Raw genomic sequence first — 57,671 nt, forward strand, 5'->3', positions numbered from 1 at the left:
TTTGATTTTAGCCCTACCGTCTATCGTTGGTACTTCCACGTTAGCCCCAAATATGGCGTCCGGAATGGAGATGTATAAATCATACGCCACATTCAGTCCGTCGCGATGCAACTGGCTATGTGTTTCTTCTTCTATCAGTACAATCAGATCTCCTGGTGATCCACCACGTTCACCTGCATTTCCTTTTCCGGAAACATTGAGTTGCATTCCTTCCTGCACACCTGCCGGGATATCTATGGTTACAGTTTCTTCGCCATAAACCCTTCCTTCTCCTTTACAGCTTCCGCATTTCGCAGTGATGGCAGAACCTTCACCGTTACAGGTCGGACAGGTAGTTACGGTTTGCATTTGACCCAGGAAGGTGCTGGTCACTTTGCGAACCTGGCCAGATCCTCCACAGGTTCCGCAGGATTGAATACTGCTTTTATCCTTGGCGCCACTGCCTGAACAGGTAGAGCAGGATACGTATTTTTTTACCTTGATGCTCTTGGTTACACCTTTGGCAATTTCTTCGTAATTCAGCTTCAGCTTAACACGGAGATTACTTCCCCTGACACCCCTTGCTCTTTGTCCGCCACGTGCGCGACCGCCAGCCTGACCGCCAAAGAAAGAACCGAAGATATCATCCCCAAAGATGTCGCCAAACTGGCTGAAGATATCATCCATGTTCATGTTGCCACCACCCCCGTAACCACGGGCGCCATTCCCTACACCGGCATGTCCATACCGATCATACTGCGCCCTTTTATCTGCATCGCTGAGCACTTCATAGGCTTCCGCGGCTTCCTTAAATTTTTCTTCCGCAGCTTTATCTCCGGGGTTACGGTCGGGGTGATACTGCATAGCCACTTTCCGGTAGGCTTTCTTGATCTCATCTGCGGAGGCTGTTTTAGCCACCCCCAATATTTCGTAATAATCTCTTTTTGCTGACATGTGCTTTTTTATTTACCGACTACCACTTTGGCAAACCGGATAATCTTATCGTTCAGGTAATATCCTTTTTCCACTTCATCAATCACTTTTCCAACCCATTCCGGACTGGGTGCAGGTATCTCCGTAATGGCTTCATGCAGGTCGGGATTAAATTCTGTTCCCTTCGCATTCATTGCTTTCAGCCCGCGACCCTGCAATACATTTCTGAGTTTGTTGAATATCAGGTTGGCTCCCTCCTTCAGGGCAGGCAGGTCTTCACTGCTCTCCATCTGTTTTTCAGCCCTTTCCATGTCATCCAGTACTTCCAGCAGCTGTCCGATTACCTCTTTCCCTGCCGTCTGGATCATTTCCAAACGCTCCTTGGCCGTACGCTTTCTGAAATTGTCAAATTCAGCAGCCTGCCGAAGGTATTTGTCCTTCAAATCGGCCAGTTCAACTTCCAGTTTTTCAAATTCACTGACTTCCTTTACCGGTTCGTTCAGATGCGTTGTTCCCGGAACATCGCTGTCGGAATTGATGTCCATTTCATTCTCGGTTGACTTGAATTCTTTTTCTTCCATATCGTACAAATTGGCAGCAAACCTAGCATTTTCTGCCATTATTGGCGGGATAGCCCCCTGGCAGTTCAGCTGATTTGCCTTGTTTTTTGATCATCCTAATGGGGCAATTTTTTTGCCATTGATGGAAATCGGGACAATTTGTCCTATTCCTTCCTGTTCCATGCTACCTTTGCGCATCTATGACGAATGTATACCTCAAAAAGAAAGTCAGCAGGCGGATCGAAAATGGTCATCCCTGGGTATTTGCGAATGAAGTGGGCACAGTAGATGGCCCCCTGGATGGTGGAGATATTGTCAGTCTGTTTACCCACGATAAAAAATTCATCGGGAAAGGTTATGCCAATCCCAAATCCCAAATCCTGGTTCGGTTGCTGACCCGCAAAAAAGAGGAGGAGATCAATGATCAGTTTTTCTATAACCGGATTCAATCAGCCTGGGAATACCGCCAGAAAATAGGGTACACGGAGAACTGCCGCCTGATTTTTGGTGAGGCCGACTGGATGCCAGCCCTGATCATTGATAAGTTCAATGATTATTTTGTGCTGCAAACCCTGGCGCTCGGGATGGATAAATGGAAGCCGGCAATCGTAGCCGCCCTCCAGGCTATTTTTAAGCCCAAAGGCATTTATGAACGAAACGATGTTCCGGTGCGGGAACTGGAAGGACTACCACAAATCAAGGGCTTTTTATCCGACCCCTTCGATACCAGGATCATCATTAATGAGAATGGGCTTAAGTTTTATGTGGATATTGAAAATGGACAAAAGACAGGTTATTTCCTCGACCAGCAGGACAATCGCCGCGCCATCCAGCATATCGTAAAAGGGGCAGATGTGCTCGGAGCATTCACTTATACCGGTACGTTTGAGATTCATGCCGCCCATTATGGAGCTAAATCTGTATTGGGACTCGATATTTCCCCCTCCGCCGTAGAGCAGGCCAACCAGAATGCAGCATTGAATGGGTATGCAGACCGCTGCCGGTTTGAAGCAGTGAATGCATTTGATGTATTAAAAGCATGGGCAAAAGAAGGCCGCCAATACGATGTGGTGATGCTTGACCCGCCTGCCTTTACCAAAAGCAGGGAAACCATCCAGAAAGCTATTACCGGGTACAAAGAGATCAATCTCAGGGGGATGAAACTGATCAAACCAGGAGGATTTCTCGTTACTACTTCCTGTACCAACCTGGTACAGCCGGATCTCTTTCTGGAAATTATCCAGATGGCTGCCAAAGATGCCAAACGCACCCTCAGGCAGGTAGTTTACCAAACCCAGGCAAGTGACCATCCCATTGTATGGGGACAGGAGAATACACATTATCTGAAGTTCCTGATTGTGCAGGTGGTGTAAGCAGGGAGGAGGGAGGAAAGGAGGAATGGAAGAGGGAGGAAGGGAAGACCTTCTCACGTCTCACATCTGACGTCTCACTTTGTATTATTTCGATACCTGAAAACGGCCGGTTTCAACAACCCGCCCGGTCTTATCTCTCAGCTGGAAGATATAAATCCCACGGTAATAATCACTGAGATCGATGGTTGTCTTGGGTTGAACCTCTTTCTGTTCAAATACTTTTTTTCCAAGGAAATTAAAGACCTGAAAAGTAAAGGAGCGTTCTACTGACTTGCTGAAATCGAAAGTGATCTGAGTAACAGCGGGGTTGGGGTAAAAGCGAATTACCGGACGCTCAGCAGCAGGTTTGCCGGATTGGCAAAATCCAGTGCAGGCAATTAACAGACTTATGGATAGTGTAAAAAATATCCTCATTCTCGATTCCGGGTTTCAGCGTTTTGCACAAATTAAACCTAATTTTTCAAAGATACAATCCATGCCTGTTAAAATAAAACAGGGGCAGAAACGTTGTCCTGCCCCTGGGGATATTTTTCCATAAAACCTGCTTAGTTCAGGCGAGCCAGGGTAGCCTGGATGGCGTTGAAATCAGGCAGATCGGTTACTTTGTCCAGAATCTCGGCATATTGAATAATTCCTTCTTTATCAATCACAAAGGCTGCTCTTTTGGAAACTCCTTTCATATCGAACACAAAATCCTGGATCAGGGAGTCATAACTGGCTGATGCTTCTTTGTTGAAATCGCTCAGCAAAGGAAAATTCAGCTGCTGCTCTTCCTTAAACTTTGCCAGGGTGAATACGGAATCCACGCTAATGCCATAAACCTGTGCATTGGTATTGTTATACTGGCTGATAGAGTCTCTTACTGTACACAATTCTGTGGTACATACACCGGTGAAGGCTTGCGGGAAGAACAGCAATACAATATTCTTGCCTTTCTGATCGGCAAGATTCACTTTGTTCTTTTCAGTGTCAAATAAACTAAAGAGAGGGGCAGGTTGTCCAACTTTGCTCATAATTTTTTTTGGTTATAACAGTTTTATTGGAAAATTGTTAAACAAAATCCCAGCCAATGGCCGGGATTTTTTTCTTCAGTCAATAACCAAAAATAGGTCTTACTGAGGGACAGATTAAAAACGGGGACAGAAAACTTTCTCCCTTGTAGAGTTGTCTCTGTTCAGGAAGCCAATATAAGTAATTGATAGTTCAAAACCTCCTCTTCCCTGGCTGGCAGTTTTTAATTGCGAAACATTCACATCATAACTAAGACCAATAGAGAAAGGATTATAATCAATTTTAACAGCAGGAATCAGGGCATCACGCAAACGCATAAACGCTCCCACGTGAACCACATAATCAGGCATTTCCGGGTCTCCGATTTTGTATCCATACATCGCTCCGCCAACAATTTCGTCTGCAGGTCCCTGTTTGGAATAATCTGCCTGCAGGTTGAAGAACGCCTGGTCTCCAACTTCAAACTTTACGCCGCCTGAAGCTACCCATTTCGGATGCAGTGCCGCATTCACATTCCGGTAAAAGGAATTCCTGGGTCGGTTGATATGATGGTAGGCAAGCCCAAAAAACAGATTGTTTTGCTGCTCGGATCCGAAGCTGCTATTGAAACTGGCACCCAGGCTGGCATCCAGGTTGCTGTAATTCGCATTAATAAAAGTTTCCCCATCTGCAAGCGCAGGATTAAAGGCGCCTCCCACATACTGATTATCTGTAGTAATTTTTGAACGATCAATACGACGTTGAACCAGTCCGCCCATAAACCCAACCGATAAATACATATTGCGCTCGCTGCTCAATGATTTATGATAGTTGATAGCAGGTAGCAAATGTGTGGTCGTTAGTGAAACAGTTCCTGCTCTATCAAACAGCATCTGTAAACCGGCAGTAATAAAATCATCTCCGCCGCCAACCGGCATTTTATATTCGGCATTTACGGATCCGCTTTTAAATGCATTGGTCACACTGTTCCATTGATCACGATAAACAATTTGCGCACGCACATCTCCGGTAAATATTCCTGCCAGTGAGGGGTTCCGAAGCAGGGGCGCTTCGTAGAACTGGGAGAAATGTATATCCTGCGCGGATGAACAGAGTCCGCAGAAAATCAGCAATGCTGAAAGCAGGAGGTGAGTAATATGGTTATTGGTCTTTTTCATAGGTTATCTGATAAGCGTAACGTTTCCTTTTAACGCTACTACCTGTCCATTATCGCAAATCACTTCAATGATATATACATAAGCGTCTGAAGCTGCCTGCTGTCCGCGAATCATTCCATTCCATCCTTCAGAAGCTGCATTTGGAGCAAAGTTTTTACGTTCAAATACCATTTCTCCCCAACGGTTAAAGATGCGCATGGATTGTATCCGGTCTAAACTTCTTCCTCTTGGATAGAACACATCATTCTGGCCATCATTATTCGGACTGAAAGTATTCGGAATGAAATAGTTTCTGTTTTCACAAATTACTCTTACCACAATATTGCTGGAAGCGCGACAACCATTAGCATCAACAACAGTCACCTTGTAATTAGTCGTGAATTTGGGGTTTGCAACAGGTGTCGGACAGTTGGTACAACTCAGTGCATCCGATGGAGTCCAGATATATTGGGTTATGTTATCACTGTAAGTAATTGGAAGCGTAGTTTCAAATCCAAGCGGCATCACGATTTCCGGAACATTCTGAATCGCTGGCAACGGCCAGATGGTAACATCTTTGCTTACCGATGCAGAGCAGCCAAATGCAACAGATGCGGTTAAATTCAAGGTTGCCTGCCCACTGTTGGTATATCGTACGGTAATATCCTGTGTATTGGCATTCTGACCATTCCCGAGTGTCCATCTGTAAATGGTTGCACTATCCGGAATCACAGTAGATCCTGACTGTCCCAACAGTTCAAACAAACAAATATCATCCGGACCACTGATCACCGGCTCCGGAGTTCTGTACACACGAACCGTATCTGTATAGCTGTTTTCACAACCGGTTTCTGTAGTTACGTATTGTGTTATTACATAGCGGCCAGGTTCAGAAAACCGGTGACTCGGATTTAATTCATTAAATACATTGGGTGAACCATCACCAAAATCCCAGCGGCGAAGGGTTACACTATCGTTCCCGATACTGAAATCACTCAGGTTCACTGAACCGGTATCACAGAATTCACGGGTATCTGTATTGAACGCCGGGATTACACCTTTAACCATGATGGTCGGCCTGCTTCCTACCGGAACTTCACAGTTCAGGCTATCTATCAGCCGAACAAACGGACGATAGAAATTGGGGAAGCGGTAAGTATGTGTTACCAGGTTGGCTTGAGATGAATCGGAGTTGCCATCACCAAAAACAAGGTAATACTTGGTATTGGGTGGAGGAACCACATTGAAGTTTACAGTGATCTGGTTACACTCCTCTATCGGATTATAATTAAATACCAGGTCCGTAAATGGATTGTAAATATTCACCGTTCCGATAGCAGTATCTCTGCATCCTCCATTACCAATCGCAATCTGGCGCACAGTGTACCTGCCATACGTATTGAAGAAGTTGTTGGTGTTGATCAGATTACTTGTATTGCCATCTCCAAAATCCCAGTAAAGTGAATCATAATCCGCAGCATGAGAAGTGAATTTGGTTTCCAAAGGCGGACAAATAGCTGAAGTATCAATCATGGTGAAGTCAGCCTTGGGAGAAAGAATCTGAATATAATTCGGACGAATCAGGGAGTCTTCACAACCCTGTGCATCACGGATAAATAATTTAACGGTGTATACGGCATCCGGACCCGCATATTGATGCAGCGGATTCTGATCTGTTGATGTACCACCATCTCCAAATTCCCAGCGATAGGTCAGGTTGTTTCCTGAAGATGAATCGCGGAAGGGAAGATCAACACCCGGACAGAAGGTCGTATTCGCAGCAGCAAATCTTGCGAAAGGTTTGGTTATGTTAGCTGCCGCCAGTCGGGTGATGGTATCAACGCAACCAATATTATCAGTTGCTGTAAGCTTGATCGAGTAGGAGCCGGGGTTACGGTACACATGATTGATAGGAGTGGAAGTGAAATTCGCGGTTTCGCCGTCGCCAAAATCAAATTGCCAGTTCACAATGGATCCAGCTGGAGTAGACTGGTCTGAAATGGTGACTTCACTGTTTACACATCCGCCGTTATTGACAACAGAAAAATTCGGAATGGCACCTACTACAGTTACCATATCGGTAATGGTTCTGGTAACTATACAACCATTGATATCTTCCATGGTCAGCGTAATATCAAACACACCATTTACCGGAACCCTGGTCTGTAAGGTTCTTCCTCCTACAATAGGTGGTTGTCCTTCTATTTGCCAGGTATAAGAAGCAATATTGGCCGCAGCTGTACCACTTGCCGTAAGGGTGAATAATTCATTCCGGCACACAGATGGTTTGCTGATAGAGAAATCATTGATCAGCTCAAACAAATTCAGAGTTGCAGTTCGCGTATAGGTACAAACCGGATCTGTAATCGTTAGGGTTACTGTATAAGTTCCATAACTGGCATAGGTTACTGAAGGGTTAACCTGTGTGGAAGTCTGTCCGTTTCCGAAATCCCATGAATACGTAGCTGCACCATGTGTTGGATCCAGAATCGAATCGTCTTCAAAGGTTACATTCAATTTGTTGGCACAATTTATTCTCGGAGTAAAGCGAGCCACAGGCGCCATCACATACAATAAATTGTTCCTGGTTATGGTATCCGGACAACCATTATTAATGGCAATTAATCGCACATTGAAAAAACCTGTGTCCTGATATCGGTAGGAAGGATTTTCAGAACTTGAACTTCCTCCATCGCCAAAATCCCATCTCCACTCATCTGCACCTGTGGAGGTAGAAGTGAACTGGAAAGGCAAACCGGCACATGAATTATCTCTGTCTACAGTGAAATTGGCGGTTGGCTTGGTGCCAACTTTGATAGCATTAGGAATAGTAATTGTTTCAACACATCCGCCGAGTGAGGTCACTCTTAACTGCAGGGTATAAGTACCAACAGCAGTATAGGTTACACTTGGTGTTGGTGAAGTACTAGTTACGCCATTTCCAAAATCCCACTCGTAGCTTGCGATATCTCCAATACTTGCAGGGTCTAATTGCGGAGTATAGGTGAATGGCACACAACCACCCGCTGTTCCATTCAATAATTGTGGTGGAGTAGGTGGAGTAATTTTTACAAATGCCGGTTTGGTAATGGTAGAAGTACAGCTGTCTGCTGTTGTGATGGTTAACCGAACATCGTACTCACCAAAACTGGTGTAGGTATGAGTCGGGTTCTGCTCAGTAGAGGTATTCCCATCACCGAAATCCCATAACCAATTGTTGGCACCAGGTCCTGAACTTTGAAAACGAACCTGGTGAGGTACCTGGCAACCGCTGGTATCTGTTGAAGTAAAATCAACGCCTGGAGGATTGGTGATGGTTATAGTTCGGGTTGTGGTGCCATCGCAATCCGCATACCGGTTGGTCAGTCGCACTGTATACGTTCCTGGGGTTGTATATAACTTAACCGGATTGGTTTCAAATGAGAATGTGCCGTCACCAAAATCCCATTCCGAACTATTGGGCAAGGGGTTACTGGTGTTTGTAAAATTCAATGGTTTATTGGGACAGGAACTGGCCGGCGCACTGAAACTGGTTTGATTACCAGTAATGGCAATGGACCTTGTAATACTGTCGGCGCAGCCATAACTGCTGTTCACAACCAGTTTTACATTATAATTTCCGGTTGAATTGTAACTGGTAGAAGGATTTCTGTCTGTTGATGAACCACCATTGCCAAATGTCCAACGATGCGTCAGGGTACCAGGGCCGGTCGACTGATTATTGAAATTTACACCAATGGGCGTGTTACAGGCATCCAGGCGAGTGAAATCAAAATTAGGAGTAACACCTCCAATGATCCGGATAAAGCGGGGTCTGTCTGATACAACCACACAACCATTATCTGTGGTAACTGTGAGTCGCACCCTGAAAAAGCCAAGCGATGTATAAGTTTTAACTGGATTGGGGTCAGTTGATGTGGTGCCATCACCAAAATCCCAGGCATATGAAGTGATCTGCCCCGGACCCTGAACAGTTACGCCATTTTGAAATCGTATAACCGCCGGAATACAGGATACTGTTGTATTCGCCCGGAAATCAATTCTGGCAGAAGGAAATACGGTGATATAATTTGTTTTGACAATACCATCAACCCCGCGCGCATTGGTAACAGTAAGACGAACCGTGTACACTCCAGGCTGGGTATAGGTTACTGTAGGATTCTGTTGATCAGATAAAGTTCCATTCCCAAAATCCCATGCCCAGGAAGTTGGCGAATTGGTCGATTGGTCTGTGAATCTAACTGATAGATTCGCACAGCCTTCTGTTACGTTAGAGGTAAAATTAGCAACAGGCGTCTGGGCAGACAGAGGACCACCTGCAGCCAGCATCAACAAGCAGAATAAAAGGTTACGTATCAACAAGCTGTTTTTTGTTTTTTCAGAAAGCAACTTGTTTCCAAAGGGATTCGGAATGACTAAGGATAATGGATTTTTCATGGTTCTACTTCTTCTTCAGATGCAACAGATTTTTAACTCCCTGGACCGTTGTCTCTGCTTTTACATAGTCCCATGTATTATTGGTAATTTTCCAGGTCGCATTCAGTTTGGATACCGGTTCTGATGCTGCCGGAAAATTGGTGATAATCGATAACGTATTTACATCTCCCACCCAGGTTCCCTTATCCTCTGTTTCTGTCGTGAAACCGCTGACCTTGCCATCGCGGTAAAATTGAAAGGTGTAAGGTGAAAATGAACTGGAAATGTCGGCACTTCCTTCTTTGAACGAATATATATACCACTGGCCATTTGTCATAGCATCGAGTATGATATCTTCCTTCTTTTCCTCGATGGCTTTTGCACATGCCCCTAACAGGCATACCATGATGCTTATCCAGACCAGTTTTTTCATAGTACTATACCCTCTTGTTTATATGCATAGATGAAACGGTATTTATCCCTGGCATATTGCATAAATTCTGCGGGATCTAACCCTTTTCCTGTGACCCTTTTACATAATTCTTCACTTGTATATTTTCTTCCGTGAATGTATATATTAATTGACAACCAATCTTTTACGGCATCGAACTGCCCCTCTTGTAGAAGTTTTTCGAATTCTGGCAGTGCCTTTTCCAGACTTCGGGAAAGTTGAGCCGCATACAGGCTGCCCAGGCTGTAGGTTGGGAAGTACCCAAAACTGCCATGACTCCAATGCACATCCTGCAGGCAACCCCTCGCATCATCCGGTACCTCAATGCCCAAATACTGCGCATATTTTGTATTCCAGGCGGATGGCAGATCCGTCACCTCAAGGCTTCCTTCAATCAGGGCCTTTTCAATTTCATACCGGATAATAATATGGAAGTGATAGGTAAGCTCATCCGCCTCAGTTCTGATCAGCGATGGCTGCACCTTGTTGATGGCCCGATACAATTCTTCCGGCGTACGATCTTTTAATTGCGCTGGAAAATAGGTCTGCAGTACCGGTAAAAAATACCGGCACCAGGACAGGCTTCTGCCTACATTGTTTTCCCATAACCGGCTCTGGGATTCATGGATTCCAAGGCTGGCAGCTTCTCCTAATGGTAGCCCATATTGTTCTTTCGGCAATCCCTGCTCATACAGCGCATGTCCCAGCTCATGAATGGTACTCCAGGTCATATAACTGATATCTTCCTCCCGTATCCTGGTGGTGATACGTACATCTTCCGCACTGAAATTGACGGTGAATGGATGGGCTGCCTTATCCTGCCTGCCATGCTGCAGATCATACCCCATTCGTTGAAGCATATCCATACTGAATGCCCACTGCTGATCTTCCGGATAGGGCTGGAACAGGATGCTGTCATCCACCTGCTGCTGCCCTTTGATGGTACTTAATAGTGCCGCCAGTTCAGGTTTTAATCCGCTGAACAACTGGTCCAGCTGTGCACTCGTGCAACCACGTTCATATTGATTTAACAACGCATCATAAGGATGAGCGCTGGCCCCTAAATAGTCCGCTTCTTTTCTCTTCAGCGCGGTGAGTTTTTTTAACCAGGGACTGAAAATCGAAAACCGGTTCTGATGCCTTGCATCCGCCCAGTGATTGAAGGCCTGTGATACGGTTTCACTGAGTTCGCGTACAAATGCGGCCGGCAGTCTTACCTGCTGGTTATAATCATAGTTACTTAACTCCAGGTTGGATCGTTGTTCCTCAGTTAAATCTGTCCGCTCCAATAAGGCCTTGAGTAACTCACCTACTGATGCATCTGTAAATTTTGTGTGTGCTAATTCGGATAATGTTGCAATCTGCCTGGATCGTGTAGCCAGACTTCCAGCCGGCATGTAGGTTTCCTGGTCCCACTGGAGCAATGCAGTAGCATACCGGATGTCGGCAATTTCCTGTAAGCAGTTTTTGTACTTCTCGTACAAGGTTGAGGTAGTCAACAATTGGTCCATAGGTAGGAATTCTGCTGCAATCTAAGGAAAAACCGCCACCCGGTTGGTCAGGCAGCGGTTTGAATCTAAAGCAGGACAAAAAACGAGCTTATTTGGGGAAGTTTGCATTCGCTTTTACTTCCTGCATCTGAAGGGTGTGTCTCTTTGAATGGGCAGACAACATCAGCAAGCCCTGGTACGTATCAATGGTTCCGAATGCAGGATGTTGGATAAAATGATTTCGCAGATCATCCTTTGTGGTTTTCGCATATTCCAGTGTTTTTACTCTTGCTTCCTGGTAGGTTTTCAACAAAGCAGCCGCATTTTGCTGGCTTCCTTTTGGTTGCAACATTTCCGGTGCATTGAATTTTTGACTGCGATCAGGTGTTTTCTCCAGCAGATCCGCATCGCTTACTTTTACTTCAGAACGTTTGGATGGATCCGCCGGCGTTTGTAAGGACTGCTGTACCCAGCCCATGAGTGCAGATTCGGATAGTGTTATATGCTCCAGGCATTCGAGTACAGTCCATTTCCCTTCAGCAGCTCTATAATTAAATTGTTCTTCACTGAGTCCTTCTACCGTTTTAAGCAGCAAGTCGCGGGTGCTTTCCAGTTGAGCAACCAATTGTGCACGATCCGCATCGGATATGGGGTCTGGGGCAATTGATGTAAAACTAAATAAGGTTACAAGTGCCAACAGGCAGCTAATCTTTTTCATGTTGCAATAAGTTTAATGGTTATAAAGAGGGACGGGATAAATATGCAACAAATATTGAGCCATAGGCTGTATATCTTTGAAATATGAAAATTGCCACTATTCTGGAGGTGCTGGAAAAGATAGCCCCCCTGCAATTACAGGAGTCCTATGACAATGCCGGACTTATTACCGGAAACCGCGACTGGGATTGTACCGGCATAACTATTTCCCTGGATGCTACTGAAGAAGTAGTGCTGGAAGCTGCGGCAAAAGGTCATAACCTGGTGGTTGCGCATCACCCTATTGTATTTTCCGGCTTGAAGAAAATCACCGGAAATGGCTATGTGGAAAAAACCATCATCACTGCCATCAAGAAGGATATCGCGATTTATGCCATCCACACCAACCTGGATAATGTGATGGACGGCGTGAATGGGAAAATTGCAGATCTCCTGAAATTGAACAACCGGAAGCCCTTGCAGCCCAAGCGCGATTTGCTGAAAAAGCTGGTTACGTTTGTACCGGTAGCACAGGCCGACCAGGTGGCGACTGCACTTTTTGAGGCAGGTGCCGGAACCATTGGCCAATACAGTGAATGTGGATTCCAGGTGGAGGGTTTGGGCAGTTTCAAGGCAGGGGAAGGCGCCAATCCCTATGTGGGTCAACGGGGATCACGGCACTATGAAAAAGAGTCGCGGGTGGAGGTGATTTACCCGGTACTGCAGGAATCCCGGGTGCTGGAAGCCTTGCTGGCAAATCACCCTTACGAGGAAGTGGCCTATGATCTGTACAATCTTAGCAATAGTCACCCGGGTATTGGATCAGGACTGGTTGGGGAATTGGAGGAAAGCATGCCTGTCCGGTCCTTTTTGGAGCAGTTAAAGCAGGTTTTCCAGGTTCCGGTGATTCGGCACAGCCCGCTCTTGAAGGATTCAATCAGGCGGGTGGCGATCTGTGGTGGAGCAGGTAGCTTCCTGATTAACAGTGCTTTACGAAATAAGGCTGACATCTATATCACAGGAGATATGAAATATCATGAGTTTTTTGAGGCGAATGGCCGGCTGGTGATTGCGGATATCGGGCATTTCGAGAGTGAGCAATACACGGTTGATCTGCTCTATGATATTTTGGCCAAAAAATTTCCTACCTTTGCCGTCTTCAAAACGGGGGTGAAAACCAACCCGGTGAATTATTATAGTTAATTCTAAACACTAATATGGCAACTGTCAAAGACTTTTCGGTTGAAGAAAAACTGGTTTCTCTCATAAGCTTGCAGAAGATCGAATCCAAGATCGATGAATTTCAGATCCTGAAAGGAGAATTGCCGATTGAGGTGAGTGATCTGGAAGATGAGATCCAGGGATTACACGCCCGTCAGACTCGTATCGAGGAAGAGATCAATGGCATCAATGAGTTCATCAACCAGAAAAAAGAAGCCATTAAGGAAGCGGAAGCGCTGATCAAGAAGTACGAAAAGCAAAGTACCAACGTAAAGAACAGTCGCGAGTTCGAAGCCATCACCAAAGAGATCGAGATGCAGCAGCTGGAAGTTAAACTGGCTGAAAAGCATATCAAAGATGCGAATGAAGAGATCTCTGATAAAGTAGTGGGTCTGGACAAAGCGAAGAAAGCGATCGCAACCAAGGAAGGTGTATTGAAGCACAAGAAAGATGAGCTGGAAAAGATCATCGCTACAACTGAAGAAGAAGAAAAGCATTTCAATAAAATGGCATCTGAAGCCCGCGATAAAGTAGAGCCCCGCCTGCTGTTATCGTATGACCGTATCCGTGGTAATTACCGCAACGGACTGGCTGTTGTGCCTGTTCTGCGTGATGCCTGTGGTGGTTGCTTTAATGCGATTCCTCCTCAGCGCCAGAGTGAGATCAAGCAGCGCAAAAAAATCATCGTGTGTGAGAACTGTGGTCGTATCCTCGTAGACAATGACCTGAATGATGGAGTGGAGGTGAAGTGAGGAAAGTGAGACGTCAGACGTGAGAAGTGAGAAGTGAAAAGTGAAAGACGGTGAAAGGTGAAAAGTGAAAGGTGAAATGTCAGACGTGAGAAGTGAGAAGTGAAACGTCAAAATAGATTGGGCCCGCAGGTTGCGGGCCTTTTTGTTTTAAAAAGCAGCAACTCCATTTCTGCAGAGCCACTTCTTCGACGAAATATCACGTCCTTGAAGAAATGCCACTCCATTTCAGTAAAGCCAATCCACCGCGCCTATGCCACTCCATCCCAAAAATTCAACCTCATTGAGGAGGGAGAGACGTTTTTTGACGGAATTTTTTGGAGGCAATTGAAGCGGCGGCAACTATTCCCTAAATTGCCGGCATATTTGAGTGTATGTTGCAGGAACTGAGAATCCGGAATTATGCTATCATAGATGAACTGGACATCCGCTTTGATGGAGGTCTTACGATTATTACAGGTGAAACAGGTGCCGGTAAATCCATTTTAATGGGAGCACTCTCCCTTATTTTAGGTCAGCGTGCAGACAGCAGTGTGATCCTGAACCGCGAGAAAAAAACTGTGGTGGAAGGAGTGTTCGCTGTGCCGGATAAACAGGAAGTCAGAAAGTTTCTCGAAGATGAAGAACTGGATCTCCAGGAAGAACTCATCATCCGGCGCGAACTCAGTCCCAATGGGAAATCCCGCGCTTTTATAAACGATACTCCAGCCTCTCTTACGCAACTGCAGGATTTATCATCCCTGCTGGTGGATTTGCACCGCCAGTTCGATACACTTTCACTAGGTTCAGCTGATTTTCAGATGATGGTAGTGGATGCAATGGCCAATAACCAAGAGCTGATCCATCAATACCAACAGAAATACCAGCACTGGCAATCCTGCAAAAAGCAGTTGGCTGCCATAGAGGAACAAAAGCTGAACAGCACCAAAGAGCAGGATTATCTGCAGTTCTTATTCAATGAACTGGAGGAAGCTGCATTCAGGGATAATGAACTAGAAGAATTGGAAGAAGAAAGCAAACTGCTCAACAGTTCGGAAGGTATCAAACTCGCGCTTTCAAATCTTACACAACAGCTGAAATACAGTGAGCAGCCGGTTGTGCAGTCGATCAAGCAACTGGCTCAACAGGTAGCTCCTTTTACAGATGCGATTGCTGAACTGAAAGACCTGCAGGCACGCCTCACAGCAACCCAGATAGAACTCGATGATATTGCAGAAGAAGCAGATCGCCTGGGGGATAAAGTGAGTTATGATGCTGAACGCATTTCACAAATTGAAGAGCGATTGAACCTGGGTTACAAACTGCTCAAGAAGCATGGATTCCAGGAGACAAAACAACTGGTAGCCTTACACGAAGAACTCAGTGGACGCCTTGGAAATATCGAAGAACTGGATGACAAAATCCGGTTATTACAGCAGCAGGTCGCGACTGCCGAGCAGGAAATGAAAAACCTGGGCGTACGCATAAGCGAGGGAAGGAAAAAACAAGTCCCGGTTATTGAAAAGCAGGTGAATCAATTACTGGTAAGAGTTGGAATGCCAAATGCGCGACTGAAACTGCAGATGGATACAGTTGAGCCTGGTACAACCGGCATGGATGCCATCGACTTTTTATTTGATGCCAACAAGAGTAACCAGTTTGCTTCCATCCGGAAAGTAGCCAGTGGGGGAGAACTGAGCCGATTGATGTTATGTATCAAATCGCTCATTGCTAAAAAAGTGAACCTGCCCACTATGATATTTGATGAGATTGATACTGGCATTTCTGGTGAAGCGAGTATGCAGGTAGGTATGATCATGAAGGAACTGGCAGCCACCCGCCAGGTAATCTGTATCACGCATCAGCCGCAGATTGCAGGAAAAGCAGATCGTCATCTGTTTGTGTATAAGGAAAAAGCCGGCAAAACGATCCAGACCAATATCAGAGTGCTAAGTCAGGCAGAGCGGATAACAGCTATTGCGCAAATGATTGGTGGGGATAAACCATCAGCTATTGCCATAGAAAATGCAAAGGAACTGATTGCGAACGCCTAATAATTGCGGTAACTGCTTATTTTCGCTCCGAAATAACTATTCAATCTTAAATTTTCATTATGGCCTATAATTTATTGAAAGGCAAAAGAGGCATTATTTCCGGAGCATTGGATGAAAACTCGATTGCCTGGAAAGTGGCAGAAAAAGCGCATGCGGAAGGTGCAACCATTGTTTTGACCAATGCACCTATTGCGATGCGTATGGGAGAGATCAAAAAACTGGCAGAAAAAACCGGTTCTGAGATTATTCCGGCCGATGCTACCAATATGGAAGAACTGGAAAATCTCTTCACCAAGTCGCAGGAAGTGCTGGGAGGAAAGATCGATTTCCTACTACATTCAATTGGCATGAGTGTGAATATTCGCAAGAATATTCCCTATACAGAATTGAATTACGATTATTTCCAGAAGGGTATAGATGTTTCTGCGCTGTCCTTGCATAAAATGCTGGCAGCAGCCAAAAAGCTGGATGCCATCAATGAATGGGGAAGTGTGGTGGCCCTGACCTACATGGCTGCACAAAGAACCTATCCTTTCTACACCGATATGGCAGATATCAAAGCGATGCTGGAATCCATCGCCCGCAGTTTCGGTTATCACTATGGGAAAGAGAAAAAAGTTCGGATCAATACAGTTTCCCAATCGCCCACCAAAACCACTGCTGGTACAGGTATCAAAGGGTTTGGTGATTTTTACGATTATGCTAACGCGATTGCCCCCCTTGGCAATGCCACTGCCGAAGATTGCGCGAACTACTGCATAACCCTGTTCTCTGACCTCACGCGTATGGTGACCATGCAGAATCTCTTCCATGATGGTGGTTATTCTACTACCGGGGTGAGTATGGAAGTGATGACCAGCCTGGGAGCGGAGTAAGAACGTGAAACGTCAGACGTCAGATGTGAGAATGGAAGAGGGAAGAAAGGAAGACGGAGGAATGGAAGAGAGAAGAAAGGGGATCGATAAACGGAAAAAGGGAAACATTAAGTTTCCCTTTTTTTACGTCTCACATCTCACGTCTCACATCTCACGTCTGACGTCTGACATCTCACATAAAATGAAAAGGCTGCGGATTTCCGCAGCCTTTTTATAATTTGTAGGTTTCCTAATCTAGTATTCGTCCTCGTTGAAGAAGAAATCTTCCTGGGAGGGATAGTCGGGCCAGATATCATCAATGCCCTCATATATTTCACCTTCGTCTTCCAGTTCCTGCAGATTTTCCACTACCTCAATAGGTGCCCCGCTACGGATGGCATAATCGATCAGCTCATCTTTGGTAGCTGGCCAGGGAGCGTCTTCCAGATAGGATGCCAATTCTAGTGTCCAGAACATGGTACAGGTTTTAAATTTTCGGCAAATGTAGGGGTTAATATGAAATTTCCAAATCCTTTCACTAACAACGCTTAATATTGTCAATTCGTTTACGTATGATTTTCATCTTTTCAATATAGTTGCATGCTCGAAGCAAGAAATATTCATAAAGCCTATGGATCGGTAGAAGTGTTAAAAGGGGTGGATTTGACGGTACAGGAAGGTGAAATTGTCAGCATTGTAGGATCCTCCGGCGCCGGTAAAAGCAGCCTGCTTCATATTCTCGGTACCCTCGACCAGCCCGATCAGGGAGAGGTGATGCTTCATCATACCAAGGTCACTGGCATGGGTGCCCGACAGTTATCTGCCTTTCGCAACCAGTATATCGGTTTTGTATTTCAATTTCACCACTTGCTACCTGAGTTCAACTCCCTGGAGAATGTCTGTATCCCCGGCTGGATCGCTAAACGGCCTAAAAAAGAAGTAGAAAACCGCGCGGAAGACCTCTTAAAGCGCCTGGGATTAGGGCATCGGATTGATCATAAGCCTTCCGCCCTCTCCGGGGGTGAACAGCAGCGGGTGGCGGTTGCCAGGGCATTGATCAATAACCCCCGGATCGTATTTGCAGATGAACCCACCGGCAACCTGGATTCCTCCAATGCCCGCGACCTCCACGAACTCTTTTTTCAACTGAGAAAAGAACTCAACCAAACCTTTCTCATTGTTACCCATAATGAAGAACTCGCCCAAATGAGTGATCGGGTAGTGCATATGAAGGATGGGAAGATAGTTTAGCATGGAAGAAGGAGGAAAGGTAGAGGGAGGAAAGGAGACAAAGGAGACAAGGGAGGCATGGAAGAAGAAACATAGGAGACGGGAAGCATGGAAGACGGAGTAAAGGAAGATGGAGGAAGGGCCGGAAGCGGATCATGGGTGCTTCTGGGCTGGTGGTGGGTCAAATGAAAGACGTAGGATTACGTAGGATCAGGTAGGATTACGTAGGATGAGCAAAATAAAATTGATCCGGGGCAAGTATAGAGCCGTATGCATTTTTTCCCGAAAGTCCCACTGCTACTGGAATTCAGCCCTCTTCATAACCACCCAATTTGCCGGCAGAATTGGCTCATGAATCTCCTCGATTGGCTCATTTATACCGAGAATTGGCTCAAAATCAGTCAGAATTGGCTCATGAACTCCTCTAATTGGCTCATGAATTCTCATAATTGGCTCACAGATAGAGAAATTGGCTCACAGCATGGATAAGGTCTCACCCCAAAACAAAAAAGTGGGCACCAGACCCCTGGTACCCACTTTTATTATAAAATCACTATCCAATTCTTACTTCCTAACTCCCCTCGGTTAAATTGCTTGCTGCTCCATTCCTTTCACTTCTCACGTCTGACATCTCACGTCTGACGTTTCACCTTTCACTATCTTTCACCTTTCACTTTTCATCTTTCACGTTCTGGGTTTCCACGGCACTTCCTCCACCCCCAGCAAATGCCCCGTATACCTGCTCAACACAAACAGATAATCACTCAGCCTGTTCAGGTACTTGATTACCAGGGAGTCTACAAATCCACCGCTTTGCTGTAATTCTACGCATAAACGCTCCGCACGGCGACATATACATCTCGCGACATGCAGGGAAGAAACAGCCACATGGCCACCAGGCAGAATGAAGGATCGCATCGGCGGCACTTTTTCATTCATCCGGTCGATTTCTGATTCCAGCAGTACCACATCTGATTCTTTCAGATCGGGGATCTTCATCATCGGCTCCCGGTCCGGATCACAGGCCAGGGAAGATCCAATCGTAAACAAGCGGTCCTGAATCTCCTTTAGCATATGCTTTGATTCGCCATCCTGCAACTGATCATTGCAGAGCCCAATATAGGAGTTCAGCTCATCCACCGTGCCATAGGTATCAATACGGATATGGCTCTTGGGCACTTTGGTTCCCCCAATAAGAGAAGTGTTCCCGGCATCCCCGGTCTTGGTATAAATTTTTAACGCCATGTTATTCTACTCCCTTATGAAACAAGAAACTATGCAGAATGTTTAGTGCATTGCAGGGGCTGGCTGCCTCACATTCACCCGGTCGGTCTCAATAAGACCATCCCGCAAGCGTACGATACGGTGGGCATGCTGTGCGATGTCTTCTTCGTGCGTTACCAGTATCACGGTATTGCCGCCTGCCTGAATTTTGTCAAAGATCGCCATGATCTCCACAGAGGTTTTGGAATCCAGGTTACCGGTCGGTTCATCCGCCAGTATCAATGTGGGATTATTTACCAACGCTCGCGCGATTGCCACCCGCTGGCACTGACCACCACTGAGTTCATTTGGCTTGTGGTGGCTTCTGTCTGCCAGTCCAACCCGATTCAGTACCTCGAGGGCCATCTCAATCCGTTGCTTTTTGGGAACACCGGCATATACCAGGGGCAACGCTACATTCTCTGCAGCGGTAAGCCTGGGCAGCAGGTTGAACTGCTGAAATACAAACCCGATCTCTTTATTGCGAACAGTAGCCAGGTCATCATCTTCCATTTTGGAAACATCCTGTCCATTCAAAATGTATTTGCCCATAGTAGGTGAATCCAGGCAACCTAATATATTCATCAGGGTGCTTTTGCCGGAACCTGAGGGACCCATCAGGGCAACATAATCGTTCCGGAAAATATCCAGGGTTATGCCTTTTAATACCGGAATCGCCTGCTTACCCATATAGTAACTCTTATGGATACCTTCTAAATGTATAATGGATTCACTCATATTATTTTTTAATCACTTTAGGAACATAAATGTACTGATCATCTGCGTCAGGTGCAATGGCCAAAGCGGTTGAACGGTCCAGTGAAGGGCTGAGCTGATCCGGCCTTAACACATCCACATTATCTGTCATGTGTAGCAGTGGCTCCACCCCGGTAGTGTCCAACTCCTGCAGCTTTTCCACAAAATGGATCATTTTTCCCAGGTCTTCCTTCAGTCGCGGCAGATCAGCCTCCTCGATGTGAAGCCGGCTCAATTGAGCCAGTTGCCTTATCATGTCATTTGTCAGTTCCATATGCTATGAACAAAAATAAGGTTCTTATCTTCGCCGCGCTATGGAAAATGGAAAAAAAGGGATTGTAATGAGTGGAATCCGGAGCACTGGATTCCTGCACCTGGGTAATTATTTTGGCGCCATCCGCAACTATGTAAGGATGCAGGAAGAATATAGCTGTTACTTTATGGTGGCAGACCTGCATAGTCTGACTACCCATCCGGATACAAAAGAACTTAAGCCCAATGTCCATAGAGTGCTGGCAGAGAACATCGCCTGCGGACTCGATCCCGAAAAAGTTGCCCTCTATTGCCAGAGCCATGTCTATGAAACAGCTGAACTCTACCTGTTGCTCAATATGCTGGCTTATAAAGGAGAGCTGGAAAAAACTACTACGTTTAAAGATAAGGTTCGCCAACATCCTGAGAATGTAAATGCGGGATTGCTTACCTACCCGGTGTTGCAGGCTGCTGATATCCTCCTGCATCGCGCCAGCCTGGTTCCGGTTGGAAAAGACCAGGAACAACACCTGGAAATGAGCCGGAATTTTGCCAACCGGTTCAACCATCGCTATGGGGAAGTTTTCCCTGAACCCTTTGCCTTTAACTTTGGTGAAGCGTTGATTAAAGTACCCAGTCTGGATGGTACCGGCAAAATGAGTAAGAGCGAGAATCAATATGCGACCATCTTTCTGTCGGATACGGATGACCTCATCCGAAAGAAGATCATGAAGGCTAAAACGGATGCGGGGCCCAGTGCACCCAATATGCCGATGCCAGATTATATCGAGAATATTTTCCTGCTGATGAAGCTGGTGAGCGCTCCCGATACCATTCAGAAATTTGAAGAAGATTATAACAAGGCTGCTATCCGCTATGGCGATATGAAAAAACAACTGGCTGAGGATATGATCCAGTTTGTGGCGCCAATCCGCGAAAAAGCTGAAAGCATCCGGCAGGATCAGGCTTACCTCAAGCGCATTATGGAAATGGGTGCTGAAAAGGCCCGCATCAGCGCAGCTGCTACAATGGAAAAAGTAAGAGAGGCAATCGGACTGAAATACTATTAATTTCCTATATTGAACACCCTGGTAAAGATCCAGGAAACATTTTATGGCGAAAGGAAAAAAACCAAAACATATTGCTGTAGCAGGAAATATCGGTGCCGGTAAAACCACGCTGACAGAGCTTTTGAGTAAGCACTATAAATGGATTCCACAGTTTGAAGATGTGGATCATAATCCCTACCTGAACGATTTCTATGAAGACATGCCGCGATGGAGTTTCAATCTTCAGATCTACTTCCTGAATAGCAGGATCAATCAGATCCTTGAAATTCATCGCGGAACGGAAACAGTTGTGCAGGATCGTACCATTTATGAAGACGCACATATTTTCGCGCCCAACCTGCACGAAATGCAGTTGATGAGCAAGCGTGATTTTGAAAACTATTTCCAGTTTTTCCAAACACTGAAATCAATGGTGCAACCACCCGATCTGCTGATTTACCTGCAGGCTTCGGTTCCTACACTGGTTGGACAAATTCAAAAAAGAGGAAGAGAATACGAAGAGAATATTCGCCTGGATTACCTCAAGCGCCTCAATGATTTTTATAACAAATGGATTGAAGGGTATAAGGAAGGTCCGCTTCTGGTGATTGATGTCGACAAGAATAAATTTGCAGAAAAGGAAGAAGATCTTGGTGAAATCATTACCAAGGTAGATGCCCAGTTGTACGGGTTGTTTTAAGCTGCCCTATTGTATTGAAGACCGCCTGATTGTAACAGGCGGTTTTTTTATGTCCTGAATCACGCTTTCAAATAGGGTTAAAACACCCTTCCACAGGAATTAGCTTACGTGTACTTTAGTACAGGAAGTGAAACGGCGCTGTAGGGAAGATTATACATGATGCCTGTTGCTGGCCGGCAACCAAAGAAATGTATATCATAGTTTAAAAAAGTGCAGTATGAGAAAAGTGGAGAGTATGAATCAGGAGAAAACGGCAGTTCATTATATGCAAGCCTGGGTTCATCGGCTATTGATTCGGAAACGAAAATTGCTTGGATTGTTTATTTGGATTTTTTTGTTAATCGGTATGTTTCAGGTGTCTTGTAAAAAAACAGATTCCATTATTAGTCCGGAAGCAGGAAAAGAGATCCAGTCAGCGAGGTCATGGTTCATAAAGGAAGTAGTTCAAAAGGAAAAAGATTTCCTGCAACTAAAAAAATGGACAAATACGAAGGACTCTGTTGCGCGATTGTTTTCAAGGATGACAAAACTGGAAAAAGCGGTAGAATGGAACCAGGCAAAAAGCTTTTCAGATCAGGGATGGGATTTGGTAATTGCCCCGGTTGAAGAACTGGAAGCCGGATTTGTCAACAAGAAATTTTTGCGGGGGAGGGCGATTGTTATTTTTACTAATCCGGATGGAGTTCGAGATCTCACAATTGTGGAAGTATTGTTGAAGCCCGGCAGTTCAGTTGATCTGATCCGATTGGTACAGGCAGGATTTTTAAACCGGCATCAACTTGCTGCTGAAATTACCGAAAATGTGAATGCCGAATTGTTGTTTTATGATCGTGATTATAGGCATGAGACGAGTCGCAGGTTGGTAAACGGAAACTGGGAAGACAGTAAGTATAAACTTCGGATCAAAGTTGGTGCAGCCTCCAAAAGCAGGATGATGGCTAGTTTTTCACAGTCTACCAGTTGTTCAACCTGTAGTACCTGGTACCTGGTTGGCTTCTATTACGACCAGCAAACTGGCCAGGTAGATGACTATTCTATCCTGACCCAATGGGAAGAGTGTACAGCCAAAGACCTGGATCCGTCTTATGGGGATGGTACATCTGAGGATACGAAACAGGCCTGTATAGATGAATGTGTAGAAGATGCATCGGATCTGAGTTCAGAGGGAAGAGTGGTTGCTGAAACAGTTAGCAGAAGAGAAATTTATTATGACCAGATACGGAAACAAGTATTGCTGAAATGGAAAGTTTTGCAGGGGCTGACCTGGAGTGTTTACTCTTATGAAAAGGGGATGTTGAGGCTGGTCAGTATGAATCCTACCAAATGGGTTTGGGAATCCCTTGTCCATGATAGAATGGGGGTGGAAGGGTTTTCGATTGCAGGTACTATTGAAGTTGAAAATGATATCGGTATTCCGAGTTTTACAGCGGGTGCAAAGAATATTTTGTACGCAGGTATGCAGGTTACTTATACCATGGTTTATACACCGGTTTGCGGTAGCTGCGGAGGGCTTGATAAAGTTATTGGCCCGATTAAAAAAAGTCATACAGCCAGCGCATTTTGGCCAGCAACTCCTTAATTCATCAATATGCTGATTATTAAAACATGTATTGCCACCAGCAGGTTTTCACTTATGAAACTGCTGGTGTTTTTCTTCCTTCTTTCCGGATGCGCAACAAAACCCAAACGACTAACATCGGTGGATCTGGAACTGCGAGTCCTGTATCCTGTCCTTATTCCCGGACCATCCGGGTATGAGCCTATAAAGGATACTGTTTTTATTCAGTTCAGGCGAGATACCGTTTTGTATCATATACCGTTTATTGAATTTGATATGGTTGGTTTAGAAGCAAAAAATGAACGAAGAAAATATTACTATTTCATTTACAGAATGGGAAAGGACAGTGGAATTTATATGAAATACCTGGATACTTCAACCGCCTTTTCAAAAGTAAATGTTGATACCATGTTGGTAAACCGGGCATTTAAAAAAGATATTGATTTATCCGGTTTTCAGTTCATCAATCGGGAAAGTTGGGGTTCTAATGGAAAGTTTACAGATCAGTATGCTTATCCTGCCAAACAAGAAGATGACCTTGATTCACTTTACCTAAATTATAGCAAGGATTTCATGAACCTCCCTTTTTCCCTTTCTCCCAAGTTGGATAGTATTCAAAAAGCCAGACTTTATAGGGTTCATGCAATATTTAATGAACAGCAAAATAGCATGGAGAACAAACCCTACCCCAAAAGAGAATATATTTTGGAATTTGAAGTGAAAAAGGACATGAATCATCTTATACTGGATAGCGCCATATCTATTTTACGACAAAGGAACCTGAGCTTTTGAATGGAGTAGCTTATTAATGAATGGGAAATGGAATGCAGGAACAGGTTCGAAAATCTACTCATTGCACTGATTGGTATTGTGCTGCTGATACTGCCTGCTGGTTACCAGCTTCGAATGCAATCGGGAATTTTTCAATTGGATTACTACTTATGGTGGATTGCAGGACTTTTTTGTTGGTTGTATTTTTTCTGGGCAGGCGCTACGGTTTCGAATAGATTTTTGCTGAGCGTTTTGCCTTTTATTTTATTTCTTTCTATCAGTACGGTTTACTGGAGAGAGGATTCTAATAGTATCAGCCTCTTCCTTTGTTGTATTACGGGGCTTGGTATTTTTTTATTTCTGATACAGGCGCAATCAAAAATCCAATTTTTAATCTGGGCTGCTGTTTTTTCGGTTTTGATCCAGGTTGTTTTTGCGTTTCAACAAAGTTTTCGCGGAGACAATACAATTACCGCTCAGTTTTTTAACTCAGGTCATTGGGGCAATTTCCTTTCGATGATGCTTCCGGTTATCATTTTACAGTTTAAGCTCTGCCGGGGTAGTTTACTGCTTCAGTTGTTTTATGGAGTTATACTTCTTACAGCAATAGGATTTCTTCTTTTATCTATGGCAAGAGCTGCTATTATAGGTGGAGTAGTGGGTATCATTTTTTTATTAGCAGGAAAAATAAATGTTTTTTTCAGGTCATGGATAATTGCCGGTCTGTTACTTCTAATGAGTTATGCAGCCTGGTTAATTCTCTTTACCAAATCAGCTTCCCTGACAGGTAGAATTACTATTTACCAAGTTTGTGTAGAAATTTGGAAAGATAACTGGCTGATAGGTATTGGCCCTAATCGGTTTGTTGCAATATATAATCATTATCAGGCAGAGTTTCTTCAAACTGCCAACTTGCCCATTGAAAGAGAATTGTTGGCTACCAATATGCTGGAGGCGTTTAATTTGCCGCTGCAAATCCTGGTGGAATATGGTTTGGTTGGAGCCTCCCTGCTGTCTTTGATAGTGGTCCACTGGTGGCGCTTCATAAGGATTCAGGAACCGGCATTTTCTGCCTCTTTTGTTGTTGTACTCACTGCCTCTTTGTTTTCAAATCCCTTTCATGTTACACCAGTTAGTTTTCTATTGCTGGTATTGCTTGCTGCAGCTTCGAAGCCGGATGAAGTAATAAAACGATGTGCTGTTTCATTTGGTAAAACTGTTTCAATACTGCAATTGATATTGGTGTTTCCTTATATATCCGGGCAAATTTTGGGTGAATGGTATTGGAAACGGGCATCGGTGCAGGCTCTATATGAAGGATTTTCAATTGCACAGCCCAACTATAAGAAAGCGGCAAGGTGGCTTTCTAACCGAGGTGGTTTTCTTTATAATTATGGAGCAGAAGCTTGTATCGCAGGAGAAGCGGCATTAGCAATTGAACAATTGGAACGTGCTGCACCCAGGCTTGCATCCAACCAGCTTTATATATATCTAGGTGATGTATACTCGAAGGCAGGCAAAGTGGAAGAGGCGGAAGCGGCTTACCTAAGAGCGATTGCAATGGTACCTTCAGCTATTTATCCCAGGTATCAGCTAATTCGATTTTATTACAATAAGGCTGAGTATAAAAAAGCCTGTTTTTGGAGCAGGAAGCTGCTGGAATATCCGGTAAAAATTGCATCCCCGGAGGCTACTCAGTTATTGCGTGAGGTTCATCAATTAGCTGCTCAAATTAAAGTCTATTGTTCCGGGTAATCCGCATAGGCAGCAGTTTCTTTTAATTCCTTTTCTATGCGCTGCGACCAGCTTTCTTGTCCGGCTGCATTCCTGGAAAAATTGGTTTCCTTATCATACAAATTCTGATAGTCAGCCTGCTCTTGTGTGATGCGCTGATAAATTTCCTGCACATCTCTGTCTACTGTCTCCGGCTTGAATTTATAAGCCTTCAATTCCTTGTACAGTTTCCGGGTAAATAGTTGGCTGATATCAAAATGCCCCTGTTCATGTGCCAGTATATGATTGGTCTTCACCTTGGTCCAGGATTTATGCGGATAAAACACACAAATCAGATTGAACTGAAGTGATTCATCATTATACCGGTAATTTATCAGGATCGATGTGCTGGTCAACGCCGCATTGGGAGCTGTTTGTACAGGCGCTGCTTTAAAATCAGACCAGGTCAGTGTTCTCCGGTTCCTCCAGTTGATAGAATCTGCATCTTTAGCTTCACTTTCCTTTGCCGGCAGGATCAAAAAAAGATTCATCAAAATTGCCCAAACCATTTTCCTCAGTGTTTTTCCAAAATAACGCAATTTGAAAGCTCTTAGCTTCTAGCAAAGCGTTAAATCTAAAAAAAACCGCCCTGGGACCAGGGCGGACTGCAAGCAACGTTGAGACCGAAAATTGTTAGAAGCGCAGTTTGGGTCCGGCTGCCAGGATGGAGGCCGGTGTACCTGCTTCGTATTTTTTAAAGTTGTTGATAAATCGTTTCGCCAGTTCCTCTGCCTTTTCATCATAAGCAGCAGGATCAGCCCAGGTCTTGCGGGGATCCAGCAGCTCGGAAGGTACTCCTGCACAACGAACCGGCATCTTCATACCAAATACCGGATGCACTACTGTTTCCACAGCATCCAGGCTGCCATCTAAAGCAGCTGAAATCATCGCCCGGGTATAACCCAGCTTGATGCGGTTGCCTATTCCATACGGACCACCTGTCCAGCCTGTATTCACCATCCACACATTCACTTCTCCGGACCGCAACTTTTCTCCCAGCATCTCTGCATATAAGGCAGGGTGCAGCGGAATAAAGGGGGCTCCAAAGCAGGCACTGAAAGTAGCTTTAGGTTCTGTTACGCCTGCTTCTGTTCCGGCTACCTTGGCAGTATAACCAGAAATAAACTGGTACATGGCCTGCTCCGGACTCAGTCGCGATATAGGAGGCAATACCCCATAAGCATCACAGGTCAAAAAGAAAATATTCTTTGGAGCCGGACCAACAGATGGCTCCAGCGCATTGCTGATATAATCCAGCGGATAGGAAACACGGGTGTTTTCAGTGATCGATCCATCATCAAAATTGATGGTGCGGGTACCAGGATAAAAACGGGTATTTTCTACCAGTGCACCCGGACGGATAGCACTGAATATCTGGGGTTCTTTCTCCTCACTCAGGTTGATACATTTGGCATAACAGCCTCCCTCAAAATTGAAGATGGTGGTATCACTCCAGCCATGTTCATCATCACCAATCAACCGGCGGGCAGGATCTGCACTCAGGGTGGTTTTTCCTGTTCCACTCAGTCCAAAGAACAACGCAGTATCGCCCTGCTCTCCCATATTCGCAGAGCAATGCATGCTCAGCACATTATGGTCTTTTGGCAGGATAAAATTCAGCACCGTGAAAATGCCTTTTTTGGTTTCGCCGGTATAGCCGGTTCCAGCAATCAAAACGGTCTTGTACTTAAAGGAGATGATGGCAGCATTGTGCTGACGGGTGCCGGAAACAACCGGATCCAGCTTCAGTCCCGGAGCTGATAAAATCGTCCATTCCGGTTCAAAGTTCTCCAGCTCTTCCTCAGTGGGGCGAATGAACATATTGTAGGCAAACAAATTGATCGCCGGATGTTCATTCACCACCCGGATCGCCATGCGGTAGCGCGGATCCGCACAGGCAAATGCATCTCTTACCCAGATCTCCGGACGCTCACTCAGATAATCCGTGATCTGCTTTTTGACTGCAAAAAAGTATTCCTCATGTATGGGCAGGTTGAACTCATTCCAGTGAACGGCTCCTTCACTGATCTCATCCTGCACAATGAATTTATCTTTTGGACTACGACCTGTAAACTCCCCGGTCTCAATCACCAGTGCACCGGTATCGTTTAATATTCCCTGGTCTAATCGCAGGGTATCTTCAACTAATTCTTCGGGCTCGGATTGGTAATGCACCTGGTCGCTGAGTTTGAGTCCCATTGAAATCAGCTGATCACCAGGGAAAAAGATGGTAGGTACTGACATATGTAGCAAGCGTTTCTGCGGACAAATCTAAGAGTTGACCCTTAGTTCGCATAACAATGTGTCAGTTGTACGCATATAGTTTTGTTTAATGAAAGGGCTCCTCCATTAAATATTATCAAAAACAAAAACGTTTAAATGTTGATTTATTCAAACTAACGACTGTTAGTATTAGAGATTACCTATATTTTACAAATTCTGAACAACTCCCCATCTTTAACAGAAAAGCAGAATTTTGGACCCATAAATAAAATCAGGCTTATTTTTAGAGCCCTGAAAATTAAGTACATGAAACACCTCCCATTAGATTCCAACATCTTTATACAGAACCGCAAACGCTTTGTCAAAGCTATGGACCCCATGTCCATTGCCATCTTCAACAGCAATGATGAGCTGCCAACGAATGGAGATGCCCTGTACCCCTTCAAGCAAAACTCCGACCTATACTGGCTGACCGGCATCCAGCAGGAAGATACCATGCTGCTCCTGGCGCCTTTCCACCCAGACCCTGCTATGCGCGAGGTACTGGTACTGGTTCGTCCGAATGAATTGAAAGAAAAATGGGATGGTCACCGCCTGCGCAAACAGGAGGCCACTGCCATCTCCGGCATTAAAAGCATTATCTGGCTGGATAGCCTGGATGCGGTGCTGCAACCCATGATACACCTGGCTGATACCATCTACCTGAACACCAATGAAAATGATCGCAAGGCCAACCTGGTGCCGGTTCGTGATTATCGGTATGCAGAAGAGATGAAGCGTCGCTATCCCTTGCACAACTACAAGCGTTCGGCGCGCATCATGAAAGAACTCAGGGCGATTAAAACTCCCCAGGAAATTGCAGTCATTCAACAGGCAATCGACATCACCGAAAAAACCTTCCGCCGCCTGCTCGGATTCGTGAAGCCCGGTGTGATGGAATATGAAATCGAAGCAGAGATCTACCATGAATTCCTGCGCAACCGATCTGTTGGTCCGGCTTATGGCAGCATCATTGCAAGTGGAGATCGTGCCCGCACCCTCCACTATGTAGAGAATAGCCGCGAATGCCTCGACGGTGAACTCCTGCTGATGGATTTCGGTGCTGAATATGGTGGATACAATGCAGACCTTACACGCACCATTCCTGTGAATGGTAAATTCACCAAACGTCAGAAAGAAGTGTATAATGCCTGTCTGCATTTGCACAACTATGCCAAGTCCATTCTCAAGCCCGGTATCACTGTTTTACAGTATACCGATAAAGTAGGAGAGGAAGCCACCAAACAATTCATCAAGATCGGCCTGCTGAAAAAAGAAGATGTCAAAAACGAAGACCCTGAAAACCGCGCGTACAGAAAATACCTGTACCATGGTATTTCTCATCACCTTGGTCTTGATGTGCATGATCTCGGAACCCGCACTGAACCTATTAAAGCAGGGATGGTATTTACCATTGAACCCGGCATCTATATTGAAGAAGAAAAAATGGGAATACGCATTGAAAATAATTTCTGGATCACCCGCACCGGGAATAAAGACCTTATGGCCAATATCCCCATCACTGCTGATGATATCGAACGTTTGATGAAATCCAAATAAACTAACGCCCACCGCTAACCGATAACATGAAACAAATTCCCAACCTCTTTACCCTGCTCAACCTGGTATTCGGATTCCTGGCTATTATTACCATCCTGCAAAATGGTATCATCATCGCGAATGGTCCGGCTGGTGAATACCTGCTCGATATGCCGGAGAAAATCTACCTGGCTTCTCTCTTTATCGCAATTGCTGCGGTAGTGGATTTTCTCGATGGCTTTGTAGCCCGCTTGCTGAAAGCCAGTTCTGAAATGGGCAAACAACTCGACTCATTGGCTGATGTAGTAAGCTTCGGTGTTGCACCCGGATTGATTCTCTATCAATTCCTTCGCCTCAGCCTGGCAAAAGAGGTAAATGGTTTAGATGCTTCTATCTGGTGGACCCTGCCAGCCGTGCTCGTGCCCTGCGCTGCAGCTTATCGCCTCGCCAGATTCAACATCGATACCACACAATCCTACGGTTTCAAAGGTGTTCCGGTTCCCGCAGTTGGATTACTGATCGCATCCTTCCCCCTTTTATACTGGTATGATAGCAGTGCCTGGGCTGGTAACCTCCTCCTGAATAAATGGGTGCTCTATGCCATCATCTTCCTGGTGAGCTACCTGATGGTTAGCACGCTGCCCATTATGGCATTTAAATTCAAAAGTTTTGGATTCAAAGAGAACATGCCCAAATACCTGGTGATTATCGTTGCCATTCTTGCAGCACTCTTATTGAAATGGGCTGCCATGCCGGTCGTGTTCCTCGTTTATATTATTGTATCTTTGGCCTTTAAAAACAAAACAGAATGACTTTCGCAGTTCAGGTTAAAGTAATGCCTTTGAAAGAGTTGCTGGATCCCCAGGGTAAAGCCGTTATGGGCGGATTGGGAAATCTGGGCCTCAACGCTATCCAGGATGTACGCATTGGAAAAAATATCAGTCTCCAGGTGGAAGCCAATTCTGCAGATGAAGCCCGCGCCATCGCTGAGCAGGCAGCTAAAAAATTATTGGCTAACCCTGTTATGGAGCAATTCGAGATAAGCGTGCAGTAATGCTTTATCTGGTTCCATCGCCAATCGGCAATTTGCAGGATATCACCCTCCGCGCACTGGATGTGCTGAAAGAGGTGGATGTTATCCTCGCAGAAGATACCCGAAACAGCGCCCGCCTGCTGAATCATTTTCAGATTCAAAAACCGCTGACTCCCTATCACCAGCACAATGAACACAAAGTGTTGCAACACCTCGTGGATCAACTGGTGGCTGGAAAAAATATGGCTGTGCTCACAGATGCTGGTACTCCCGGCATCTCAGATCCGGCCTTCCTGCTGGTGCGCGAATGCATCCGCAACAATGTGAAGGTCGAAACCCTCCCGGGCGCCACTGCCTTTGTGCCTGCCCTTGTGAACAGTGGGCTGCCAATCAATCGCTTTTGCTTTGAAGGTTTTCTTCCCCTTAAAAAAGGAAGACAAACCCTGCTCAAAAAACTGGCCACGGAAGAGCGCACCATGGTTTTTTATGAATCTCCCATGCGCCTGGTGAAAACCCTGGAAGAACTGCAAACCTATATGGGGCCTGATCGTCAGGCTGCTGTATCCAGGGAGTTAACCAAACTCTTCGAAGAAACAAAACGTGGCAGCCTTGCAGAACTGGCACAGTATTTCGGTACCAAGCCGGTAAAAGGGGAGATTGTACTGGTAGTTGAAGGTACAACTGCCTGATTTTTAGGATTTCCTTATCATGTGGTTAAGGATATTTGTATATTATCAATGAACGTCAATATGAGATCTGTACTGTTTGGATTACTTGTTCTGACCGGAATTGCGATCACTCAGCCCTTAAATGCCCAGATCCGTAAAATTCCTGCCGTAGTTACGGATGCGTTTAAATACAAATACCGGAACGCGGAAAGTGTGGAATGGAAAGATAAACTCTCCCACTTTGTAGTATACTTCCAGCTAGGTGGCGATAAATACGAAGCCTATTTTAAAAACGATGGCACCTGGACCGGTTCCCAAAAGGAAATCACCCAGGAAGAGCTGCCGGAGGATGTAATGGAGGGACTTGATAAAAGCAAATATGCCGACTGGGATATTGTTGGCTACTTTGAGCTCATCCAGCCCGGCGATAAAACCGAGTACCGCCTGCTGGTAAGCAAATCGGATTTGAATAAACGCGACCTGACCTTCTCCAAAGAAGGCAGACTGGTGCGCGATAAACTCACTCTCTAAGATTTCCAAAGCTCCCGCTTAAGTCTTGGCATTTTTTCTGAAATTTACCGTTTCAGCTTATCAACACGCGCATATGAAAAAACATTTGTCCTGGTTACTTATCTGTTTAGTGGTAGTCAACTCCTCTCTAACGGCCCAGCATAGTCGCTGGCAACAGGAGGCCGACTACAAAATGACCATCGATATGGATGTCAAGACCAACCGCTTCACCGGCAAGCAGGTTTTGACCTACACCAACAATTCTCCTGACACCCTCAAAAAGATTTACTACCATCTATACTGGAATGCTTTTCAGCCAAACAGTATGATGGATGTGAGAAGCCAGGAGCTGGGTAAAAACAGAATTGGAAACCGCGCCGACTGGGATCCCCGGGTACGCGATCGAATTGCCAACCTGAAACCAGATGAAATTGGTTACCAGCGGGTGAAATCTCTTAAAATGAATGGTGTTGACCAGCCTTTTAAAGAGCAGGAAACCATCCTGGAAGTGACTCTCACCAAACCCATCCTGCCCAAAACCAAAGTGGTTTTGAATATGGATTTCGAAGCCCAGGTTCCCCTGCAGGTTCGTCGCGCTGGCAGAGACAACCCCAACACCGGTGTACGGTATTCCATGTCGCAGTGGTATCCCAAACTGGCAGAGTACGATTATGAAGGATGGCATCCCAACCCATATATCGCCCGAGAATTCTATGGCGTTTGGGGTGATTTTGATGTGAAGATCAGCATCGATCGTAACTATATCCTCGGCGGTACCGGTTACCTGCAAAATGCACAGGCAATCGGATATGGATACGAGGCTCCGGGCACCAAACCTGTTGTGCCCAACACACCTAAACTCACCTGGCATTTCACTGCTCCCAATGTGCACGATTTCATGTGGGCAGCTGACCCGGAATACAAACATGTAGTTCGCCAGGTTCCGAATGGTCCAACTATTCACGTATTATATAATGACAAACCGAATGATGCAGCCAATGATGCAGCCTGGACCAAAGTGGCGGATGCTGCTGTAGCTGTACTGCCTTTCATTGAAAGCAAATTCGGAAAGTATCCTTATAAGCAATATTCGTTTATCCATGGGGGTGATGGTGGTATGGAATATCCCATGTCCACGCTCCTGGCCGGACCAAGCCTCGGTACTGCCTTCCACGAATGGATGCACAGCTGGTACCAGATGATCCTCGGCACCAATGAAAGCAAGTACGCCTGGATGGATGAAGGGTTCACCTCCTTTGGTGAAAGCCTGGTGACTGAATATTACCAGACCCTGGATAAAGACAAAGCAGCCATCACTTCTGCAGGTGTAAGCACAGGCCCCAAGCGTTCGATTGTGGATCCTGCTATGAAAGAAAGTCCGCATGCCGGCTCTTATCAAAGCTATTTTGCCCTGGTGAAAAGTGGTCTCGAAGAACCCATGACTACGCACTCTGATCATTTCGAAACCAATTTTGCGTACAGTATTGCGTCTTATTCCAAAGGCGAAGTATTCCTGGAGCAACTGGGTTATATAGTTGGCGCAGCAGTGCGCGATCAGATCCTGCTGGATTATTATAACCAGTGGAAATTCAAACATCCCAATGTGCATGATTTCATTCGGGTGGCAGAGAAAAGATCAGGTATTGAACTCGACTGGTACCAGGAATACTGGGTGAACACCACCAAAACGATTGATTATGGCATCGACAGTTTGTTTGAGCAGGCAGGTACTACCAATATCCGCCTGAAGAGAACAGGTAAAATGCCAATGCCAATTGATGTGGTGATCACGTTCCGCGATGGCACCAAAGAATTACACTATGTACCTATGTACCTGATGTTTGGTGCCAAACCAGTGGAAGATCCTTCCATCACCCGCAAAGTGTATGATGCCTGGAAATGGACACATCCTACTTTCCAGATCAGTACCAACAGAAAACTGCAGGATATTAAATCCGTTGAAATTGATCCATCCGGACGTATGGCGGATGTGAACCCGAGAGATAATAAATTGGAATTGAACTGGTAAATACACCAAAAAAGAAAAGTCCCTTTATTAAAGCCGTTGCACTGCGACGGCTTTAATTATTGTGGACAGCATAAGGTGTTTCGAGTGGTTGAGGAGGTAAGGTAAGGCTAATGATTAACGTTATTTGAGGCATCCCTTCTCGAAGAACAAAAATAGACTAACCTAATTCCTGTCCTATACCACAAACTGGGTATTTTGCCTACCTCCCGAAGAACTTATTGACTGCTTCTACCCGGTTGTTAACATGCAGTTTTTCGTAAATATGATACACGTGTTTACGCACAGTCTCCTGACTGATAAAGAGTTGCGCGGAAATTTCTTTATACAGCAGGCCTTTTGCCAGCAATTCAAGGATTTCTTTTTCTCTGTTTGATAATACTCCCAATTTGGCATCATTGCCTCCCACCAGGTTTTCCTGGACTGGTCCCCGGTTCTGAAAAGCAGTAACAACTTTCCGGGCGATCTGGCTACTCATGGGAGCACCGCCTTCACTGAGTTCTCGGATGGATTCCAGCAATTTAATAGGAGAGGTCTTTTTCAGAATGTATCCATTTGCCCCGGCACTCAGGGCTTCGAAGATTTTTTCATCCTCCTCATACACCGTACACATCATGAAGAGTACATCGGGGTTGGATGGCTTTAATTGCCGCACACACTCAATGCCACTGATTCCTCCCAGGTTGATATCCATCAACACCACATTGGGTTTCAGGATGGGGATTTTCTCCAATGCGGATTCCCCACTTGCAAAACTGCCTAACAATTCATATTCGTCAGATAGCCGCACAATTTCTTCCAATGCATGCCGGATGTCATTGGTATCATCCACAATACAAACAGTAATTGCCATCGGTCAAAGGTCTAGGAAATTTCGCTCCTATTCAATACTACTTTGTGGTAGTATACAATTTATCGGTGAACGTACAAAAGGTATTTTTCCCGGTAGTAGTCAAGTGGAAACAGCTCATAGATTTCCATCACCCGGGGCCGCAGGCGGGATTCAGATATCTCCTGTCCCAGGTCACCTCCTTTTAAACAGATCAGCCCGCTGGCAGGAAAATTTCCCTCAGACGGACGTTTATTCAGCACCGGTTTGGCCCATTGCCATAAGTCTTTTAAAGGAGCTACCGCCCTGGAAACCACATAATCAAATTTACGATCCTTGATATCTTCGACCCTGGTATGGCGGGTGGTTACATTGGTCAGGCCTATTGCGGCGGCCACTTCCTTCACCACAGTCAGTTTTTTATTGATGCTGTCTGCCAACAGAAATTCCACCTCCGGAAAATAGATGGCGAGAGGAATGCCAGGAAAACCACCACCAGTGCCAATATCCAGCACTTTGGCACCTGAAGGAAATTCAAAAGCCGCAGCAATTGCCAGGGAATGCAGCACATGATTCTCATACAGGTGATCAATGTCCTTTCTTGATATCACATTGATCTTGCTGTTCCAATCGCGGTACAGTTCATCCAGCGCAGCCAGTTGTTCCAGTTGCCGCGGGGTGAAATCTGCAAAGAATTCAGTTATCAGGTCCAGTTTGGACGGGCTTTTTTCCATATTGCTGGTGCAAAGATGCAATAATACAGGAACATCCAGATATCCAGTAACCACCACCAGCCAAAGAGATCTTTCTCTCCCAGCTTTTGCATGGTCTTGTATTGAATGATCCCCTGCGAGATAAACCGCAACCCAAAAATTCCGAGTACTATTCTCCAGTCAGCGAAGAGTAATGCTGCTATAAACAGAGGATAGTATAAAAACAAACTCAGTGAATAGGTTCCGAGTAAAAATTTGATTTTCCCTTTATAAAATTTACCGGTAGAATAATGCCGTTGCTTCTGCCGGAACCAGTCGCCAAAGGATTTCTTCGCCTCCGATAACGTAAAAGCTTCAGGGTCCAGCACCACCGTAGTGTTGCCTTTATGAGCCACTTTATTGATGAAGAGGTCGTCATCGCCGCCAGGCAAATGATTAATGGAAGAGAACCCTTTGTTATTGATAAATAATTCGCGCTTATAGGATAGATTTCTTCCTACGCCCATATACGGAACTCCTGCCAGGGCGTATGATAAATACTGCAGCGCGGTATGATAGGTTTCAAAGCGGATCAGTTTATTTAATAAGCCGGGTTTTTTATTATAGGCACCATATCCCAATACCACATCTATGCCCGGTTCATAGGCATTCTGCATTTTATACAACCAGTGCTCGGAGGCAGGTACACAATCTGCATCGGTCAGTAACAGGATTTCATGATCTGCTTCTTTGATACCGATGGAGAGCGGATATTTTTTTCCGGGTATGCCCTTGGCCTCATGCTCCAGGTTCACAATCTGCAGGCCTTTGAAGGTCTTCTTGAATTCTTCCAGCAAATAGCGGGTATCATCCTGGCTGTTGTGATTTACCACAATCAGTTCATGGCTCGACGGATATTGTTGAAACAGCACACCGGGCAGGTTGCGCGCCAGGTTACCGGCTTCATCGCGCGCGCAGATGATCACCGATACCGGATGGGTTTGGGATTGCTCTTTTTCTTTGGGTTTGAAAAACGCAAGGCGACTGAATATGCCCCAGTAATAGAGTAGTTGTAGTAAACTGACCAGGCTGAACAGCACAAGACTGATCATACCCCAATTAAGATTGAGCTGCTGAAAATCCATAAACGTCCACGGTTGGTCTGGGTTAAGATGCCGGCGGCGAATTTAAGATTAATTACCTTTGCTCCCCTTATGGCAGTACTATCATTTGAACTCTGTGGAAAAGATGCGGCTTCTAAGGCCCGAGCGGGAACCCTTAGAACCGATCATGGCACTATCGAAACGCCCATATTCATGCCTGTTGGTACGGTGGGCAGCGTGAAGGCCGTGAGCCAGCAGCAGTTGAAAGAAGATGTCAATGCCCAGATCATTCTGGGGAATACTTATCACCTGTACCTGCGGCCCGGGCTGGAAGTGCTGGAAGCAGCAGGGGGCTTGCACAAATTCATGGGCTGGGATCGCCCGATCCTTACCGATAGTGGGGGGTACCAGGTGTTTTCACTGGCGGGTAAACGTAAGCTGACAGAAGAAGGAGCCCTATTTCAAAGTCACATTGATGGCAGCCGCCATCTGTTTACGCCGGAGTCGGTGATGGATATCCAGCGCGTAATCGGGGCCGATATTATTATGGCCTTTGATGAATGTCCGCCTTATCCGAGCGACTATGCCTATGCGAAAAAATCCATGGACCTGACCCATCGCTGGCTGGATCGCTGTTTCAAACGCCTGGCGGAAACACCCGATAAATATGGACATACCCAGAACCTGTTCCCGATTGTGCAGGGCAGCACCTATACCGATTTGCGCCGGGCCTCCTGTGAGTATGTGGCTTCCAAAGGGGCGGTGGGCAATGCGATTGGCGGATTATCAGTAGGGGAGCCGGAAGAAATGATGTACGAACACGCCGCGCATTGTTGTGAGATACTGCCGGCGGATAAACCCCGTTACCTGATGGGCGTAGGTACACCCTGGAATATCCTGGAGAATATTTCCCTGGGCATCGATATGTTTGATTGTGTGATGCCTACCCGCAATGGCCGCAATGCCATGCTGTTCACCAGTAAGGGCGTGATCAATATCGACAATAAAAAATGGGAGAAAGATTTCAGTCCGCTGGATGATGGCATCGGCTCCCCCTTCAGTGAATATTATACCAAAGCCTATATGCGCCACCTGGTGAAGGCGAAGGAGATCCTGGCGCTTACAGTTGCGAGTGTCCATAACCTCAATTTTTATCTCTGGCTGGTGAAACAGGCAAGAGCGCATATACTGGCCGGTGATTTCAATAGCTGGAAGAATGAAATGATCCCGGTACTCAAAACCAGGTTGTGATCCCCTTAACCAATTTTCAACTAGATTTGAGCGCTTTTATCGGCATGGCATGAAGATCCTCGACTGGTATATATTCAAAAAATTCATGGTGACCTTCCTGTTCGCCATCCTCACCATTACGGTTATTGCGGTGGTGATTGATACCAGTGAAAAGACCGATGATTTTGTGAAATCCGGACTGCCCTTTATGGGCATTGTAACCCAGTATTATTTCGGATTTGTACCTTTTATTATCTCGATGATCTTTCCCCTGATTGTATTCATCGCGGTGATTTTTTTTACCTCCAAAATGGCGGCACGTTCAGAAACCGTGGCGATCCTGGCAACGGGTATTCCTTACAGCAGATTTTTACGACCCTATCTGATTGGGGCTTTTTTATTGGGGGGCATTATGCTCTGGGTCAATGCGCTGGTGATTCCCCGCGCGAATGAAATCTACAGCCGGTTCAAGCTGACCTATATTGACAAGAACAGTACCTATTCTTCTGGTGCCGGTGGAAGCAGAGATTTCTATTTCCGATCTGACTCTGTGACTTTCGTGGGCATGAAGTATTACGATACCCTGAATAAATCCGCCAGTAATTTTTTCCTGGAAAAAATCAAAGGCAACCAGGTGGTATATAATATCCGGTCAGATTATGTTCGCTGGGATACGGCCACCAGAAAATGGCGGGCGGAAAATGTATTTGAGCGTAAGATCGATGGACTGAAGGAAACGGTTCAGAAACATCCTTATATGGAAGTAGATCTGAACATGCGTCCGGATGAGTTACGGCGCGATGAATACCTGAAAGACAAACTCAATTCTTTTGAATTGTATGAATTCATCCAGCGCGAACAAACCCGCGGTACGGAGGGATTGAATACCTACAAAGTAGAGTTCTGGCGGCGACTCGCCACACCGGTGTCTGTAATTATCCTTACCCTCATGGGGGTATTTGTAGCCGCCCGGAAAACCAGGGGAGGATCCGGACTGCAATTGGCTTTCGGAATCGTATCGGCTGCCACATTTGTGATCATGGATAAATTCTCTACAGTGTTTTCCACCAAAGGGAATTTTCATCCCATTCTGGCTGCCTGGCTGCCCAACCTGCTCTTCCTCTTCGTGGCCTTCTACCTCTATCGAAAAGCTCCTAAGTAATTGTTATTTACCGCTTTTTAATCGGATTCTAACACAACTCTGTTCATTATTTATTTGTTGTACCATCGACAATAGCTAATTTTAACGGTTATAAATCTCCTTCATGGGAAGCTATAAAGAAAAACTAAAAGAAAAGGGAGACGCGGCGGCAGCTGAGGTCAAATCCTTGCTGAAAGAACACGGAAATAAAGTAATTGGAGAAGTAAGCTTATCGCAGGTTTACCAGGGTATGCGTGGTATCACCGGCCTGGTAACAGAAACCTCTTTGCTGGATTCACAGGAAGGCATTCGCTTCCGGGGTTATTCCATTCCGGAATTGCAGGCCAAACTGCCCAAGGCCAAGGGCGGCAGTGAACCTCTGCCTGAAGGCTTGTTTTACCTGATGCTTTTCAATGAATTGCCTACCGAAGAGGATATGAATGAAATGACTGCCAAATGGCAGCGTCGTTCCCATGTTCCTACCCATGTATTCAATACGATTGATGCCCTCCCGCTGAGCACCCACCCGATGACCATGTTTGTGGTTGGGGTGATGGCCCTGCAAACAGAAAGTAATTTTGCCAAGGAGTATTCCAAAGGCATGAATAAAAAAGATTATTGGGAACATACATTCGACGATGCCATGGACCTGATTGCCAGGCTACCCCGCATTGCTGCCTATGTGTATCGCCGTAAGTATAAGAACAATGAACATATCCAACCAAACGGACTGCTCGACTGGTCGGGCAATTTCGCGCACATGCTGGGCTATCAGGATGAGGGTTTCAAAGAGCTGATGCGGCTTTACATGACCATTCATGCCGACCATGAAGGCGGCAACGTATCTGCCCATACTACGCACCTGGTTGGATCTGCCCTCAGTGATCCTTACCTGAGTTTTGCGGCGGGTATGAACGGACTTGCAGGCCCATTACACGGACTGGCGAACCAGGAAGTGATCAAGTGGATTTTTGAAATGCAGGAATCCCTGGGTACTGATCGTCCGTCTAAGGAGCAGATTGCCCAGTATGTACAGGATACCCTGTCCTCCGGAAAAGTAGTACCTGGTTATGGCCATGCGGTACTGCGGAAAACCGATCCCCGTTTTGAAGCGCAGATGGAATTTGGAAAAAAACACATGCCGGATGATGCTCTCTGTCAGACGGTCTGGAATATTTACGAAACAGTTCCCCCGATTTTGCAGTCCCTGGGTAAGGTGAAAAACCCCTGGCCCAATGTGGATGCGCATTCCGGTGCCCTGCTGGTGCACTATGGACTGAAAGAATACGAGTTCTATACCGTGATGTTTGGTGTGAGCCGCGCCTTGGGCGTAATGGCCAGCCTGATCTGGGATCGCCTCTTAGGCTTCCCGCTGGAGCGTCCGAAGTCGATTACAACGGAGCTGGTGAAGAGATGGCTGAAGGGTGAGGACCAGGTTTGGGGAGACTGAGGAAGTGAAAGGTGAAAGGTGAAAAGTGAAAGAGGGTGAAAGGTAGGGATGGTGAAACAAGGAATATCAAAAGCTGAATCTCAACCCAATTCAGACACTAAAAGTACCAAAACACGAAAAAAGTGAAAGAATAGCAAAATCCGGAGTAATCCGGATTTTTTGTTTGGTTGATTAATGTTGTAACATTAACTTTGTATTCTAATTAATTATTATTCGTAAACAACTAAACAAATTAATATCATGGCAACATGGAAAATTGACGCAAGTCACTCTGAGATCACTTTTAAGGTGAAACACCTGGTAATCTCCACCGTATCTGGAAAGTTCAATGAGTTTGATGCTACTGTAGAAGCTGAGAAAGATGATTTCAGTGATGCGCAGGTGCGCTTTTCAGCCAAAATCGACAGTATTTCAACAGGTAATGAGCAGCGGGATGGTCACCTGAAATCAGCCGATTTCTTTGATGCGGCTGGTCATCCGGAGCTGAGCTTCAAGTCAACTTCTCTGAAGCAGGTTTCAGGATCAGATTATGAACTGACCGGAGATCTGACCATTCGCGGCACGACCAAACCGGTTACCCTGAAAGCAGAGTTCGGTGGTATTCAGAATGATTTTTATGGTAATACTGTTGCTGGTTTTGAACTGACTGGCAAGATCAACCGCCAGGATTTCGGACTCACCTGGAGCGCCGTAACCGAAGCGGGTGGGGTTGTGGTATCTGATGACGTGAAACTGGCTGTAAACGTAGAGCTGATCAAGCAGAAATAAGGTTAAGGCTCCCTATATACAGGACCGATCCGGAATCAATTCCGGGTCGGTTTTTTATTTGCCTGCACCCTCCCAGATTTTTTTGCTGAATGTTAGCGGGCACTCTATATTTGCACTCCCGCAAAGGGAAGTTCTTATCACGAGGGGAATTAGCTCAGCTGGCTAGAGCGCTTGCATGGCATGCAAGAGGTCACCGGTTCGACTCCGGTATTCTCCACAAAAAAAAGCCCTGTTTTTGCAGGGCTTTTTTTTATTTAGATCAGATTGATCATAATCAAATTCTTAATCTTTTTTCCCGCATTTGGATAAACTTATGAATAGAGTTAAATTTGATTCAAACCTAAGTTGAATGGAAGAATTGATTTTTATGGTGGAAGAAAGTCCTGAAGGTGGCTATACCGCCAAAGGAGTCGGTGTGTCCATTTATACCCAGGGTGATACCCTTGAATTGTTGAAGGCATCCATAATTGATGCAGTACATTGTCATTTCGATGATTCAAAAAAAAGAATTCTTCGCCTACATATAGTTCGTGAAGAAGTTATTGCTGCATGAAAATTCATTGAGAATTCCTCATCATAACCCTATTAAGATCGGAACTTTATCAGCTATATTGGCTAATATTACAACACATTTCGATATGAGTAGGGAGGCTTTAATAGAAGATCTCTTTAAATAAGTGATTCGGAAATTGTTTATGCTATTGTGAAATGAATCGCCTATGCCGAAATTTCTGAAGTTTATTTTGATTCTTCTTATTTGTTTAATCGCCTCATTAAGCTTATTGAGTGAGGATTTTGTAAAATTTTTATTATCCGGCCAAAGTGCAACTGTAAATGTAATCTTAATCAGGCATCATTATCTTTTTGTATTTTCATTAGCACTGCTACCTATATTTAGTATAGTATGTATGCGTAGCAGTAAATCAGGCTGGTTATGCTTATTACTTTCATGGGTGATTTTTATCTTTTCTCTACAATCTTATGCGCTTGATACAAATGCGAAAGATGCGGTCCTGATTTCAGGTATCGGCATATTTCCAGTGCAAAAATGTGTTTTAACTGAATCTAATAATTGTGCTACCGGATTTTCATTTTTCCTTGGTGATGAGGTAGTACAAGCTATTCATTCTTTGAATCGTTCAGGTTCTATAATTTACGAGGATCTAAATTATGTGGTTGTTGAGCGTTTATCGAAGTCAGATAGCATTTGCTACTATTATTCTTCTGAAACTAACAAGTTGTTAAGTGTAGAAGAGAATATTGGTGGACGGCAGGAACGTTTTTGGATGGATCAGGAATACCAGGATCCTAAATTGAAAAATAGAGCGGGAGATTATATTTATAATTCTTATTTCCATATGTATCCAGGATTTAAAATGATTTATCAGGATGAATTTGAAAAAGTAATCAAAACAGGAGATTCCCGCTTTGAACTGTTTTTGGATAGTATGATGCAAACAGACTTGGGAGTAAAATTGACTGCCTTTGAAAAACAAAATGTATTTTACTATATAAGTCAATACTAGATATTTTATACCCCCCCGCCAGTGGACATACCTCCTATTTTGCTTTATTTTAATTCGATTTTATCAAACGATACGGTATAGGTTTAGAAAGCTATAATTTACAGGAGCCCTCTGCTGGATTGCTAAGGGTAACTCCTCCCGGGTGTTGCTGGTCCACTAACCGGGACATATTATTGATTGCTTTTTACCAAATACAACGAACATGAATAAGCGCCTCTTGCTGTTTTTAATCGGATCAGTTCTTACTACCACTATCTCTGCTCAACTTACCTTAAAAACAAAGAGCTTCTCCATGGAGATTAGTCCAAAAGGGGAAATTATCAAAATGGTGGACGCCGGCAGTAGTATGAACTTTGTTCCCAATGGGCACTCGGGACAACTACTCCGTATTAAAAGCGCCAATCAGGAAATGAACCCACAAACAGTAAAGGTGCGTGGTAAGGTTATTGCGCTTAGTTATGGTAACGGGATTGAATTGCAGGTTACTGCTAAAGAAACCGCCGATTACATCAAGTTTGAACTCACTAAAGTTGCCGCAAAAGAAAAGATTGATGCCATTTTATGGGGACCATTCACTACTACTATAAAAGATACCATCGGTGAAGTGGTTGGAGTTGTTCGCAACAAGAATTTCGCTATCGGCATGAGGTCCCTCAATGCCAAAACAATCGGTGGGAAATTGACGAATCAGGAAGGTGTAACTTCTCCATCCGCCTCCATTGCTGGTAGCGCTGCAAGTGCAGAGGAATTTGGTTCGGCCATGCAGGCTTTCGCGATTAATCAATCGCTGGATAGAGTTATTACAGTTTGGAACCACCACAAAAACTGTCCGGTACCCGGGCTTAAAGACTATCAACTGGAAGGTAGCGCAATCGCCATTTTCGGCACTGCGCCTGCAAACGCCCTGGCAACCATAGGGCGCATCAACAAGGCAGAAGGGCTTCCCTTCCCGGTGATTGACGGAGCATGGACCCGGGCTTCCAGAACTACCGGCCGCCCTTATCTGATTACTGATTTTACAGAAGAGAACTTTGATGATTTACTTTCACTGACAGAACGCCTTGGTTTTTACTCCATCTACCAGGAGCATCCTTTTGTGAATTGGGGACATTTCGATCTGAATAAAGAGCAATTTCCCAATGGCCGCTTGGGCATGAAAAAAATGGTCGAGAAAGCATCAGGTAAAAATATACGGGTGGGTGTGCATACCCTCACCAATTTCATCACCACTAATGATCCATTTGTTACAACCAATCTTAACAGCGGATTGATGGCAGCCGGCGTTTCAAATTTGTCCGCCGATATTGATGAAACTGCCACCAGTATTGTCGTGGAGGGATATGAATATTTTGCACAAGGATCAACGCTGAACAGTATTCAAATTGGAAATGAGATCATTCGGTACCAGGAAGTTTCTAAAGAAAAACCATACACCCTGACGAACTGCATTCGTGGAGCGTTTAACACCAAACCTGCTACCCATCAAAAAGGTGCGCAGGTAAAAAAGTTAATGGACTTCCCGTATAAAACCATGTTCCCTAACTGGGAAATGCAGCAGCAGTTGATAAAGAACATGGCTGCCTTTTTCAATGAGACCGGTGTATCTCACATGGATTTTGATGGGCATGAAGGAGCCTGTTATACGGGTCGCGGTGATTATGCAGAAAATTATTTCGCCGATGAGTTTCTGAAAAGCGTAAAACATACAGTGGTGAATGGCTCCAGTATTATCAATCATTTCTATTGGAATCACAACAGCTATATCAATTGGGGAGAACCCTGGTACGCCAGTTTCAGAGAAAGTCAATCGGAACATCGTTTCAGGTTGCAACCTTTCTTTGAACGCAACTATATGCCCAATATGCTGGGTTGGTTTTTGGTGAATGCCGATACACAGGTGGAAGATGTTGAATGGATGATGTCAGTTGCCGCCGGTTACAATGCAGGGTACGCCCTGGTACTTCGACACAATGCGTTCAAAAAGAATCCAAACATCGATAAGATTATTGAAACGATTGTATTGTGGGAGGAAGCCAAGAAGCTGGGCATCTTTAATCCGGAGCAACGCCTGGAATTAAAGAACCCGGGCAACGATTTTCAACTTCGGAAACTGACTAACAAAGAATGGTCGCTGGCGCATTTTGATAAAGTAAAATTTAATCACCCTAAGAAAGTCCTGCAGCCAGGAGAGCCTACGCATACTCGTTTCGACTTCAACAACAGCGGCGAATCTCAGAAAATACAATTGCAGTTGCTGATTGCAGGTGAAGACGATGCGGAGGTCGGCAATATTGAATTGGAGATAGACAACTTTTTCAGAATTACAGTACCTGTTACTATGAAAAAAGGACAAACGCTCGTATGGGATAGTTCCAAAGAAATGAAATTATACAATGACAAAGGAAGTCTGATCCGCAAAATCAATATTGAAAAAGAATTACCGGAAATGTCCCAGGGCAAACATTCCATCCTGATCGACGCCGGTTCCATGACTGGTGGGGAACCGGCCATTAAAGGAACAGTAAAACTAAAGGGGAAAATGGAGAAGATTCAATAGTAAATCATTTCCTCACTTCAACACCAACTGACGTTTTACTATCTGTTGATTGTGCAAGACCATCGCTGTTGCGGTACCCTGCCAATTAATTGACTGAATTATCGCCAGGAAGGCATCCACATCTTCAATGCTTGTTTCATTGACGGAACGGATGATATCTCCTGCTTGCAAGCCGCTTTTGGCAGCCGGACTGCCAGGAGCTACCTTAAGAATCAATACTCCTTTTTTATCCGGACTGCCGGAGGCGGATTGCTCTCCCAGTGTTTCAATGTTTTTGATGATGGCGCCTAACCATTTTATTTGTGTCGTTGTCGCTTTAGCCTGCAAGATCCGTATGCCTGTTTGTGGTGGTGAAGCTGCCAGTTGCCGGAGCAAAGGGTCTGTTACTCCAAATTCTATCGAAATATTCTCAAAGCCAATAGCAACCGCTTCCGAATTCGGTTGAATACGGTAATCGCCAAGGTTATCGTTCACAAATAACGGATTACCGGTTAAACTATGTTGATCCGTTTTATTCTCCTTCGCAGCATCCAGCGCACCTGGTTGAATAAAATAATTACTGTCAACCTGCGTTCCCCAATTCCTCACCCGGATCGGTGCATAGGTGCTGGTCACAATATTTTGCGTGAAAACATCTCCACTTTTTTCATACCATACATGCGGATGAAAGGTATTGTTGACGAGGATATTATTCTTCACGATTCGGTCATATCCTTCTCTAAGTTTTAAGCCCCCATTCAGACATAGGTTATTGGTGATCCGGTAGCGACTGCTGCCATCATCCAGGTCGATATCCCAACCATGCTCACAATGAAAGCGGTTATTGTTCAACGTTATTGGTTTGACCATATCCAGAAAAGGAAAATCAGGTCTGGCTCTTACTCTTTCATCCACAGCTTCTATGCCCGGAACCCAGTAGCGGTCGCGACCCCAGGAATTAAACGCACCATGATCTCCGGTTTCCAACACGGTTTGAAAAACATCATTATACGCTATCGTATGGCCACCCCAGCAACCATCTCCGATATTGATACCTGCCCTTGGTGTTTTATAAATGGTATTGTGTTCTACCTTAATATCCATCGCCATACTGATCTGCACGCCCGCTACCTGCTTCTCCACCTGTCCGATGGAATGAATCAGGTTACCATAAGCCCTGCAGAACGCCGGATAATTGTCTGTTTTTGGTCCGGGTGTAAAATCCATTGTATCCAGTGCTACCGCCTCCTCATATCGGAAAGCAGGGGAACGTACGGCATCCGGATCACCTACAAAAGCAATAGCATTTCCACCAATATGATGGATCTGATTGTTTTCAATATTGATCTCCCTGTTATAGCGACTTACAAATAGGGCATGGCCGCCAAGTATGGAGAAACTGCAATGCTGAATCTTAATCTGTTCAGCTCCTTCAATTAATATGGCACCCCCTCTGTAAATCGTCCAATCGCTTCGTAATAAGGGCTCACGAGTTTTCATGAAGGTGCGGTTGGTGCCTTTAAAATCAATTCCTCTTACAATAACATTTTTCACTGGTTGCTGTCTGCTCCCCTTGAGATATATTAGTTCATCCAGGGCAGCCCGCTCCAATTGGACTGTTTCCAACTGAACACCCGATGGCGGATACAAATAGAGTATACCGGTAACTTTATCATAATACCATTCCCCGGGTGCATCGAGTTCTTCAACTATATTTTCTACAAAGCGGTATTCCGCGTGCAGGGGAGCCGGACGGTTATTTTGCCAGCCACCTTCCAGGAGCAGGCTGTCATTGAGCTTTCCTGTAATCCGATAATGAAAGCCGCCCCATTCTCCCTGGTGCAAGGCGTGAACAAAAGCTCCGGTCGGATTTTTCCAACTGCGAATACGGTTAACGGCTAACGCATCAGCAGCCGTACCATTAAAAACCCGGGCACTGCTATCATAATTCGGATAGCGCGCAAGTTGTAGCAATTTTCCATTGCAGAACAGTTGGTCCATTGGAAGTCCTTTTCCAATAAAGGCCTGCTGAATCCTTTCGTTGTATGATTTCCATGTTGTGGTGATGGGAACTGCTCCGCTTAGCGTAACTTTTTCAGTTTCATAAGCTGTTATTTCCAGTTGTTTCTGATTCAACAGTGCCGGAGTAATCTCCAGCGTACGATCCAGATAATAAGTTCCCTTGCGAAGAAAAATCCGAACACTTGAACCCTTTGCTTTTGCCACCTGCTGCAGGGCCCGGTGCACTGATTTAAAAGGTTTTTCTAAGCTGCCGTTGTTGCGATCATCACCCTGGATGGCAACATAATAATCCTGTTGTGCAAAACTGTAGTGGGAGAGTAATAGCAAGCAAATGGCCCAGCGTATCGGAAGTTTCATGCCTACAAGATAACTAAAATTGCTGCGGTTTTTTTTGCTGGCCGGCTAGTTCGGCCACCTGGTTGATGCGGTTGGTGCGGGTTTCGGGGCGTTTGGCAGAAACCACCCAATACAGGATCATTTTTTTGATGGATTTACTCAGGCTCATGAAATAGTCTTTTGAACCCTTGTATTTTTTAAAGGCTTTTTCCAAATCATCCGGAATCACCAGTTCTTCCACGGCATCCAAATTATTCCAGGAACCGTTTTCTTTGGCAATTGCTATACTGTTCAATCCTGCTTCTGCCATTAGTCCCGCTTCAATAAGCCGATCTACTTTTTCCTTGTTAATTTTTGACCAGTTGCTTTTAGGTTTCCTTTTACTGAAGAACTGGTGAGAGCGTTCTTCGTCTATTTTTATTTTTTTACTATCGATCCAGCCAAAGCATAACGCTACATCTACTGCTTCGCTCCAGGTCAGGGATGGCTTTTGAGATTTTTTGGAATAAAATGCAACCCAAACGGCTTGTTTGGAAAGGTGGTGTTTTGCCAGCCATCTTCTCCACTCAGCAATCGTTTTTGGATATACTATTTCTATCTCGGTCATTGATATAGTCTGGCTCAATAATACGCATATTCTGTTAAACTGGTAATACTGCGTCCCATTCCATCGCCCCGGGTTATTGTCATAGTAGATAATTTTGAAATGGGTAAGGAATCCTGGTACGCATACCTGAAATTTATGTCCCAGTCAGTGAACCTGCCAATGATTTTTTCTTCCGACGGATTGTTTTTCTGTAACCGGATTCCCGGCACTTGTAAATAATGAATATCTTTTAGCATCAGGTTGGCTGCTACATTGATTTTCTCATCAAATCCTGAAAATTCATGGCTGCCAGTTTTCACCAGGATATCTTCCTGAAGGTAGTATTCATCGTAAGCATTCATATTGTCTCCTGGTCCATACTGCATTTCCAGTTTTTTGAATACTTGTCCGGTTGCCAGTTTCAGCCATTCCACAACAGTTAATCTTCCTGCCTGGTCATAGTGAAGCAATATCTCTTCCAGCTTACCCATACTAACGTTGGATCGTTGGATTTTTACAACACGATTTCCTGCATACTGATACTTCAGTGTATCAAAATCAAGATGGGCTTTATTGATCATGCAGTCAAGCCGACCATTTTTATACTGCAGGTGATATTGATAGAGATTGGCTTCCTGCCTGATCTCCGTGATACGTCCATCGGGTAGATACAGAAATTGCAGATAGGGAGAGGGCAGTGCTTCTATCGCAATATGTTTCAACTTGTAAGTAGTACTATCATCTTGCGACGGTTCGGAATGATTCCGATGGCAGGAAAGAAAAAGCAACCAGAACAGTACAATGGATCCTCCACCTGTAACATGTTTAACTGTCATACAGAACCGAAATTAATATTGTCGGAGTCCGTGGAAAATTCCACTGAAAGTATGTTTCTCCGGTTCATTCGGACAACTGGTGCCTGGCGGATTACGACTATACACGGTACCTGAAAAACTCCCCTTTACCATTTCTCCCACATCGGCCCATTTTGAAACAACAAAGGAGCCTTCCGAAAAGAATTCACCGGGAATGTTACACTTGAGATACTCTGTACCAAAACTGAAAGGACCCATATTAATGGTGGCACTTGATTTTAAGGGATCATGAAGTCCGCCATAGGCAAATGCCCCCGCGCGACTCCCATTGGCTATTAGGTGAATGCCTTTCCAGTTTTCATCTACCCCCTGAACAGTGATCTTGCCATTTGCTTCTCCAATCACCACATTGGTAAAAACATAATCAGTTCCTTTATAGGAAAGCGTTACCACATTTCCCCCGGCAATGGTAATGGGCGTAAGGATCAATAAACCGCCGTTGGGATATACTCTTCCTGTCACCGGATTTTTTAAGGGAATACCTGAAATCGAGGTTTCAATGAGAATAGGATTGTTAGAAGGGATTTCATCAGGTGCTCTGTAATAGGCTTGCGAACCATCAGCTGTTAATACACCCATGCTGGCTATAGTTCTCCACCTCACTTTATCTCTCAGGTCAAAGGGCTCCGGATCTACCAGTGGTGCCAACAAACTGTCTTCCGGTTTCAGCGCAATCGATTTATACGCAGTAAGTCGAACCGTTTCGCCTGGCTGGATGATATCCTTATCCGCCTTTACTTTAAAGTCTTCTACAATACCCCAATCACTGAAATGATTCGACTCCACCGTGATGGTTTTGTTTATTTTATTCACGATTGATCGGGTCATCAGGTTCCAATGTCCTGCCTCATTCTGATACCCCAGGTACAGGGCTTCCGGAATCGTTCCCTCCAGATCTGTATCGTTATAATTCAGGGTTAGTTGTACCGGCTTTTGAAAGGAGACCTGCTCGGGTTCGAGCCGGTACGCATCTCCCGAACTCATCGGACAGGTATTCGTGATGGGAGTGATGGCAAAAACTACATCATCAGTAACAGATTCGGGAGGAACGGTCACCTGTAAACGCCCGTCTGCGGAAATTATAGTGCCACCAGCAGTGCCGATATTTCTGGCAACCCGCTCACCTTTTACGATTCCTTTGTCATACACTGCGGGAATGCGCTGCGGTGCTGCATTCTCATCACCCTTGCTGCAACCGAATAATAGGGAAATAGAAAGAAGGAACAACCAGTGACTGTTTCGAAACAACTGAAAGCCGGACATATGATAAGGTTTATAGAATTGCAAACCTCGTATACCAGGTAGGCTTACTCCTGACAGATCGACCAATTGCGGAATGTATCGACGAATAACTTTACACGATAAGTATTGGCAGTGCGATAGGTGGATAGCAAAGGTAATTTCCAGCAAATGGAGGGCAATCAGGGGGAACTACCTATAACATTTCTGTAGTAGTTTACGGCAATACTAACTATTTCATATGGTATTAACTCGCCCATTCCGATTTGTACAACTCAGCTCGCTCATGCTATTGCTATTCGTAGCAAATTTCTCCGCTTTTGCACAAATCACTGAACGCCCCCGACCAGAGAGTTGGAAACAACTTGTCAAAGGCGCTGCCTTCAAGGATCGCTTTCTTCCTATGCCAAAAGGAAAACTGAGCAGTGCAACCTGGGGAGGCGCTAATGTACTGCCACGCTACATCGACAATGGTATTGAAGACCGGGAGCGTTCTTATTGGGGCGGTAATATTGTGAAGGGCGCTGATGGTTCGTATCATCTCTTTGTTTGCGGATGGCCGGAAAGTTCTGCCAAGGGTCATGGGCAATGGCCGCGTTCGATTGTCTATCATACGGTCAGCAATAACCGCATTGGTCCCTATACCATAAAAGATACCATTGGTGCCGGACATAATCCGGAAATTTTTCAATTGCAGGATGGCCGCTACGTGTTGTACTGTATTGATAAAAATTATGTAACCAATTCGCTGGACGGCACCTGGCAAGAGGGGAAGTTTGAATTTGATCCAAGAGATCGCCCTATAATAGAAGGATTATCAAACTTAACTTTTGCCAAACGTCCCGATGGTTCTTACCTGATGATTTGTCGTGGTGGTGGTGTGTGGATTAGCCAGACCGGTTTATCGCCGTATCGGCAGGTATCGAACAAGAGAACCTATCCGGATGTGGCGGGTGAATTTGAGGATCCGGTGGTATGGAGAGATTCGGTACAGTATCATATGATCGTAAATGATTGGCTGGGAAGAATTGCTTTTTACCTGCGTTCAAAAGATGGGGTGAATTGGGTAACAGATCCTGGAGAAGCTTATGTGCCGGGGATTGCCTTTCACGAAGATGGCAGGTTGGAAGACTGGTTTAAGTTTGAACGCATCAAGATCTTACAGGATACGCAGGGCCGCGCCATCCAGGCAAATTTCGCGGTTATTGATACTCTCAAGAAGGAAGATAAGGCGAATGACCGGCACAGTTCTAAAAACATCTCCATACCGTTGAATCCGGGTGTTTTGATCAGCTTCCTGAATACCAGTTTGCCAGCAGCAGGTGAAACTATTCAAATCAGGGTAAGCGCTGAGAAAGGATTTAATCCGGATAAGGATATAGATCTTGGTTCACTGCGATTTGGCAGCAATGAGCAGGTGAATTTCGGAAAAGGGGCGAAACTAGTAGCAAGTAAAAAACAGGGCCGCGATTTAATACTCACTTTTAGTGCAGAGGGACATGGATTAACCAAAGAAGAGTTTGCACCCAAGCTGATCGGCAGGTACAAAAATGGAAAGCTCCTGTTTGGCTACACCCGTGTACCCTGGGTGGCGTATGAGCCGGGTATTTTGTCTGCATTGCGCCCGGTATTTAGTCCGGGTACAGGTACTACAGGTATAAGTGTTATAGTAGAAAATTTTGGCATGGCAACCTCTCAACCAGCTACCTTGAAACTTCAGCTACAAAGCCCGGAAGGGGTGAAAGAAATCGCGACAGGTACTATATCGCCAATCCAGTCGTACGGAAAGTTGGCTCTTCAACTCAACACTACGTATCCATTTGAAAAGGGCCGGGAATATGAGTTTGTACTATCACTATCGGATGCTGATCCGTCAGCCCCTCCATTTAAATTTAAAGCAATCCCCTTGCCTTAAAGTTTGGTGTTGGATGAGTCAATTTGGCTATAACTGGAAAAAAAGTTGACTTATAGCCAAATTGAGCCTTCAATTTGGCTATAAGTGCACAAAAAACTAACTTGCAGCCAAATTGAGGGATATGCAGCAGATTATAGGAAGGAAACGGGAATTAGCCATCCTATCTGACCTGAAAGCGGGTAATGCCTCCGCATTTGTAGCTGTGTATGGCAGAAGGCGGGTAGGTAAAACCTTTCTTATTCGCAAGGCATTTGACAACAAGTTTGCCTTTCATCTGACTGGAATGGCGAATGTAAACATGGCACAGCAGCTGGCTAATTTTGCTACTGCCTTAAGAAAATATGATACTTCCGCGGAACTCCAACCGCAGGCAGAAACCTGGCAGGAAGCCTTTGAGCAATTAATCAATTGGCTGGAAAAATCAACGGATGAAAAAAAAGTAGTTTTCCTGGATGAACTTCCCTGGCTGGATACTGCACAATCCGGATTTATTCCCGCACTGGAACATTTCTGGAATTCCTGGGCAAGTGCAAGAACCGATATTATCCTGGTGGTATGTGGTTCTGCGGCGGCCTGGATGATCAATACACTAATCAATAGCAGAGGAGGACTTCACAACAGGGTCACTCATCGCATACGGCTCCAGCCTTTCACCTTACAGGAATGCGAGGAATATTTCAAAGCCAGGTCGGCAGGTTTTGATCGTTATCAACTTGTTCTGCTCTATATGGTGATGGGTGGAATACCTTTTTATTTGGATCAGGTGAATACTAGTCTTAGTGCAGATCAGAATATAGACAGATTGTGCTTTACTGCGGATGGATTATTACGGGGTGAGTTTGATAACCTGTATCATTCTCTCTTTCAAAAAGCGGAACGGCATATTTCTATAATAGAAGCATTAAGTAAAAAAGCAAGGGGACTAACCCGTGATGAACTGCTGGAGGTTTCCGGCATGCCCAATGGCGGTGGCACCACACGTATCCTGAAGGAGTTGGAAGAAAGCCATTTTATCCGCAAATATGTTTCCTATGGTAATAAAGAAAAGCTAAGTCTTTATCAATTATCAGATCCGTATTCACTCTTTTACCTGCGATGGATAAAAAGTTCTTCCACGCTGGATGAGAATAATTGGATGAACCAGCTTGATAGTCCGCAGAAAAGAGCCTGGACCGGTTATGCTTTTGAACAGGTTTGCCTGGAGCATATAGGACAAATAAAAAAGGCATTGGGTATAACTGGTATTCAAACCACCACCTCTTCCTGGGTTAGCCGCGACAAAGAGCAGGGTGCGCAGGTTGACCTGGTAATTGATCGCAGGGATCGGGTGATCAATCTTTGTGAAATGAAGTTCTCTATTCATCCGTTTACCATAACAAAAGCATATGCAGCAGAACTGGCAGAGAAAATTCGGGTATTTAAAGAACAAACAAAAACTACCAAAGCAATTTATCTGACGATGATAACCACCTTTGGATTGGCATCCAATGCGTATGCATCCTCCATGGTGAAAAACAGTTTTGAGCTGGATATATTGTTTGACTAGAAAAGTTCCTTCAGTTTATTCTGTAAATCAATATCGCCATTCGTGCCAATATAAATGCCTATAATTCTGCCTTCTGGATTAATTAGATACTTGGTAGGGAGTGCGAAAATATCATACTTGTCATTAATTGAATTTCCATTTAATACGTGAATAAACTCAGTACTATTGTCTCTTATAATTGCTTTCCGCCAGGCTTCTTTTGACCGATCATCATCTGCTATTGCGATAACTTCTAATCCTCGGTGGTGATATAATGAAAATACTTGCTTTACCGTTTTTGTACTTTCTATGCAGGGCACACACCAGCTTGCCCAAAAATCCAGCAACACATATTTGCCCCGATAGTCGATAAGAGATAACTGTTTTTTATTACTATCGAATGACTGAAAATCAGGGGCAGGGCTTCCAATGGTAAGTGAATTTTTCTTTTTGATTTCATCCCGGCATAAGTTGCCGGCCCTGCTTTCTTTAATTTTTTCATCCAGCGAAAGAAAGAGTTCATTGGCAACTGAAGCAGGAAGGTTGTTTAATAGTCCGAGTAATTCAGTTGGACTAACATACGAGGACGGGTGTTCTTTTATGAATTGTATTTTTGATTCTATAATTGCTTGTTGTTTACTAGCATCTGGTAGGTTTTGATTCTTTTCGATAGGATTAATCAATGCATAAAGACTGTCTGCTTCTTGTTGAGAAGCAGATCCAGTCATCTTAAATGATGAAAAATTATCCTGTTGTAACAGGATATGCTGTTTTCCAGCTTCCAAATAAAAGTCAGAGTAATTATTTTTTCTGGGAATACCAATCAAATGTGCAAAGGATGGTTCATTAATGTAACCGGAGAACTGAAACTTTCCCTTATTTAATAGAGTGGTATCCTTGCGCCAGATACCTGTTGTATCAGGTAACCATAGGATTATTATTCCAGTATCCCGGCCAATAATTTCACCCGTTAACGTATAGGTGTTTTGTTTGGGCTGGGCATAGGAAGGTATATAGCTTATTGCAAGGGATAGTAATAACCAGAGAAGTCTTTTATTCATAGGATTCTCTTTATTTACAATATACTATTTTTAACCATGAAGCAAGCGCTGTATAAAGACAAAATTCTGATAGTCAATATCCTAGTTCATTCCTTTGCTGATAACAAAAGCATTAAGTACATCGTAAAGCAGGATAGCCGAAAAGAAGAAAGGCTCCGAAAACTCATGGCCTATTCTTTTGAACGATGTTATCGGTTTGGTGAAGTATACCTGACCGAAGATAAAAAAGCCTGCGCGTTGATTTTATTCCCGCATAAGAAAAAAACATCCCTGTCAGCTTTATTGCTGGATCTGGATCTGGCCTTCTCGGTAATCGGTTTATCGAATCTGAAAAAAGTGCTGAGCCGGGAGTCGAAAATCAAGCAACTTTATCCCAAATCTCCTTTTTATTATTTGTGGTTTATTGGAGTATATCCGGCGGATCAGAACAAAGGAATCGGGAAAACTCTCCTGAATGAAATACTTACAAATGCTGAAAGGGAGGGACTGCCTGTTTATCTCGAAACATCAACCAGAAAAAATATCACCTGGTACGAGCAATTTGGATTTGTTACCTATAACAAGCTGGATTTTGGATATGAATTGTTTTGCATGCGGAGGGACTAATTGATATCTTTTACATTAAATTCTGAGCTATGCATCGCATATCGGTTAAAATGAAATTAATTAAAGGGAAGGAGGCGGAATACAAAAGGCGGCATGATGAAATCTGGCCTGAACTAAAACTGCTTCTAAAAGAGCATGGCATAAAGGATTATTCCATATTTCTGGATGCAGAATCCTCCTCCTTATTTGCTGTCATGAAAGTCGAAAACCCGGCGCTGCTGGAGGAACTACCCAAACATCCTCTAATGAGAAAGTGGTGGACCTATATGAAAGACCTGATGCTTACCAATGCTGATGACAGTCCGGTTGCCGATCCACTGGCAGAAGTGTTTTATTTGGAGTAATATTTTTATGTGGAACTCTGTCCCTTAATTGCAACTATAAAGAATCTTTTCACTGTAATTGGCTCCGCTGGTAGAACTCACTTGCCGGCGTATTATTTTACCCTGATCATCTTCTGAATAGCTGTGGTTGGTGATGGTGCCGGAGGGCGATTTTATTGATTTTATCCTGTTCTTATTGCGGATGATTTTATAGCCTAATTCCAGTTCAGCGATGCCAGCATTTTCCCCTTGCTGAAACAGTTCATCGGTATTAAAGGTGTAAGAAGTGATATCTCCTTCGGGATCCGTTTCACCCACCATATTACCATCCAACCATTGATAATAGCTGTGTTTCGGTGAAATACTGCTATTAGTTGAAGTTGATTTTTTTACCACTCTGGTACCATCGTATTCATATAGTTCTTCTCTCCAGGTGCCATTGGGATTTTCCACTTTTATTTTGGTTGCAAAGCCCTTATCGTTGAGGGTGATCGTTTTTTTGTAATGCGGATTACCATTGGAAGTTTGAGTGTTTATCACAGTATTCCCGGTATAGGTTAATACATTTTCATAGCCGGCATATTCGTGTTTGATTAAACGCTTCTGGTTGTCATAGGTAAAAATATGCGGTTCAAAACCATCTCGTTCAGTACGAGTAACCAGGCAGTTTGCAAATTGATTAGTTTCTTCAGGTGGGGTAGTGTTTGTGTCATCATCGCTTTTACTACAATGCACAAATAGGAGCGCAACCAGCGCCGCGAATAATGTTTTTTTCATGATCTAAGTAATTGTGGGCCTAAAACTATCTTTTCGCGTTCGATGGTGCAATACCGTAATAGGGTGATATGGAAGGATTCTTTTTTAATCAAATTAATTATTATATTAAGGCAGTATGGCAAGTAAAAAGATATGCAATGGAGTAATCATTTTTTTCTCAGTCCTATTGCTGACCAATTCTTCCTGCACCTGTGGCAAAGATTGCACGGCCATCTACTATAATTTTGAATTACCTGCTAAGGTTTTCCCAGATAATGATACCCTGCGTTTGGGGGATTCGCTCACAGTATTCATAGACGTGTCCAATTCCTTTGTGGAATTGCAATCCGGTACCCTGGTTCCTTTCAAGAGGGCGGCTAATTTGGGGTCAACGATTTCCTTTGGAAGAAAGAATCTAAGCACCGGTGCATTTGACCAAGTTGCCAATGATTTCGATTTTATACTGTTAAATGGTAAGGAATCCAGGGCAATCAATCCTTCCTTAACTAGGTCCTATTTATTTACGGAGGAAAATAACCGCTACCGGTTCCACCTGGTTATTAAACCTAAAAAGCCGGGACTGTATAAAATGATCCTGAGTAATTCGGTCAATACCTATCGGGAATCGGCTCCCTGTGATAAAGCGAATTTTACTACCATTTTAAAAGAGACCAATCATAACCGGCATTTAGTAAGGTTAGAAAGTGAAGATGTACCCGGTGGTGATTTTAATTTTGTTGTACAATAATTCTTATAGATAAAAAACCGGTTCGTGATGTATGAGTAAAAATGCTGAATGGGTTCAACGAATGCTTCTCCTGTTTTTTGGACTAGCAGCCATAAAGGCAACCTGTAATAAA

Annotated in this window: 54 protein-coding genes and 1 tRNA gene (2 of these 55 running past the window's edge); 31 read left to right on the forward strand and 24 right to left on the reverse strand. The window is 44.6% G+C overall.

Features of this window, described 5'->3' with window-relative positions; translation table 11 throughout:
- Together dnaJ and L0U88_RS06910 are read right to left on the reverse strand one after the other, a co-directional pair.
- On the reverse strand, positions 1 to 933 hold the 5' portion of the coding sequence (dnaJ, locus tag L0U88_RS06905; protein ID WP_234864956.1) for a molecular chaperone DnaJ. The gene continues 237 nt to the left of window position 1, outside the view; 933 of the gene's 1,170 nt are visible here — the first part of the coding sequence; the start codon lies at positions 931 to 933; the stop codon falls past the left edge of the window.
- Between the two features lie 8 nt (positions 934 to 941).
- Positions 942 to 1,532, reverse strand: coding sequence for a nucleotide exchange factor GrpE (locus L0U88_RS06910; protein ID WP_234864958.1), 591 nt, complete (start codon positions 1,530 to 1,532; stop codon positions 942 to 944).
- A gap of 140 nt (positions 1,533 to 1,672) precedes the next feature.
- Between L0U88_RS06910 and L0U88_RS06915 the strand changes: the two genes are divergently transcribed.
- Entirely contained in the window at positions 1,673 to 2,845 is a 1,173-nt protein-coding gene (locus L0U88_RS06915) for a class I SAM-dependent rRNA methyltransferase (protein WP_234864960.1), read from the forward strand.
- A gap of 84 nt (positions 2,846 to 2,929) precedes the next feature.
- Here the strand turns inward: L0U88_RS06915 and L0U88_RS06920 are convergent, their stop codons facing one another.
- The 7 genes from L0U88_RS06920 to L0U88_RS06960 all read right to left on the reverse strand — a co-directional run bounded on the left by L0U88_RS06920 (position 2,930) and on the right by L0U88_RS06960 (position 12,067).
- Positions 2,930 to 3,259 (reverse strand): T9SS type A sorting domain-containing protein, encoded by a 330-nt coding sequence (locus L0U88_RS06920; RefSeq protein WP_234864962.1) that lies wholly within the window; start codon positions 3,257 to 3,259, stop codon positions 2,930 to 2,932.
- Between the two features lie 131 nt (positions 3,260 to 3,390).
- On the reverse strand, positions 3,391 to 3,858 hold the full coding sequence (locus L0U88_RS06925) for a redoxin domain-containing protein (RefSeq protein ID WP_234864964.1): 468 nt from the start codon (positions 3,856 to 3,858) through the stop codon (positions 3,391 to 3,393).
- A gap of 114 nt (positions 3,859 to 3,972) precedes the next feature.
- A complete protein-coding gene (locus tag L0U88_RS06930) occupies positions 3,973 to 5,013 on the reverse strand; it encodes a PorP/SprF family type IX secretion system membrane protein (protein ID WP_234864966.1) in 1,041 nt (346 codons plus the stop codon).
- A 3-nt stretch (positions 5,014 to 5,016) separates the two neighbouring features.
- Positions 5,017 to 9,429 (reverse strand): PKD domain-containing protein, encoded by a 4,413-nt coding sequence (locus L0U88_RS06935; RefSeq protein WP_289623303.1) that lies wholly within the window; start codon positions 9,427 to 9,429, stop codon positions 5,017 to 5,019.
- Positions 9,430 to 9,433: 4 nt separating this feature from the next.
- Positions 9,434 to 9,841 carry a hypothetical protein gene (locus L0U88_RS06950; protein WP_234864968.1) on the reverse strand — a complete coding sequence of 136 codons (408 nt, stop codon included), beginning with the start codon at positions 9,839 to 9,841 and terminating at the stop codon, positions 9,434 to 9,436.
- Entirely contained in the window at positions 9,838 to 11,370 is a 1,533-nt protein-coding gene (locus L0U88_RS06955) for a carboxypeptidase M32 (protein WP_234864971.1), read from the reverse strand. The genes L0U88_RS06950 and L0U88_RS06955 overlap by 4 nt, the downstream gene beginning before the upstream one ends.
- A gap of 88 nt (positions 11,371 to 11,458) precedes the next feature.
- Positions 11,459 to 12,067: a DinB family protein gene (locus tag L0U88_RS06960; protein WP_234864973.1), complete on the reverse strand. Its 609-nt coding sequence runs from the start codon at positions 12,065 to 12,067 to the stop codon at positions 11,459 to 11,461.
- An 83-nt stretch (positions 12,068 to 12,150) separates the two neighbouring features.
- Between L0U88_RS06960 and L0U88_RS06965 the strand changes: the two genes are divergently transcribed.
- The 4 genes from L0U88_RS06965 (at position 12,151) to L0U88_RS06980 (ending at position 16,923) form a co-directional block, all read left to right on the forward strand.
- Entirely contained in the window at positions 12,151 to 13,248 is a 1,098-nt protein-coding gene (locus L0U88_RS06965; RefSeq protein ID WP_234864975.1) for a Nif3-like dinuclear metal center hexameric protein, read from the forward strand.
- A gap of 14 nt (positions 13,249 to 13,262) precedes the next feature.
- A complete protein-coding gene (locus L0U88_RS06970) occupies positions 13,263 to 14,018 on the forward strand; it encodes a zinc ribbon domain-containing protein (RefSeq protein ID WP_234864977.1) in 756 nt (251 codons plus the stop codon).
- Between the two features lie 371 nt (positions 14,019 to 14,389).
- Complete coding sequence (gene recN / locus L0U88_RS06975) at positions 14,390 to 16,048, forward strand: DNA repair protein RecN (protein ID WP_234864979.1); 1,659 nt, start codon at positions 14,390 to 14,392, stop codon at positions 16,046 to 16,048.
- 59 nt (positions 16,049 to 16,107) lie between these two features.
- Entirely contained in the window at positions 16,108 to 16,923 is an 816-nt protein-coding gene (locus L0U88_RS06980; RefSeq protein WP_234864981.1) for an enoyl-ACP reductase FabI, read from the forward strand.
- 234 nt (positions 16,924 to 17,157) lie between these two features.
- Here L0U88_RS06980 and L0U88_RS06985 read toward each other — a convergent pair whose 3' ends face one another.
- Positions 17,158 to 17,379, reverse strand: coding sequence for a DUF2795 domain-containing protein (locus L0U88_RS06985; RefSeq protein ID WP_039131553.1), 222 nt, complete (start codon positions 17,377 to 17,379; stop codon positions 17,158 to 17,160).
- A 123-nt stretch (positions 17,380 to 17,502) separates the two neighbouring features.
- Between L0U88_RS06985 and L0U88_RS06990 the strand changes: the two genes are divergently transcribed.
- The gene (locus tag L0U88_RS06990) at positions 17,503 to 18,153 is read left to right on the forward strand and encodes an ABC transporter ATP-binding protein (RefSeq protein WP_234864983.1); all 651 of its coding nucleotides are present in this window, start codon (positions 17,503 to 17,505) and stop codon (positions 18,151 to 18,153) included.
- 663 nt (positions 18,154 to 18,816) lie between these two features.
- Here L0U88_RS06990 and L0U88_RS06995 read toward each other — a convergent pair.
- Genes L0U88_RS06995 through gatC form a run of 3 tightly spaced genes read right to left on the reverse strand, consistent with a single transcriptional unit; the run spans position 18,817 to position 20,425 of the window.
- A complete protein-coding gene (locus L0U88_RS06995; protein WP_234864985.1) occupies positions 18,817 to 19,377 on the reverse strand; it encodes a cob(I)yrinic acid a,c-diamide adenosyltransferase in 561 nt (186 codons plus the stop codon).
- Between the two features lie 42 nt (positions 19,378 to 19,419).
- Complete coding sequence (locus L0U88_RS07000; protein WP_255722994.1) at positions 19,420 to 20,133, reverse strand: ABC transporter ATP-binding protein; 714 nt, start codon at positions 20,131 to 20,133, stop codon at positions 19,420 to 19,422.
- Between the two features lies 1 nt (position 20,134).
- A complete protein-coding gene (gene gatC, locus L0U88_RS07005) occupies positions 20,135 to 20,425 on the reverse strand; it encodes an Asp-tRNA(Asn)/Glu-tRNA(Gln) amidotransferase subunit GatC (RefSeq protein WP_234864988.1) in 291 nt (96 codons plus the stop codon).
- A gap of 40 nt (positions 20,426 to 20,465) precedes the next feature.
- On the opposite strand from gatC, the gene trpS reads away from it, so the two are divergent.
- The 5 genes from trpS (at position 20,466) to L0U88_RS07030 (ending at position 26,236) form a co-directional block, all read left to right on the forward strand.
- Positions 20,466 to 21,473: a tryptophan--tRNA ligase gene (gene trpS / locus L0U88_RS07010; protein ID WP_234864990.1), complete on the forward strand. Its 1,008-nt coding sequence runs from the start codon at positions 20,466 to 20,468 to the stop codon at positions 21,471 to 21,473.
- 43 nt (positions 21,474 to 21,516) lie between these two features.
- A complete protein-coding gene (locus L0U88_RS07015) occupies positions 21,517 to 22,152 on the forward strand; it encodes a deoxynucleoside kinase (protein ID WP_234864991.1) in 636 nt (211 codons plus the stop codon).
- Positions 22,153 to 22,369: 217 nt separating this feature from the next.
- Positions 22,370 to 23,731, forward strand: a complete 1,362-nt coding sequence (locus L0U88_RS07020; RefSeq protein WP_234864992.1) for a hypothetical protein — start codon at positions 22,370 to 22,372, stop codon at positions 23,729 to 23,731.
- Positions 23,732 to 23,740: 9 nt separating this feature from the next.
- Positions 23,741 to 24,502: a hypothetical protein gene (locus tag L0U88_RS07025; RefSeq protein WP_234864993.1), complete on the forward strand. Its 762-nt coding sequence runs from the start codon at positions 23,741 to 23,743 to the stop codon at positions 24,500 to 24,502.
- A 495-nt stretch (positions 24,503 to 24,997) separates the two neighbouring features.
- The gene (locus L0U88_RS07030; RefSeq protein WP_234864994.1) at positions 24,998 to 26,236 is read left to right on the forward strand and encodes an O-antigen ligase family protein; all 1,239 of its coding nucleotides are present in this window, start codon (positions 24,998 to 25,000) and stop codon (positions 26,234 to 26,236) included.
- On the opposite strand, the gene L0U88_RS07035 is transcribed toward L0U88_RS07030, so the two are convergent.
- Together L0U88_RS07035 and pckA are read right to left on the reverse strand one after the other, a co-directional pair.
- The gene (locus L0U88_RS07035) at positions 26,221 to 26,763 is read right to left on the reverse strand and encodes a DUF922 domain-containing protein (RefSeq protein WP_234864996.1); all 543 of its coding nucleotides are present in this window, start codon (positions 26,761 to 26,763) and stop codon (positions 26,221 to 26,223) included. The two genes, L0U88_RS07030 and L0U88_RS07035, sit on opposite strands and share 16 nt — an antisense overlap.
- Positions 26,764 to 26,887: 124 nt before the next feature.
- Positions 26,888 to 28,498 carry a phosphoenolpyruvate carboxykinase (ATP) gene (pckA, locus tag L0U88_RS07040; RefSeq protein ID WP_234864998.1) on the reverse strand — a complete coding sequence of 537 codons (1,611 nt, stop codon included), beginning with the start codon at positions 28,496 to 28,498 and terminating at the stop codon, positions 26,888 to 26,890.
- A gap of 285 nt (positions 28,499 to 28,783) precedes the next feature.
- On the opposite strand from pckA, the gene L0U88_RS07045 reads away from it, so the two are divergent.
- From L0U88_RS07045 to L0U88_RS07070, 6 genes are all read left to right on the forward strand, one after another.
- Complete coding sequence (locus L0U88_RS07045; RefSeq protein WP_234865001.1) at positions 28,784 to 30,076, forward strand: aminopeptidase P N-terminal domain-containing protein; 1,293 nt, start codon at positions 28,784 to 28,786, stop codon at positions 30,074 to 30,076.
- 26 nt (positions 30,077 to 30,102) lie between these two features.
- Complete coding sequence (locus L0U88_RS07050; RefSeq protein WP_234865003.1) at positions 30,103 to 30,867, forward strand: CDP-alcohol phosphatidyltransferase family protein; 765 nt, start codon at positions 30,103 to 30,105, stop codon at positions 30,865 to 30,867.
- Positions 30,864 to 31,109 (forward strand): phosphoribosylformylglycinamidine synthase subunit PurS, encoded by a 246-nt coding sequence (gene purS, locus L0U88_RS07055; protein WP_234865005.1) that lies wholly within the window; start codon positions 30,864 to 30,866, stop codon positions 31,107 to 31,109. The genes L0U88_RS07050 and purS overlap by 4 nt, the downstream gene beginning before the upstream one ends.
- Entirely contained in the window at positions 31,109 to 31,777 is a 669-nt protein-coding gene (gene rsmI / locus L0U88_RS07060) for a 16S rRNA (cytidine(1402)-2'-O)-methyltransferase (RefSeq protein WP_234865007.1), read from the forward strand. Before purS ends, rsmI begins: the two co-directional genes overlap by 1 nt.
- A gap of 60 nt (positions 31,778 to 31,837) precedes the next feature.
- Positions 31,838 to 32,287 carry a PepSY-like domain-containing protein gene (locus tag L0U88_RS07065; protein ID WP_234865009.1) on the forward strand — a complete coding sequence of 150 codons (450 nt, stop codon included), beginning with the start codon at positions 31,838 to 31,840 and terminating at the stop codon, positions 32,285 to 32,287.
- A 73-nt stretch (positions 32,288 to 32,360) separates the two neighbouring features.
- Positions 32,361 to 34,295, forward strand: a complete 1,935-nt coding sequence (locus tag L0U88_RS07070; protein WP_234865011.1) for a M1 family metallopeptidase — start codon at positions 32,361 to 32,363, stop codon at positions 34,293 to 34,295.
- A 199-nt stretch (positions 34,296 to 34,494) separates the two neighbouring features.
- On the opposite strand, the gene L0U88_RS07075 is transcribed toward L0U88_RS07070, so the two are convergent.
- From L0U88_RS07075 to L0U88_RS07085, 3 genes are read right to left on the reverse strand one after another with little or no spacing between them, the layout of a single operon-like run.
- Complete coding sequence (locus L0U88_RS07075) at positions 34,495 to 35,145, reverse strand: response regulator (protein ID WP_234865013.1); 651 nt, start codon at positions 35,143 to 35,145, stop codon at positions 34,495 to 34,497.
- A gap of 59 nt (positions 35,146 to 35,204) precedes the next feature.
- Complete coding sequence (rsmG, locus tag L0U88_RS07080) at positions 35,205 to 35,855, reverse strand: 16S rRNA (guanine(527)-N(7))-methyltransferase RsmG (protein ID WP_234865015.1); 651 nt, start codon at positions 35,853 to 35,855, stop codon at positions 35,205 to 35,207.
- Positions 35,825 to 36,958 carry a glycosyltransferase gene (locus L0U88_RS07085; protein ID WP_234865017.1) on the reverse strand — a complete coding sequence of 378 codons (1,134 nt, stop codon included), beginning with the start codon at positions 36,956 to 36,958 and terminating at the stop codon, positions 35,825 to 35,827. Before L0U88_RS07085 ends, rsmG begins: the two co-directional genes overlap by 31 nt.
- 69 nt (positions 36,959 to 37,027) lie before the next feature.
- Here L0U88_RS07085 and tgt point away from each other — a divergent pair, with 69 nt between their 5' ends.
- The 8 genes from tgt to L0U88_RS07125 all read left to right on the forward strand — a co-directional run bounded on the left by tgt (position 37,028) and on the right by L0U88_RS07125 (position 45,588).
- Positions 37,028 to 38,167 carry a tRNA guanosine(34) transglycosylase Tgt gene (gene tgt / locus L0U88_RS07090; protein ID WP_234865019.1) on the forward strand — a complete coding sequence of 380 codons (1,140 nt, stop codon included), beginning with the start codon at positions 37,028 to 37,030 and terminating at the stop codon, positions 38,165 to 38,167.
- A gap of 49 nt (positions 38,168 to 38,216) precedes the next feature.
- Positions 38,217 to 39,308 carry an LptF/LptG family permease gene (locus tag L0U88_RS07095; protein WP_234865022.1) on the forward strand — a complete coding sequence of 364 codons (1,092 nt, stop codon included), beginning with the start codon at positions 38,217 to 38,219 and terminating at the stop codon, positions 39,306 to 39,308.
- Between the two features lie 103 nt (positions 39,309 to 39,411).
- Positions 39,412 to 40,737, forward strand: a complete 1,326-nt coding sequence (locus tag L0U88_RS07100; protein ID WP_234865024.1) for a citrate (Si)-synthase, eukaryotic — start codon at positions 39,412 to 39,414, stop codon at positions 40,735 to 40,737.
- A 240-nt stretch (positions 40,738 to 40,977) separates the two neighbouring features.
- The gene (locus L0U88_RS07105; RefSeq protein WP_234865026.1) at positions 40,978 to 41,505 is read left to right on the forward strand and encodes a YceI family protein; all 528 of its coding nucleotides are present in this window, start codon (positions 40,978 to 40,980) and stop codon (positions 41,503 to 41,505) included.
- A 143-nt stretch (positions 41,506 to 41,648) separates the two neighbouring features.
- Positions 41,649 to 41,722, forward strand: a tRNA-Ala gene (locus L0U88_RS07110).
- A gap of 132 nt (positions 41,723 to 41,854) precedes the next feature.
- Entirely contained in the window at positions 41,855 to 42,058 is a 204-nt protein-coding gene (locus L0U88_RS07115; RefSeq protein WP_234865028.1) for a hypothetical protein, read from the forward strand.
- A 166-nt stretch (positions 42,059 to 42,224) separates the two neighbouring features.
- The gene (locus tag L0U88_RS07120) at positions 42,225 to 43,031 is read left to right on the forward strand and encodes a hypothetical protein (protein WP_234865030.1); all 807 of its coding nucleotides are present in this window, start codon (positions 42,225 to 42,227) and stop codon (positions 43,029 to 43,031) included.
- 202 nt (positions 43,032 to 43,233) lie between these two features.
- Positions 43,234 to 45,588, forward strand: a complete 2,355-nt coding sequence (locus tag L0U88_RS07125) for a hypothetical protein (protein ID WP_234865032.1) — start codon at positions 43,234 to 43,236, stop codon at positions 45,586 to 45,588.
- 12 nt (positions 45,589 to 45,600) lie between these two features.
- Here L0U88_RS07125 and L0U88_RS07130 read toward each other — a convergent pair whose 3' ends face one another.
- Genes L0U88_RS07130 through L0U88_RS07145 form a run of 4 tightly spaced genes read right to left on the reverse strand, consistent with a single transcriptional unit; the run spans position 45,601 to position 50,649 of the window.
- A complete protein-coding gene (locus tag L0U88_RS07130; protein ID WP_234865034.1) occupies positions 45,601 to 47,946 on the reverse strand; it encodes a PDZ domain-containing protein in 2,346 nt (781 codons plus the stop codon).
- Positions 47,947 to 47,959: 13 nt separating this feature from the next.
- Entirely contained in the window at positions 47,960 to 48,532 is a 573-nt protein-coding gene (locus L0U88_RS07135) for a YdeI/OmpD-associated family protein (RefSeq protein ID WP_234865036.1), read from the reverse strand.
- A gap of 14 nt (positions 48,533 to 48,546) precedes the next feature.
- Complete coding sequence (locus L0U88_RS07140; protein ID WP_234865038.1) at positions 48,547 to 49,347, reverse strand: hypothetical protein; 801 nt, start codon at positions 49,345 to 49,347, stop codon at positions 48,547 to 48,549.
- 12 nt (positions 49,348 to 49,359) lie between these two features.
- A complete protein-coding gene (locus L0U88_RS07145; protein WP_234865040.1) occupies positions 49,360 to 50,649 on the reverse strand; it encodes a hypothetical protein in 1,290 nt (429 codons plus the stop codon).
- A 217-nt stretch (positions 50,650 to 50,866) separates the two neighbouring features.
- On the opposite strand from L0U88_RS07145, the gene L0U88_RS07150 reads away from it, so the two are divergent.
- Both L0U88_RS07150 and L0U88_RS07155 read left to right on the forward strand, forming a co-directional pair.
- On the forward strand, positions 50,867 to 52,540 hold the full coding sequence (locus L0U88_RS07150; RefSeq protein ID WP_234865042.1) for a glycoside hydrolase family protein: 1,674 nt from the start codon (positions 50,867 to 50,869) through the stop codon (positions 52,538 to 52,540).
- 121 nt (positions 52,541 to 52,661) lie between these two features.
- The gene (locus L0U88_RS07155; RefSeq protein WP_234865044.1) at positions 52,662 to 54,086 is read left to right on the forward strand and encodes an AAA family ATPase; all 1,425 of its coding nucleotides are present in this window, start codon (positions 52,662 to 52,664) and stop codon (positions 54,084 to 54,086) included.
- Here L0U88_RS07155 and L0U88_RS07160 read toward each other — a convergent pair.
- On the reverse strand, positions 54,083 to 55,126 hold the full coding sequence (locus L0U88_RS07160) for a TlpA disulfide reductase family protein (protein ID WP_234865046.1): 1,044 nt from the start codon (positions 55,124 to 55,126) through the stop codon (positions 54,083 to 54,085). The genes L0U88_RS07155 and L0U88_RS07160 overlap by 4 nt on opposite strands.
- Positions 55,127 to 55,162: 36 nt before the next feature.
- Between L0U88_RS07160 and L0U88_RS07165 the strand changes: the two genes are divergently transcribed.
- Together L0U88_RS07165 and rhaM are read left to right on the forward strand one after the other, a co-directional pair.
- On the forward strand, positions 55,163 to 55,732 hold the full coding sequence (locus L0U88_RS07165) for a GNAT family N-acetyltransferase (RefSeq protein ID WP_234865048.1): 570 nt from the start codon (positions 55,163 to 55,165) through the stop codon (positions 55,730 to 55,732).
- A 29-nt stretch (positions 55,733 to 55,761) separates the two neighbouring features.
- Complete coding sequence (gene rhaM / locus L0U88_RS07170) at positions 55,762 to 56,076, forward strand: L-rhamnose mutarotase (protein ID WP_234865050.1); 315 nt, start codon at positions 55,762 to 55,764, stop codon at positions 56,074 to 56,076.
- Between the two features lie 24 nt (positions 56,077 to 56,100).
- Here the strand turns inward: rhaM and L0U88_RS07175 are convergent, their stop codons facing one another.
- Positions 56,101 to 56,832 (reverse strand): hypothetical protein, encoded by a 732-nt coding sequence (locus L0U88_RS07175; protein ID WP_234865052.1) that lies wholly within the window; start codon positions 56,830 to 56,832, stop codon positions 56,101 to 56,103.
- A gap of 115 nt (positions 56,833 to 56,947) precedes the next feature.
- On the opposite strand from L0U88_RS07175, the gene L0U88_RS07180 reads away from it, so the two are divergent.
- Positions 56,948 to 57,559 (forward strand): hypothetical protein, encoded by a 612-nt coding sequence (locus L0U88_RS07180; protein ID WP_234865055.1) that lies wholly within the window; start codon positions 56,948 to 56,950, stop codon positions 57,557 to 57,559.
- 31 nt (positions 57,560 to 57,590) lie between these two features.
- Positions 57,591 to 57,671, forward strand: the beginning of a protein-coding gene (locus tag L0U88_RS07185) for a hypothetical protein (RefSeq protein ID WP_234865057.1). It continues 537 nt past the right edge of the window; only the first 81 of its 618 coding nucleotides appear in the window; the start codon lies at positions 57,591 to 57,593; its stop codon lies off the right edge, out of view.

The organism is Flavihumibacter fluminis (assembly GCF_021491375.1).
Taxonomy (GTDB): domain Bacteria; phylum Bacteroidota; class Bacteroidia; order Chitinophagales; family Chitinophagaceae; genus Flavihumibacter; species Flavihumibacter fluminis.

Coding starts and splice junctions, on each gene's coding strand:
- L0U88_RS06910 (WP_234864958.1), bottom strand. CDS start 1,532: ATGGCAGAAAATGCTAGGTTTGCTGCCAATTTGTACGATATGGAAGAA.
- L0U88_RS06915 (WP_234864960.1), top strand. CDS start 1,673: ATGACGAATGTATACCTCAAAAAGAAAGTCAGCAGGCGGATCGAAAAT.
- L0U88_RS06920 (WP_234864962.1), bottom strand. CDS start 3,259: ATGAGGATATTTTTTACACTATCCATAAGTCTGTTAATTGCCTGCACT.
- L0U88_RS06925 (WP_234864964.1), bottom strand. CDS start 3,858: ATGAGCAAAGTTGGACAACCTGCCCCTCTCTTTAGTTTATTTGACACT.
- L0U88_RS06930 (WP_234864966.1), bottom strand. CDS start 5,013: ATGAAAAAGACCAATAACCATATTACTCACCTCCTGCTTTCAGCATTG.
- L0U88_RS06935 (WP_289623303.1), bottom strand. CDS start 9,429: ATGAAAAATCCATTATCCTTAGTCATTCCGAATCCCTTTGGAAACAAG.
- L0U88_RS06950 (WP_234864968.1), bottom strand. CDS start 9,841: ATGAAAAAACTGGTCTGGATAAGCATCATGGTATGCCTGTTAGGGGCA.
- L0U88_RS06955 (WP_234864971.1), bottom strand. CDS start 11,370: ATGGACCAATTGTTGACTACCTCAACCTTGTACGAGAAGTACAAAAAC.
- L0U88_RS06960 (WP_234864973.1), bottom strand. CDS start 12,067: ATGAAAAAGATTAGCTGCCTGTTGGCACTTGTAACCTTATTTAGTTTT.
- L0U88_RS06965 (WP_234864975.1), top strand. CDS start 12,151: ATGAAAATTGCCACTATTCTGGAGGTGCTGGAAAAGATAGCCCCCCTG.
- L0U88_RS06970 (WP_234864977.1), top strand. CDS start 13,263: ATGGCAACTGTCAAAGACTTTTCGGTTGAAGAAAAACTGGTTTCTCTC.
- recN (WP_234864979.1), top strand. CDS start 14,390: ATGTTGCAGGAACTGAGAATCCGGAATTATGCTATCATAGATGAACTG.
- L0U88_RS06980 (WP_234864981.1), top strand. CDS start 16,108: ATGGCCTATAATTTATTGAAAGGCAAAAGAGGCATTATTTCCGGAGCA.
- L0U88_RS06985 (WP_039131553.1), bottom strand. CDS start 17,379: ATGTTCTGGACACTAGAATTGGCATCCTATCTGGAAGACGCTCCCTGG.
- L0U88_RS06990 (WP_234864983.1), top strand. CDS start 17,503: ATGCTCGAAGCAAGAAATATTCATAAAGCCTATGGATCGGTAGAAGTG.
- L0U88_RS06995 (WP_234864985.1), bottom strand. CDS start 19,377: ATGGCGTTAAAAATTTATACCAAGACCGGGGATGCCGGGAACACTTCT.
- L0U88_RS07000 (WP_255722994.1), bottom strand. CDS start 20,133: ATGAGTGAATCCATTATACATTTAGAAGGTATCCATAAGAGTTACTAT.
- gatC (WP_234864988.1), bottom strand. CDS start 20,425: ATGGAACTGACAAATGACATGATAAGGCAACTGGCTCAATTGAGCCGG.
- trpS (WP_234864990.1), top strand. CDS start 20,466: ATGGAAAATGGAAAAAAAGGGATTGTAATGAGTGGAATCCGGAGCACT.
- L0U88_RS07015 (WP_234864991.1), top strand. CDS start 21,517: ATGGCGAAAGGAAAAAAACCAAAACATATTGCTGTAGCAGGAAATATC.
- L0U88_RS07020 (WP_234864992.1), top strand. CDS start 22,370: ATGAGAAAAGTGGAGAGTATGAATCAGGAGAAAACGGCAGTTCATTAT.
- L0U88_RS07025 (WP_234864993.1), top strand. CDS start 23,741: ATGCTGATTATTAAAACATGTATTGCCACCAGCAGGTTTTCACTTATG.
- L0U88_RS07030 (WP_234864994.1), top strand. CDS start 24,998: ATGATGCTTCCGGTTATCATTTTACAGTTTAAGCTCTGCCGGGGTAGT.
- L0U88_RS07035 (WP_234864996.1), bottom strand. CDS start 26,763: ATGGTTTGGGCAATTTTGATGAATCTTTTTTTGATCCTGCCGGCAAAG.
- pckA (WP_234864998.1), bottom strand. CDS start 28,498: ATGTCAGTACCTACCATCTTTTTCCCTGGTGATCAGCTGATTTCAATG.
- L0U88_RS07045 (WP_234865001.1), top strand. CDS start 28,784: ATGAAACACCTCCCATTAGATTCCAACATCTTTATACAGAACCGCAAA.
- L0U88_RS07050 (WP_234865003.1), top strand. CDS start 30,103: ATGAAACAAATTCCCAACCTCTTTACCCTGCTCAACCTGGTATTCGGA.
- purS (WP_234865005.1), top strand. CDS start 30,864: ATGACTTTCGCAGTTCAGGTTAAAGTAATGCCTTTGAAAGAGTTGCTG.
- rsmI (WP_234865007.1), top strand. CDS start 31,109: ATGCTTTATCTGGTTCCATCGCCAATCGGCAATTTGCAGGATATCACC.
- L0U88_RS07065 (WP_234865009.1), top strand. CDS start 31,838: ATGAGATCTGTACTGTTTGGATTACTTGTTCTGACCGGAATTGCGATC.
- L0U88_RS07070 (WP_234865011.1), top strand. CDS start 32,361: ATGAAAAAACATTTGTCCTGGTTACTTATCTGTTTAGTGGTAGTCAAC.
- L0U88_RS07075 (WP_234865013.1), bottom strand. CDS start 35,145: ATGGCAATTACTGTTTGTATTGTGGATGATACCAATGACATCCGGCAT.
- rsmG (WP_234865015.1), bottom strand. CDS start 35,855: ATGGAAAAAAGCCCGTCCAAACTGGACCTGATAACTGAATTCTTTGCA.
- L0U88_RS07085 (WP_234865017.1), bottom strand. CDS start 36,958: ATGGATTTTCAGCAGCTCAATCTTAATTGGGGTATGATCAGTCTTGTG.
- tgt (WP_234865019.1), top strand. CDS start 37,028: ATGGCAGTACTATCATTTGAACTCTGTGGAAAAGATGCGGCTTCTAAG.
- L0U88_RS07095 (WP_234865022.1), top strand. CDS start 38,217: ATGAAGATCCTCGACTGGTATATATTCAAAAAATTCATGGTGACCTTC.
- L0U88_RS07100 (WP_234865024.1), top strand. CDS start 39,412: ATGGGAAGCTATAAAGAAAAACTAAAAGAAAAGGGAGACGCGGCGGCA.
- L0U88_RS07105 (WP_234865026.1), top strand. CDS start 40,978: ATGGCAACATGGAAAATTGACGCAAGTCACTCTGAGATCACTTTTAAG.
- L0U88_RS07115 (WP_234865028.1), top strand. CDS start 41,855: ATGGAAGAATTGATTTTTATGGTGGAAGAAAGTCCTGAAGGTGGCTAT.
- L0U88_RS07120 (WP_234865030.1), top strand. CDS start 42,225: ATGCCGAAATTTCTGAAGTTTATTTTGATTCTTCTTATTTGTTTAATC.
- L0U88_RS07125 (WP_234865032.1), top strand. CDS start 43,234: ATGAATAAGCGCCTCTTGCTGTTTTTAATCGGATCAGTTCTTACTACC.
- L0U88_RS07130 (WP_234865034.1), bottom strand. CDS start 47,946: ATGAAACTTCCGATACGCTGGGCCATTTGCTTGCTATTACTCTCCCAC.
- L0U88_RS07135 (WP_234865036.1), bottom strand. CDS start 48,532: ATGACCGAGATAGAAATAGTATATCCAAAAACGATTGCTGAGTGGAGA.
- L0U88_RS07140 (WP_234865038.1), bottom strand. CDS start 49,347: ATGACAGTTAAACATGTTACAGGTGGAGGATCCATTGTACTGTTCTGG.
- L0U88_RS07145 (WP_234865040.1), bottom strand. CDS start 50,649: ATGTCCGGCTTTCAGTTGTTTCGAAACAGTCACTGGTTGTTCCTTCTT.
- L0U88_RS07150 (WP_234865042.1), top strand. CDS start 50,867: ATGGTATTAACTCGCCCATTCCGATTTGTACAACTCAGCTCGCTCATG.
- L0U88_RS07155 (WP_234865044.1), top strand. CDS start 52,662: ATGCAGCAGATTATAGGAAGGAAACGGGAATTAGCCATCCTATCTGAC.
- L0U88_RS07160 (WP_234865046.1), bottom strand. CDS start 55,126: ATGAATAAAAGACTTCTCTGGTTATTACTATCCCTTGCAATAAGCTAT.
- L0U88_RS07165 (WP_234865048.1), top strand. CDS start 55,163: ATGAAGCAAGCGCTGTATAAAGACAAAATTCTGATAGTCAATATCCTA.
- rhaM (WP_234865050.1), top strand. CDS start 55,762: ATGCATCGCATATCGGTTAAAATGAAATTAATTAAAGGGAAGGAGGCG.
- L0U88_RS07175 (WP_234865052.1), bottom strand. CDS start 56,832: ATGAAAAAAACATTATTCGCGGCGCTGGTTGCGCTCCTATTTGTGCAT.
- L0U88_RS07180 (WP_234865055.1), top strand. CDS start 56,948: ATGGCAAGTAAAAAGATATGCAATGGAGTAATCATTTTTTTCTCAGTC.